The sequence below is a fragment of the Bradyrhizobium sp. 142 genome, from assembly GCF_023074015.1.
Lineage (GTDB): Bacteria > Pseudomonadota > Alphaproteobacteria > Rhizobiales > Xanthobacteraceae > Bradyrhizobium.
The window spans coordinates 1-48,301 of sequence record NZ_JADPKQ010000085.1 but is presented as its reverse complement, the minus strand read 5'-3'; the positions used below and the strand labels follow the sequence as shown (position 1 = coordinate 48,301).

The 48,301-nt window shown below is 64.3% G+C and carries 45 protein-coding genes and 1 pseudogene; 18 read left to right on the top strand and 28 right to left on the bottom strand.

Annotation, left to right across the window (positions count from 1 at the left end):
- A pseudogene (locus IVA82_RS09220) lies at positions 1-742 on the top strand (IS1380 family transposase); the annotation flags it as partial.
- A 613-nt stretch (positions 743-1,355) separates the two neighbouring features.
- Here the strand turns inward: IVA82_RS09220 and IVA82_RS09215 are convergent.
- The 3 genes from IVA82_RS09215 to IVA82_RS48785 form a co-directional block, all read right to left on the bottom strand.
- Positions 1,356-1,514 carry a hypothetical protein gene (locus IVA82_RS09215; RefSeq protein WP_247493259.1) on the bottom strand — a complete coding sequence of 53 codons (159 nt, stop codon included), beginning with the start codon at positions 1,512-1,514 and terminating at the stop codon, positions 1,356-1,358.
- Positions 1,515-1,763: 249 nt separating this feature from the next.
- A complete protein-coding gene (locus IVA82_RS09210) occupies positions 1,764-2,126 on the bottom strand; it encodes a hypothetical protein (RefSeq protein WP_247382829.1) in 363 nt (120 codons plus the stop codon).
- Position 2,127: 1 nt separating this feature from the next.
- Complete coding sequence (locus IVA82_RS48785) at positions 2,128-2,712, bottom strand: alpha/beta hydrolase (protein ID WP_276578020.1); 585 nt, start codon at positions 2,710-2,712, stop codon at positions 2,128-2,130.
- A gap of 289 nt (positions 2,713-3,001) precedes the next feature.
- Between IVA82_RS48785 and IVA82_RS09200 the strand changes: the two genes are divergently transcribed.
- Entirely contained in the window at positions 3,002-3,451 is a 450-nt protein-coding gene (locus tag IVA82_RS09200; protein WP_247382828.1) for a cache domain-containing protein, read from the top strand.
- 185 nt (positions 3,452-3,636) lie between these two features.
- Here the strand turns inward: IVA82_RS09200 and IVA82_RS09195 are convergent, their stop codons facing one another.
- The 4 genes from IVA82_RS09195 to IVA82_RS09180 form a co-directional block, all read right to left on the bottom strand.
- The gene (locus tag IVA82_RS09195) at positions 3,637-4,617 is read right to left on the bottom strand and encodes an ABC transporter substrate-binding protein (RefSeq protein ID WP_247382827.1); all 981 of its coding nucleotides are present in this window, start codon (positions 4,615-4,617) and stop codon (positions 3,637-3,639) included.
- 339 nt (positions 4,618-4,956) lie between these two features.
- The gene (locus IVA82_RS09190; RefSeq protein WP_247382826.1) at positions 4,957-5,121 is read right to left on the bottom strand and encodes a Flp family type IVb pilin; all 165 of its coding nucleotides are present in this window, start codon (positions 5,119-5,121) and stop codon (positions 4,957-4,959) included.
- 377 nt (positions 5,122-5,498) lie between these two features.
- Complete coding sequence (locus IVA82_RS09185) at positions 5,499-5,735, bottom strand: hypothetical protein (RefSeq protein ID WP_247382825.1); 237 nt, start codon at positions 5,733-5,735, stop codon at positions 5,499-5,501.
- A gap of 58 nt (positions 5,736-5,793) precedes the next feature.
- Positions 5,794-6,765, bottom strand: coding sequence for a Ku protein (locus tag IVA82_RS09180; protein ID WP_247382824.1), 972 nt, complete (start codon positions 6,763-6,765; stop codon positions 5,794-5,796).
- A gap of 250 nt (positions 6,766-7,015) precedes the next feature.
- Here IVA82_RS09180 and IVA82_RS09175 point away from each other — a divergent pair, with 250 nt between their 5' ends.
- From IVA82_RS09175 to IVA82_RS09115, 13 genes are all read left to right on the top strand, one after another.
- Entirely contained in the window at positions 7,016-7,171 is a 156-nt protein-coding gene (locus IVA82_RS09175; protein WP_187435894.1) for a hypothetical protein, read from the top strand.
- A 270-nt stretch (positions 7,172-7,441) separates the two neighbouring features.
- Complete coding sequence (locus IVA82_RS09170; RefSeq protein ID WP_148739984.1) at positions 7,442-8,116, top strand: response regulator transcription factor; 675 nt, start codon at positions 7,442-7,444, stop codon at positions 8,114-8,116.
- 93 nt (positions 8,117-8,209) lie between these two features.
- Positions 8,210-9,586 carry a sensor histidine kinase gene (locus tag IVA82_RS09165; protein ID WP_247382823.1) on the top strand — a complete coding sequence of 459 codons (1,377 nt, stop codon included), beginning with the start codon at positions 8,210-8,212 and terminating at the stop codon, positions 9,584-9,586.
- A 148-nt stretch (positions 9,587-9,734) separates the two neighbouring features.
- Positions 9,735-11,135 carry a hypothetical protein gene (locus IVA82_RS09160; RefSeq protein ID WP_247382822.1) on the top strand — a complete coding sequence of 467 codons (1,401 nt, stop codon included), beginning with the start codon at positions 9,735-9,737 and terminating at the stop codon, positions 11,133-11,135.
- A gap of 100 nt (positions 11,136-11,235) precedes the next feature.
- Entirely contained in the window at positions 11,236-11,505 is a 270-nt protein-coding gene (locus IVA82_RS09155; RefSeq protein ID WP_247382821.1) for a hypothetical protein, read from the top strand.
- 131 nt (positions 11,506-11,636) lie between these two features.
- On the top strand, positions 11,637-12,791 hold the full coding sequence (gene ccmI, locus IVA82_RS09150; RefSeq protein WP_247382820.1) for a c-type cytochrome biogenesis protein CcmI: 1,155 nt from the start codon (positions 11,637-11,639) through the stop codon (positions 12,789-12,791).
- A 37-nt stretch (positions 12,792-12,828) separates the two neighbouring features.
- Entirely contained in the window at positions 12,829-13,320 is a 492-nt protein-coding gene (gene ccmE, locus IVA82_RS09145; protein WP_247382819.1) for a cytochrome c maturation protein CcmE, read from the top strand.
- Positions 13,317-15,299 (top strand): heme lyase CcmF/NrfE family subunit, encoded by a 1,983-nt coding sequence (locus IVA82_RS09140; RefSeq protein ID WP_247382818.1) that lies wholly within the window; start codon positions 13,317-13,319, stop codon positions 15,297-15,299. Before ccmE ends, IVA82_RS09140 begins: the two co-directional genes overlap by 4 nt.
- Before the next feature lie 4 nt (positions 15,300-15,303).
- On the top strand, positions 15,304-15,786 hold the full coding sequence (locus tag IVA82_RS09135) for a cytochrome c-type biogenesis protein (protein ID WP_247382817.1): 483 nt from the start codon (positions 15,304-15,306) through the stop codon (positions 15,784-15,786).
- A gap of 256 nt (positions 15,787-16,042) precedes the next feature.
- Positions 16,043-17,617 (top strand): Do family serine endopeptidase, encoded by a 1,575-nt coding sequence (locus tag IVA82_RS09130; RefSeq protein WP_247382816.1) that lies wholly within the window; start codon positions 16,043-16,045, stop codon positions 17,615-17,617.
- Positions 17,618-17,890: 273 nt separating this feature from the next.
- Complete coding sequence (locus IVA82_RS09125) at positions 17,891-18,571, top strand: response regulator transcription factor (protein ID WP_148739969.1); 681 nt, start codon at positions 17,891-17,893, stop codon at positions 18,569-18,571.
- Positions 18,555-20,009 (top strand): ATP-binding protein, encoded by a 1,455-nt coding sequence (locus IVA82_RS09120; protein WP_247382815.1) that lies wholly within the window; start codon positions 18,555-18,557, stop codon positions 20,007-20,009. The genes IVA82_RS09125 and IVA82_RS09120 overlap by 17 nt, the downstream gene beginning before the upstream one ends.
- Positions 20,006-22,993 carry a bifunctional [glutamine synthetase] adenylyltransferase/[glutamine synthetase]-adenylyl-L-tyrosine phosphorylase gene (locus IVA82_RS09115; RefSeq protein WP_247382814.1) on the top strand — a complete coding sequence of 996 codons (2,988 nt, stop codon included), beginning with the start codon at positions 20,006-20,008 and terminating at the stop codon, positions 22,991-22,993. Before IVA82_RS09120 ends, IVA82_RS09115 begins: the two co-directional genes overlap by 4 nt.
- Here IVA82_RS09115 and IVA82_RS09110 read toward each other — a convergent pair.
- From IVA82_RS09110 to IVA82_RS09090, 5 genes are read right to left on the bottom strand one after another with little or no spacing between them, the layout of a single operon-like run.
- Positions 22,950-23,183 (bottom strand): formate dehydrogenase subunit delta, encoded by a 234-nt coding sequence (locus tag IVA82_RS09110; protein WP_247382813.1) that lies wholly within the window; start codon positions 23,181-23,183, stop codon positions 22,950-22,952. The genes IVA82_RS09115 and IVA82_RS09110 overlap by 44 nt on opposite strands.
- On the bottom strand, positions 23,173-24,000 hold the full coding sequence (fdhD, locus tag IVA82_RS09105; protein WP_247382812.1) for a formate dehydrogenase accessory sulfurtransferase FdhD: 828 nt from the start codon (positions 23,998-24,000) through the stop codon (positions 23,173-23,175). Before fdhD ends, IVA82_RS09110 begins: the two co-directional genes overlap by 11 nt.
- Positions 24,001-24,004: 4 nt before the next feature.
- Positions 24,005-26,878, bottom strand: a complete 2,874-nt coding sequence (fdhF, locus tag IVA82_RS09100) for a formate dehydrogenase subunit alpha (RefSeq protein WP_247382811.1) — start codon at positions 26,876-26,878, stop codon at positions 24,005-24,007.
- A gap of 10 nt (positions 26,879-26,888) precedes the next feature.
- Positions 26,889-28,445: an NADH-quinone oxidoreductase subunit NuoF gene (locus IVA82_RS09095; protein ID WP_247382810.1), complete on the bottom strand. Its 1,557-nt coding sequence runs from the start codon at positions 28,443-28,445 to the stop codon at positions 26,889-26,891.
- Positions 28,442-28,930 (bottom strand): formate dehydrogenase subunit gamma, encoded by a 489-nt coding sequence (locus IVA82_RS09090; RefSeq protein ID WP_148739956.1) that lies wholly within the window; start codon positions 28,928-28,930, stop codon positions 28,442-28,444. The genes IVA82_RS09095 and IVA82_RS09090 overlap by 4 nt, the downstream gene beginning before the upstream one ends.
- A 223-nt stretch (positions 28,931-29,153) precedes the next feature.
- Here IVA82_RS09090 and IVA82_RS09085 point away from each other — a divergent pair, with 223 nt between their 5' ends.
- The gene (locus tag IVA82_RS09085; RefSeq protein ID WP_247382808.1) at positions 29,154-30,047 is read left to right on the top strand and encodes a LysR family transcriptional regulator; all 894 of its coding nucleotides are present in this window, start codon (positions 29,154-29,156) and stop codon (positions 30,045-30,047) included.
- 7 nt (positions 30,048-30,054) lie between these two features.
- Here the strand turns inward: IVA82_RS09085 and IVA82_RS09080 are convergent, their stop codons facing one another.
- The 14 genes from IVA82_RS09080 to IVA82_RS09015 all read right to left on the bottom strand — a co-directional run bounded on the left by IVA82_RS09080 (position 30,055) and on the right by IVA82_RS09015 (position 44,442).
- Positions 30,055-32,385, bottom strand: coding sequence for a PAS domain-containing sensor histidine kinase (locus IVA82_RS09080; protein WP_247382807.1), 2,331 nt, complete (start codon positions 32,383-32,385; stop codon positions 30,055-30,057).
- A gap of 226 nt (positions 32,386-32,611) precedes the next feature.
- Positions 32,612-33,985: a cation-efflux pump gene (locus IVA82_RS09075; RefSeq protein WP_247382806.1), complete on the bottom strand. Its 1,374-nt coding sequence runs from the start codon at positions 33,983-33,985 to the stop codon at positions 32,612-32,614.
- 218 nt (positions 33,986-34,203) lie between these two features.
- Positions 34,204-35,172: a zinc-binding dehydrogenase gene (locus IVA82_RS09070; protein ID WP_247382805.1), complete on the bottom strand. Its 969-nt coding sequence runs from the start codon at positions 35,170-35,172 to the stop codon at positions 34,204-34,206.
- A 25-nt stretch (positions 35,173-35,197) separates the two neighbouring features.
- Positions 35,198-36,193 carry a nitronate monooxygenase family protein gene (locus IVA82_RS09065; RefSeq protein WP_247382804.1) on the bottom strand — a complete coding sequence of 332 codons (996 nt, stop codon included), beginning with the start codon at positions 36,191-36,193 and terminating at the stop codon, positions 35,198-35,200.
- Positions 36,194-36,531: 338 nt separating this feature from the next.
- On the bottom strand, positions 36,532-37,182 hold the full coding sequence (locus IVA82_RS09060; protein WP_247382803.1) for a hypothetical protein: 651 nt from the start codon (positions 37,180-37,182) through the stop codon (positions 36,532-36,534).
- Between the two features lie 45 nt (positions 37,183-37,227).
- A complete protein-coding gene (locus IVA82_RS09055) occupies positions 37,228-37,425 on the bottom strand; it encodes a hypothetical protein (protein WP_247382802.1) in 198 nt (65 codons plus the stop codon).
- 162 nt (positions 37,426-37,587) lie between these two features.
- Positions 37,588-37,971 (bottom strand): hypothetical protein, encoded by a 384-nt coding sequence (locus IVA82_RS09050; RefSeq protein ID WP_247382801.1) that lies wholly within the window; start codon positions 37,969-37,971, stop codon positions 37,588-37,590.
- Positions 37,972-38,018: 47 nt separating this feature from the next.
- Positions 38,019-38,303: a hypothetical protein gene (locus IVA82_RS09045; RefSeq protein WP_247382800.1), complete on the bottom strand. Its 285-nt coding sequence runs from the start codon at positions 38,301-38,303 to the stop codon at positions 38,019-38,021.
- A 179-nt stretch (positions 38,304-38,482) separates the two neighbouring features.
- Complete coding sequence (locus IVA82_RS09040; RefSeq protein WP_247382799.1) at positions 38,483-39,271, bottom strand: fumarylacetoacetate hydrolase family protein; 789 nt, start codon at positions 39,269-39,271, stop codon at positions 38,483-38,485.
- Entirely contained in the window at positions 39,268-40,287 is a 1,020-nt protein-coding gene (locus tag IVA82_RS09035; protein ID WP_247382798.1) for a 2-dehydropantoate 2-reductase, read from the bottom strand. The genes IVA82_RS09040 and IVA82_RS09035 overlap by 4 nt, the downstream gene beginning before the upstream one ends.
- Before the next feature lie 288 nt (positions 40,288-40,575).
- On the bottom strand, positions 40,576-41,004 hold the full coding sequence (locus tag IVA82_RS09030; protein ID WP_247382830.1) for a CBS domain-containing protein: 429 nt from the start codon (positions 41,002-41,004) through the stop codon (positions 40,576-40,578).
- Between the two features lie 182 nt (positions 41,005-41,186).
- Positions 41,187-42,509, bottom strand: a complete 1,323-nt coding sequence (oxlT, locus tag IVA82_RS09025; protein ID WP_247382797.1) for an oxalate/formate MFS antiporter — start codon at positions 42,507-42,509, stop codon at positions 41,187-41,189.
- 261 nt (positions 42,510-42,770) lie between these two features.
- Entirely contained in the window at positions 42,771-44,057 is a 1,287-nt protein-coding gene (oxlT, locus tag IVA82_RS09020; RefSeq protein ID WP_247382796.1) for an oxalate/formate MFS antiporter, read from the bottom strand.
- Positions 44,058-44,304: 247 nt separating this feature from the next.
- Positions 44,305-44,442 (bottom strand): hypothetical protein, encoded by a 138-nt coding sequence (locus IVA82_RS09015; RefSeq protein WP_247382795.1) that lies wholly within the window; start codon positions 44,440-44,442, stop codon positions 44,305-44,307.
- A gap of 367 nt (positions 44,443-44,809) precedes the next feature.
- Between IVA82_RS09015 and IVA82_RS09010 the strand changes: the two genes are divergently transcribed.
- Positions 44,810-46,141, top strand: coding sequence for an Hsp70 family protein (locus tag IVA82_RS09010; RefSeq protein WP_247382794.1), 1,332 nt, complete (start codon positions 44,810-44,812; stop codon positions 46,139-46,141).
- 33 nt (positions 46,142-46,174) lie between these two features.
- On the opposite strand, the gene IVA82_RS09005 is transcribed toward IVA82_RS09010, so the two are convergent.
- The gene (locus IVA82_RS09005; protein WP_247382793.1) at positions 46,175-46,618 is read right to left on the bottom strand and encodes an SRPBCC family protein; all 444 of its coding nucleotides are present in this window, start codon (positions 46,616-46,618) and stop codon (positions 46,175-46,177) included.
- A 159-nt stretch (positions 46,619-46,777) separates the two neighbouring features.
- Complete coding sequence (locus IVA82_RS09000) at positions 46,778-47,467, bottom strand: hypothetical protein (protein WP_247382792.1); 690 nt, start codon at positions 47,465-47,467, stop codon at positions 46,778-46,780.
- 330 nt (positions 47,468-47,797) lie between these two features.
- Here IVA82_RS09000 and IVA82_RS08995 point away from each other — a divergent pair.
- Positions 47,798-48,301: transposase (locus IVA82_RS08995; protein WP_247493258.1), on the top strand; the 504-nt coding region annotated here is incomplete at its 3' end.

The window sequence follows — 48,301 nt, the reverse complement described above, 5'->3', positions numbered from 1 at the left end:
TAACGCGGAGCTCGCGCGGATTGTCCGACAGATCCGCGCCCGCTGGCCGCTCACGCGCATCGTGCTGCGGGCGGACTCGGGCTTTGCGCGCGAGGCGCTAATGGTGTGGTGCGAGGAGAACCGCGTCGACTATCTGTTCGGGCTCGCCCGCAACACACGCCTGGTCGCCATGATCGCAGATGAGCTTGCCACGGCCCGCGCTGCGGCCGAGAAGACCGGCCGCCCGGCGCGCCGCTTCAAGGACTTCTAGTGGAGCACGCTCGACACCTGGAGTCGTCGGCGCCGTGTCGTTGCCAAGGCGGAGTGGACGCAAGGCGAGGCCAATCCGCGCTTCGTCGTCACCTCGCTCAAGCGGGCCGAGGCGGGCGCGCGGCAGCTCTATGAGGACATCTACTGCGCCCGCGGCGACATGGAGAACCGGATCAAGGAATGCCAGCTCGATCTCTACGCCGACCGGACCTCCGCGGCGACCATGCGCGCCAACCAACTGCGGCTGTGGTTCGCCTCGATGGCCTATGTGCTGATCTGTGCGTTGCGGCGCATCGGCCTTGCCGAAACCACCTTTGCAGACGCCACCTGCGGCACCATCCGTCTCAAGCTCCTGAAGATCGGCGCACTGGTGCGCATCAGCGTCCGCCGCATCAGGATCGCCATGGCCTCGGCCTGCCCAGCCGCCCAGCCGTGGGGACACGCGGCTCGTCGCCTGGCCGAAGCTGCCAAGGCTCGCGCCTCGCCAGCCTGACACGCGAAGCTGCGACGCGCCCAATCGGCGGCATCCACCAATGGCCCACCGGAGACACTCAAAACCAAATCCCCAGCCGCGCCTTCAGCGCCACGGCTCCTCGTCGCCTTCGCCAGATCCTCCTATCACCGTCCCAGAGCAATTGGTCGTGTGAGAAATACGGGCTAACCCACCAAGACCAGTGCGAGCAGGCCTGATCCTAGCAACGCGACGCCGGCCACGGTTACGGCCAGAAAAGCGAGCGATGTGAATTCTTCGCGCATGGACGTTTAACCCAACCTCACCACGCCCCGACCATCACCAAAGTGGCGATGCTCAACAGCGAGCAACAGAGGATGATTGCTGGAGCGACGAAAGCCTGATGCCACCGCATTGTTCCCTCTCCCAACCAGAACAGTCGCAGCGATAGCTAGCTCGGCGATGTTTTCCCGTGACTTCGTGGTCGCAGGAAAGCGGCTTCAATCCGAAGGTCGATTGTTTCGTTCCGCGCGGCTGACGAAGTCTCTTCACGGGTTTGCGAGCGGAAAATTCAACACCGCACTCCGGACACCCGGGAGTGACAGCTCGCCTCGGACAACGCGAACCGCAGCGAGGGCGGCTAATTTGCAGGAGTTCAAAACAATGCGGCGCCCAGAGCCTGTCTGTAGATCATTGCGGCCACAAGTGAGAGCAGTAAGCCCGCTCCCGAGAAGATCATGAGTACTTTTACGGTTTCAACGTCAACGTTGGTTCTCGTCGCGCGGGATATCGCCTTTGCCAATGCAGCCATCATCGCCAGCTCCGAAGCAAGCCGCGCGGAAGCGAGGCCTTACGTCATCTAGCGTGACCGCGCGCGTTTGCGTGTGAAGCAGATTACAGGTGATGTTGCGGCAGCCGCGTGCCCGATCAGGTGGTTGGCGGGGTAACCGCAGAGATCTCGATCCCCTCACGGGAGGTCTTTTCACTTGGAGCTGGATCTCGGATTTTGTTGCGCTTCACGATCAGACGATGCCGGGCTGCCTATGGCATCGAGCGATGCTCGTTATTTCCCCATCTTCGTGAAATCGACGATTTCGCTGCCAAGACGTGCGTCCGCCGTGTTGATCGAATACACCTCCGACATGTGACTATGTTGCGGCAACATGACCGCACGTATGCATCCGCTCGCCCGCTCGCAACTTGCGCGCTTCAACAAGTCGAATTGCTGCACGAAGCCGGCGGGGTCGAGCTCTGCGGCTACCGTCATCAGCGGTATGGTCGTCATCCGCAAACCCGGCAGTGAGGACTGCTCGGCGTAGCGAGCGGGATCGGCACCGTAGTAGACGCGGTAATCGCTGACCGAGGTCGCCGGCATATCGTATATGCCCGATATAAGGATCGCCCCGGCAAGGCCGCCAGCCTTCACCTTATACCTTATGCAGTTCGGGGCGGGACACATAGTCAGCGACGTGCGCGGCGCCAGTCGAATGGCCCATCAGATAGATGCGCGCCGGATCGCCACCGCGTGTCGCGATTTGATCTGAGACCCACTGAACCGCTGCGGCCACGTCTTCGGCGCCTGCCGGCCAGATGGCCTGTGGCGCGAGGCGATACGTGGTGTTGACGCCGATGTAGCCATTCTTGACCGCCCACAGCATGATGTTGTCGTTGAACGGCCCGCCCGGGATGCGCCTGTTGCCTCGCACGAAGCCGCCGCCATGCACAAAGATCAGGACGGGGCGAGGGGACGAAGCCGCCGCTGGCATGAAGATGTCGAGCAGATTGCGATCGGCAGCGCCGTACTTGGCGTCGCGCTCGACCTTGACGTCCCTGTAGGGCTCCTGCTCCTGCAACGGCTTGTAGAGCTGGCTGGTTTGCGGCGGATCGATGACACGACCGATTTCCTGCAACTTGGCCGCGATCTCGGCAGGCATTGGGCTTTGCTGGGCGTCCGCGGCCTCGGCCGCGGCGACAACAAACCAAACGGCAAGTACTGACTTTGACAACGCCATTGCTGAAATCCATTTTCCTCTTATTCGATCATCATGACTGATCGCGAGTCCAATTGGTACCGCTCCTGGGTTGCGGCATCACGCGATCGGCTCGCAAAAACTTTAGGCTTTAGGTGCGCGGAAAGGCATGTTCTAAGACAAGAACGTGCATCGCCACGCGTGGATTGCGTGATTGCAAAGGCTCCAGTCCGGTTGGCTTCTTCGGGAGCGGGCCGATGACGTTTGTGCGACACGCTACGAGATATTGTCGTGATTGATTGCCGCTAATTCGACCATTTGGAGCCAGATCATGATGAGCAAGTTCTTTGTTGCGGGCGCCTTTGCGCTCGTATCCATGCCAGCAGTGATTGCTCAGCAGCAATACGGCAACGCGATAGAGGCTCGCACAATGCTGGAAAGGGTTGTCGCCGGCATCAAGGCAGATCCCGGCGAGACGATCTCCCAGATCAACAAGGGCGACCCAAAGTTCAGTGACAGGGATTTGTACCCCACATGTGCTGGCCCGGACGGCAAAATGGTTGCAAACCCGAATCCGGCGCGCCTGGGCATTGTTCAAAAGGATAGCAAGGACGCCTCAGGCAAGCCCTACGGTGAGGAATTGGCCAGGGCCCAGGAAGGCGTTGTGTCCGAAGTCAGCTTTCTGTCGCCGCGTCCCGGCGCGGACAAGACACCCGTCCAGAAGACCGCGTTTGTTACAAAAGTCTCGGGCTACATCTGCCTGGTCGGGTACGCGCCCTGATGGCGTTCAAGCGCGCAGGCTTGCGGGCCGTTGCGCCGGCGTGGCCCCGGTTGGGGCGAAGCGTAATCGCGGATCATAGCGTCGCCTGCAGTCAGATCCGATGCAGAAGCAGAGATCTCCGCATTTCGCTCGGAAAGCAGTGTTGAAACCGCTCACCGAAATACAGGGATTGGACCACAAGCGGTCTATTCGATGACTGCGTTGGCGCGCGCGAGCAGCGACGTCGGCACGGTTATACCGAGCGTATTGGCGGTCTTGAGGTTGACGATCAGCTGAAGCGCCGTGGATTGTATCACCGGCAGATCAGCCGGCTTCTCACCCTTCAGGATCCTGCCGGTGTAAACGCCGGCCAGACGGTACACATCTTCGACACTCCCGCCATAGCTCACCAGCCCTCCGGCCTCGGCGTACTCACGTCGATCGAAAATCGTGGAAATTGCGTAGCGTTTCGTCAGATCGACGAGTTGAGCGCGCCGGCTGAATAGAAACGCATCGGTGTCGACCAGAAGAGCACTCGTCCGTCGTTCAGCAAGTTGTGCAAGGGCCGCATCGATTTCGCTTTCAGTTGATGCGCTCACTGTCTCGAGCTGCAGTCCGATCGCGCGAGCCGCGGCTTCCAGCGCCCTGGACTGCGTCTTTGCATTCGGATTGACGGGATTGACGAGCGCGGCAACAACGCTCGCGGTCGGGACGAGCTCGTGGAGCAACTCCAGCCGCTTTGAAACCACCTCCACATTCAACGTGACCGCACCCGTCACATTGCCACCCGGCCGGTCCAGGCTGGCAACAAGGCCCAGCTCGACCGGATCGCTGCTGGTGGTAAAGACGACGGGAATTCGCGTCGTCGCTTTCTTTGCGACAAGGTTCGCAGGGGTGCTTGTCGCGACGATAACGGCCACGCGGCGGTCGATCAGATCAGCCGCCAATGCTTGCAAACGCTCGTAGTGGCCCTCCGCCCATCGGTACTCGATCGCGACGTTCTGGCCCTCAATGTAGCCGGTTTCGGCCAGGCCACTGCGAAATGCTGCGACGAAGTGGCCATATCCCTGCGGCGATGTCCCATTGATAAATCCAATAACCGGTGTCGTCGGATGCTGCGCCCACGCTGCAAGGGGCCATGCGGCAGCGGCGCTTCCGACTAACGAGACGAACTCGCGCCGCTTCATTGGATCATCCTTTTGGGAGTGCCTGTGGCGTTGGTACAGCACCCTGCGCTTATAAACCAGAGATGGAAATAGCTTTTACAGGGGAAGCTGCATCTTCGCCGTCCCGAGCAAGTCCGCTTCGAACGCGAGGTGACGTCTCGGCCGACCCAAGTCGGTGATCCCTTCAACCCTGGAGAGCATAGCTGACAGCTCCGAGACAAGCGGCGAATGCGGGGTTGTGTCTGCTGTTGAAATGCGAACTGAAAGAGGCGGGCGCTCACGCCGCGCTGCCATTCGGCTCCTGGGCATCGTGCCGGAATCGACGAACTCGGACGGTCCGTCGCCAGCCCGGGCCTGCCGTTACTTCATCGCCGAGCTGACGGAGTTGAACTTGTTGTTGAGGAGCGCGCTCCCCGTGTTGTTCACGATTGTAACGATGGCAAGTGCGATGCCGGCGGCGATCAAACCATACTCGATAGCGGTGGCACCATTTTCATCGGCAAGGAAAGACCTGAGCAAACGCATTGCCAACTCCTATTCATCCGATCGAATGTACGATTGCTTGGTTTTCGAAGTCGTATCGGTCGATTATAATTTGCGCGCTTCAAAAGAAACAGGTTCGGTCGAACTCGCCTGTTACATAGTGTGACACTCATTAAGTTAATGTTTCCTCGGCCGATCCAAATGGACCTAAATCGGCAAACCCTCACGAGATGATATCGTTTGCGCATACGCCGCGCCCTTGCGGCGGCGTTTCAGGGCGGGCGGCGCGACATCCGACCAGAGTCGCCGTCAGCATGATCGAGCCGTCGTGCTGAACATCACCGTGCCGCTTAACGGATTGTTGAGGCTGTTCGTCAACGGGTCGGCAAGGATACGGACATTGATATCAACTTTGGCTCTCATCCACGCCGGCCGTCCGCGTTCAGCGCCCGCAACATCGCGATGCGGGCAAACAACAGCCAGCCGCCGCCGGCCTCGGCTGCATTGATCAAGGTCTCGATGGCGGTCTGCCAGTGCGCCTCATGCTGCGCGTCCTCGGGTAGTTGCATGACGTAGTCGGCCGCCTGCTGAAGCGTGAGCAGCTTGCGCCCGTTGCGAAGGGGGACGGGATCGTCGAACGGCATCGACCAGGGCATGTCAGGCCGGCCGCTCCGTCAATGATGTCACGACGCGCTTTGCCCCGAGCCGTTGCCGCTATCCGGCCTTCTTGGTCCGCGCCGGCTTGTCGGCCTTCTTCGGTGTTTCTCTGGGCCCTTGCTTGGCCGCGGCGGCTTCCTTGCCCTTGCCGGCGATCGGCAACAGCATCTCGCGCTGGCCTTCGACGCGCTTCTTCGGCTTCTTGCCCTTGGCGGTCTCTTTGGCGACCTTCGCTGCTGGAGTTTCGCCCTTCTCGCTCGCGAGACTCTTCTTCAGCGCGTCCATCAGGTTGATGACGTTGCCGCCGGTCTTCGGCGCAGCCTTGGCTGCGATCGGGGCGCCGCTGCGCTTCTTGTTGATGAGATCGATCAGCGCAGTCTCGTAGTGATCCTCGAACAGCTCGGGCTCGAACGCGCCGGACTTCTTCTCCACGATGTGCTTGGCGAGATCGAGCATGTCTTTTGTCAGCTTCACGTCCTGGATGTCATCGAAATATTCCTTCTCGCTGCGCACCTCGTAGGGGTAGCGCAGCAGCGTGCCCATCAGGCCGCTATCGAGCGGCTCCAGCGCGATGATGTGCTCGCGATTGGTCAGCACCACGCGGCCGATCGCCACCTTGTTCATGCTGCGGATGGTCTCGCGGATCACCGCATAGGCGTCGTGGCCGACCTTGCCGTCCGGCACCAGATAATAGGGGCGGATCAGATAGCGGTTGTCGATATCGGTCTTCGGCACGAACTCGTCGATCTCGATCGTGTGGGTCGAATCCAGCGCGATTTCGTCGAGCTCGTCCTTGCTGACCTCGATATAGGTGTCGGTGTCGACCTTGTAGCCCTTGACGATGTCCTCGGAGGTCACCTCGTCACCGGTCTCGGCATCGACCTTGAGGTACTTGATCCGGTGTCCCGTCTTGCGGTTGATCTGGTTGAACGAGACCTTCTCGGTATCCGAAGTGGCCGGATAGAGCGCGACCGGGCAGGTCACGAGCGACAAACGCAGAAAACCCTTCCAATTGGCGCGGGGGGCCATGGCTACTCCAAAACGCAACAGGGACAACGCACAAGGATACCATCGGGGAACTGCGAATCATAGCAAGCGCCGGGATGGAATCTTGCAACGGCGTTAACCGCCGGCCGCGGCATCCGTTGCCTCTTCCGCAATGCGCGCACTCCGCAGGGCTGTCTCCGGAACATCGCTCCGGATCGTGCGTTGCCCCGGCAGTTATTTTGCCGCGAGACGTCGCGGCAATCTGACGCGATAGCCTGAGATTGAGGTCACCATGGCAACCACGCGAGAGCAACGTCAGATCGTCGAAACGCCGACCGAGGCGCGCCAGGGTGAACCGGGACCTTCGGTGGCGGCGTTGCTTGCCATCTCGACGGGCCTCGCGATCCTGATCCTCGCCGTCGTCTGGTTCGTGTTCTTCCGGACCTGACGGCCAAGTCTCCAGGCCAAGTCTCCGACTAGGTCCCGAGCCAGGTCGACGTTCGGACCTTCCGACTCGCCGCGCAACGCGGCACATTACGCCCGCCATGCCCCCGATCTGGTGAGGGGCCCGGCGGGCGCAGTCGGTTCGGCGTGCGAATAGTATATGTCCAAAAAGTAACGTAAGCCGGTTCCCCGCGTTCATATTCAGTTCACGCCGGAATTGCTCATCTCTGGCGGTCTATCATGCGGCCTATTCTTGCAGCCTTTGGAGAGAAGCGTGCGCCTGCTCGTTGTGGAGGATGACCCCGATCTCAATCGCCAGCTCACCAAGGCGCTGACCGACGCCGGCTATGTCGTCGATCGCGCATTCGACGGGGAGGAGGGGCATTATCTCGGCGAGAACGAGCCGTATGACGCCGTGGTGCTCGATATCGGCCTGCCGAAGAAGGACGGCATCTCGGTGCTGGAGGCCTGGCGGCGCAATGGCCGCACCATGCCGGTCCTGATCCTCACCGCGCGCGACCGCTGGAGCGACAAGGTCCAGGGGTTCGACGCCGGCGCCGACGATTACGTCGCAAAGCCGTTCCATCTGGAGGAGGTGCTGGCGCGCATCCGCGCCCTGCTGCGCCGTTCGACCGGCCATGCCCAAAGCGAGCTCAGCTGCGGCCCGGTCACGCTCGACACCAGGACCGGCCGGGTCAGCGTCTCCGGCAACCCCGTGAAGATGACCTCGCACGAATATCGGCTTCTGGCCTACCTGATGCACCATTCGGGGCGCGTCGTCTCCCGCACCGAACTGGTCGAGCATCTCTATGACCAGGACTTCGATCGCGACTCCAACACCATCGAGGTCTTTGTCGGCCGCATCCGCAAGAAGCTCGACGTTGACATCATCCAGACCGTCCGTGGCCTCGGCTATCTCCTGACCCCGCCGGCAGCGCCCGGCGCTTGAGGCGTTGGGGCTTGACGGGCGGCCGGACACGGGGCCTTGGTCGGGTGATGATGGCCGACGACCCGACATCCTGCGCCCCCCGGGATCCTTCCGATGCCCGCTAGCTCGCTTGCGAACCGGCTGTTCCTGTCGGCGACCGCGTGGCTCGTGGTGATCCTGGCCATCACCGGCGTCGTGCTGTCCTCGGTCTACAAGAACGCCACCGAGCGCGCCTTCGACCGCCGGCTCAACCTCTATCTGCGCACGCTGATCGCCGAGGTCGCCACCCCCGACGAGCCGCCGGACCGCCAGTTCCAGTCGCTGGGCGAGCCCCTGTTCGAATTGCCGCTGTCCGGCTGGTATTGGCAGATCACGCGGACCGACACCGAAAAACCGGAGGTGCGCTCGTCGCGCTCGCTCTGGGACAAGAAGCTGCCGAAGCTGGAGGAGCAAGGCACCGAGCTCACCGCCGCCGGCATCCGGTTGGCCTATGTCGATGGGCCCGAGGGCCAGAATCTGCGGATGGTGGAGCGGCCGGTCGATCTCGGCAGCGACGGCAAATATCTCGTCAGCGTCGCGGGTGACGATACCGAGATTTTCGATGAGACGCGCAGCTTCGACTATTATCTCGGCGGGACCTTCATCGCGCTTGGCATCGTGCTGCTGCTGACCACGGTGTTCCAGGTCCGCTTCGGCCTTGCGCCGCTCAAGCGCATCTCAGAATCGATTGCCGACATCCGCTCCGGGCGAGCCGAGCGGCTCGAGGGCGAATTCCCGGTCGAGATCGCGCCCCTGGCGCGCGAGACCAACGCGCTGATCGACGCCAACCGCGAAATCGTCGAGCGAGCCCGCACCCATGTTGGCAATCTCGCCCATGCGATCAAGACGCCGCTCTCGGTCATCGTCAACGAGGCCGGCATACACGCGGCCGATCCGTTCGCGGCCAAGGTCATGGAACAGGCCGATGTGATGCGCGATCAGGTCGCCCATCATCTGGAGCGCGCGCGCATCGCCGCGCGGGTCTCGGTCGTCGCGACCGTCACGGAGGTTGCGCCCGCCATCGAGGCGCTGCGGCGGACGATGGAGAAGATCCATCGCGACCGCGGCATCGTCGTCGGGGCCAGCGCCGATCCGTCCGCAAAGTTCCGCGGCGAGCGGCAGGACCTGGAGGAGATGGTCGGCAATCTCGTCGACAATGCCTGCAAATGGGCCGCTTCGCACGTCTTCATCGAGGTTTTGGTGGAGGCGCCGCACCAGGCCGGCGCCGGGCCGCGCTTGCGGATCGTCGTCGATGATGACGGACGCGGCCTGTCGGAGGCCGAGCGCGCCCAGGTCTGGCGGCGCGGCCAGCGGCTCGACGAGTCCAAGCCCGGCTCCGGGCTCGGCCTGTCCATCGTGGTCGACCTCGCGGCACTTTATGGCGGCAACCTCACGCTCGGGAGCGCTCCGATCGGCGGGTTGCGGGCAGAACTTGTCCTCCCCGGAATATAATCCTCTGTTTCTACACGCTTATTTGGCCTGCAGGTCGAAACCGGTGGGATTCAGCGCAGCTTCCTCAACGGCTTCTTAAGGCGAGCGCCCCTATGATCGGCCCGGACGCATCCCTCGTCCGCCACTTCACAGTGCACTAGCCGGGCGTATGAGCCAGACATCGATCGAGCGGCTGAGAGAATATCTCGCGCAGCTCCCGCCGCAGTCGCAGGCGCTGCTGATGCGGGAGTTCGAGCGCGCGCTGGAACGCGGCCAGGAAACCGCTGTGGCGACCCTCGTGCTCGAGCAGCTGCGCAAGATCGTGCGCAAAACGGAGACCGAGGAGGCCCCGCCACCGCGCACCGACGATCTGTCGCGACTTCTGTTCCAGGTGCTGGAACCATTCCTGGTCGAGGCGGGCGCCCCGATCCGGGTCGGACAGATCCGCCGCGCCTCGCTCCAGCCGATCTGGCAATGGCTCGGCCGCGACGGCGCCCCGGACAAGGTGAATGAATTCGAGGCCGCGCTCGCGCGGATGCCGGCGGACAGTGCGGGGCAGGTCGAAGCGCTGGCGCAGAAGCTCCAGGCCGTGGCTGCGGACGCCATCTTTGCCCTGACCGGGCCGGGCGGTGGCGACAAATCGCGCGCGCTCGCCCGCGTCGGTGCTCCCAACGTGATCGAGGATCTCTATTCGATCGGAGCCGTGCTCGCCGTGCGCGAGGCCATTGCCACCCTGAACGAAAAGCTGCCGCGCTTCCTGCGCGCCTTCGGCGATTCCCAGATTGTCTCGGTGACTTCAGCGCTCAACATTCCCGTGCTCCAGACGCCGCAGATGCTGCCCTTCACGCTTTCCATGGTGGTGCAGCGGATGACCGCACCCTGGCAGATCATCCGCCTCGCCATCAAGATTGCCGCATCCGACGACGAAATCCGCGTCGCGGCCACGCCCTATGGCGTGGCGGTCACCATCGCCCTGCACGATCTGTCCTGCGTTGCCGCAATCCTGCGCATGGACATCAAGCGCGGTCATTTCGACAATGTCGCCGGCAATCTCAAGGCGCTGCACGACGGCGTGCGCGGCCTGCGTACCGAGCTCGATCTGCGCAACGATTCCGCCTGGGGCAAGCAGTTGACCGCGATCCGGGCCGACATCTCCAACGCGCTGCAATCGGAGATCGACAGCGTTCCCGGCCGCGTTCGCCGCATCCTGCGTCAGCGCGCCGAGAAGGACATTCCGCCGGGGGCGCGGATCGACAGCACCGAGGTGGAGGAAACCGCGGCGTTGATCGACTTTGTCGCGACCTGCCGCAACTACGCCAGCGAACTTGCCATCAACGAGGTGACGCTGCGCACCTATTCCGACCTCCAGCAATATGTGGAACGCTCGACCGAGCAGCTGGTGCAGTCGCTTCGCGCTGCCGATCACAAGGTCCGCGCCTACCGGCAGCAGCAGGTGCAGGCCGCGATCCGCTTCTGCGAGGTGCTGTTCGGCGATGATTACGCCTCGCTGATGAGTCGCGCTGCGGAGAATGCGCTGACCGGCGAGCGTAAATCGTCGCGCGCGAGCTGATACAAGCGCATATTTTCGTGGTCACAATTTCTGGTTGACGGTGCCGGTGCCGGGCCCTACGGTCGCCGTGCAAGTCCGGGGAATTTCTATCTGTGGGCGCATGAAAGCACTTATCAGCTTCGTTGAAATCGAGAACCGCGTCATCTTGGCGAAGTACCAGAGATTGATGGTCAGGGCGAAGGTGGTGCTGGTCGAGAAGGGGAGCGGTCGGCAGTTGCCGGAGACCGCTACAACGATCGCTTCACCAGTTCCAGTTGGCGCGCTGCGCATCAGGTTGCCGGATGCGATCGAGCCGGGAACGTACTTCCTGAAGGCCATCAACGGGCATGGCGAGGACGCCGCCCGGAGTGTAGACTTCGAGATACACTAAGCCGTTGGATTCCCACGACTTCAAGACGGCATCCGGTCGCGGAAGATTGACAATTGTCAATTGCCGCATCGTCCTGCCGTGGTGTAAAGCCACCTGTGGGCGCGGCTCGCGCGCTGCCGGAAGTTTGCCTGATGACGCTATGGTTCGTGTTCGCGCTGATGACGGTCGCGGCGATCTTCGCCGTGCTTTGGCCGCTCGGCCGTCGCGCGCGCGCGCAGAGTCGAGGCTCTGAAGGTCAAGGCTCTGAAGGTCAAGACACTGAGAATCGGGGCAGCGAGGTCGCGGTCTACAAGGACCAATTGACCGAGATCGAGCGCGATCTCGGTGCAGGCCTGATTGCGGCGCCGGAAGCCGAGGCTGCACGCGTCGAGATCAGCCGCAGGCTGCTCGCCGCCGCCGCCCATGAGCCCGCGCCAGTACCGAAGTCGAGTCTCAAATGGCGCCGTGCCGCGGCTGTACTGGCGCTCGTCGGGCTGCCGCTCGTTGCGATCGGCGTCTACATGCCGCTCGGTTCGCCCAAGCTTCAGGACTTTCCGCTGGCGCAGCGCGGGTCCGGATCCGGCATGGCGCGGTCACTCGAAACTCTCGTTGTGCAGGTCGAGCAGCATCTGGAAAAGAATCCGACCGATGGGCGCGGCTGGAACGTGCTCGGGCCGGTTCTGGAGCGACTCGGCCGTTTCGACGATGCGGCGCGCGCCTACCGGAACTCGCTGACCTACAACGGCGAGAGCGCCGAACGAAGGGCCAACCTCGGCGAGGCGCTGTCGGCTGCCGCCGGCGGCGTGGTGACCGCCGAGGCCAAGACCGAATTCGAACGCGCGCGCGCGCTGGACTCCGACGATCCCAAGGCGAATTATTTCCTCGGGCTCGCCGCCGAGCAGGACGGCCGTAAGGACGATGCGGCCACCATCTGGCGCGCGCTGCTTGCGAAAGCGCCGGCGGATGCGCCGTGGCGTCCCGTGGTGCAATCCGCGCTGGCGCGGGTCGGCGGCAGTGGCGGCGCGCTGCCGGCACTGTCGGACGAGTCGATCACAGCCTCCAGGGATATGAGCGAGGGCGATCGCGGCGCGATGGTGCGCGGCATGGTCGAGCGCCTGGCCATGCGGTTGAAGCAGAACGGCGACGATGTCGAGGGCTGGCTGCGCCTGGTGCGCGCCTATCTCGTGATGGGCGATCGCGACAAGGCAATGGGCGCCTCGACCGACGCCCGTCAGGCGATCGCCAACGACGCCGAGCGCTTGCGCCAGCTCAACGAAGGTCTCAAGACGCTCGGGCTCGACGGATGACGATGTCTGGACGAGACTCGCGAACAACGGATACGCCATGACCCGCAAGCAGCGACGTATGACCATCATCGGCGGCTCGCTCGCCGTGCTGGCGCTGGCGGCCGCGCTCGTGCTCAACGCCCTGCGCGACTCCATCGTGTTCTTCTCCACCCCGACCATGGTGGCGGAGAAACACGTCGAGTCCGGCAAGCGGTTTCGCCTCGGCGGCCTGGTACAGCCTGGCTCGCTCCAGCGCGGCGACAATCTCGCGGTGACGTTCGAAGTCGCCGACGGTGGCGCAAAGCTCCCCGTGGCCTACAAAGGCATCTTGCCCGATCTGTTCCGCGAAGGGCAGGGCGTCGTCGCCGAAGGCTCGCTCGATGCGCATGGTGTGTTCAAGGCCGACACCGTGCTCGCCAAGCACGACGAAACCTACATGCCCAAGGACGTCGCCGATGCCCTGAAGAAGCAGGGGCACTGGAAGGACGATTACGGAGCAAAACCTGCGGCCACGACCGCGCAAGGCAACCCGCAGGGAGCGGCACGGTGATCGCGGAATCCGGACATTATGCGCTGGTGCTTGCGCTTGGGCTGGCGCTGATCCAGTCGATCGTGCCGCTGATCGGTGCGCGCTTGCGCGATGTCGCCCTGATGAACGTGGCGCGCTCGGCCGCGTTGGCGCAGCTCCTGTTCGTTGGTGCCTCGTTCACAGCCCTCGTGATGCTGCACGTGAACTCGGATTTTTCCGTTGCCAACGTCTACGAGAACTCCCATTCCATGAAGCCCCTGATCTACAAGATCACCGGCGTGTGGGGAAACCATGAAGGCTCGATGCTGTTGTGGGTATCGATCCTGGCGCTGTTCGGCGGGCTGGTGGCGGCATTCGGCAACAATCTGCCGCTGTCGCTGCGCGCGCATGTGCTCGCTGTCCAGGCCTGGATCGCCAGCGCGTTCTATCTTTTCATCCTGGTGACCTCGAACCCGTTCCTGCGCATCGCCAATCCGCCGATCGAGGGACGCGATCTCAACCCGGTGCTACAGGACATCGGCCTCGCCGTGCATCCGCCGATGCTCTACCTCGGCTATGTCGGCTTTTCGATCTCGTTCTCCTTTGCGATCGCAGCGCTGATCGAGGGGCGGATCGATGCGGCCTGGGCGCGCTGGGTGCGGCCGTGGACGCTGGTCGCCTGGATATTCCTCACCCTCGGCATCGCCATGGGCTCCTACTGGGCCTATTACGAGCTCGGTTGGGGCGGCTGGTGGTTCTGGGATCCCGTCGAGAACGCCTCGCTGATGCCGTGGCTTGCCGGCACCGCGCTGCTGCATTCGGCGCTGGTGATGGAGAAGCGCAACGCCCTGAAGGTCTGGACGCTCCTGCTGTCTATCCTGACCTTCTCGCTGTCGCTGCTTGGCACCTTCCTGGTGCGCTCGGGCGTCATCACCTCGGTGCACGCCTTTGCCACCGATCCGACGCGCGGCGTGTTCATCCTCCTGATCCTCTGCCTGTTCATCGGCGGCAGCCTGTCGCTGTTCGCAGGGCGCGCGACCGCGTTGAAGCAAGGCGGCCTGTTCGCGCCGATCTCGCGCGAGGGCGCGCTGGTGCTGAACAATCTGCTGCTCACGGTGGCCTGCGCGGTCGTGCTGTTCGGCACGCTCTATCCGCTGGCGATGGAAGTGCTGGCCGATTTCAAGATGTCGGTCGGCGCGCCGTTCTACAACCTCACCTTCGTCCCGCTGTTCACCCTGCTGCTGCTCGCCGTGCCGTTCGGACCGATGCTGGCGTGGAAGCGCGGCGACCTGCTCGGCGTCACCCAGCGTCTGCTTGCGGCGGGTGTTGCCGGGCTCGTCGTGATCGCCATCGTCTGGGCCTGGACGCGTGGTGGCAGTGCGCTGGCGCCATTGGCAATTGGGCTTGGCGTCTTCGTCATCGCCGGCGCGATCACGGACCTCGCCGAACGGACCGGCCTGTTCCGCCTGCCGGTCGCAACGGCGCTGCACCGCGCCCGCGGCCTGCCGCGCTCGGCCTGGGGGACGGTATTCGCGCATACCGGCCTTGGCGTCGCGCTGATCGGGATCGTCTGCGAGACCACCTGGAACAGCGAATACATCGGGACGATGAGGCAGAACGAGGTCGCCCATATCGCCGGCTACGATCTGAAGCTGGACGGGCTGTTCCAGCGTCAGGGGCCGAACTACCGCGAGATGATTGCCGAGTTCAACGTCAGCCGTGACGGCGAGACGCTCAGCGTCATGACGCCGTCCAAGCGCAGCTTCACCACCCGCGGCTCCTCGACAACTGAGGCCGCGCTGCTGACGCGCGGCGCGAGCCAGCTCTACGTCTCGCTCGGCGACGCCACCGCCGAGGGCGCAATCGCCGTGCGCATCTATCACAAGCCGCTGGTGCTCCTGATCTGGTGGGGGCCGGTCCTGATGGCATTCGGTGGCGTCTTGTCGCTGTCAGACCGGCGCTTGCGGGTCGGCGCGCCAAAGCCGGCGCGGGCCAAGCAACGCCTTCAGCCGGCGGAGTGATCCGATGCGTCGGATGTGGCTCGTGATCATTGCGCTAACGCTGCTGTCGTGGCCGGCGGCCTATGCCGTGCAACCCGACGAGATCATGTCGGATCCCGCCAAGGAGGTCCGCGCGCGCGAATTGTCGCGCGAGCTGCGCTGCATGGTCTGCCAGAACCAGTCGATCGACGATTCCGACGCGCCGCTCGCGCGCGATTTGCGTCTCCTTGTGCGGGAGCGGATCACAGCCGGCGACAGCAATTCGCAAGTCCTCGACTTCCTGGTGGCGCGCTATGGCGAGTTCGTGCTGCTGAAGCCGCGCTTCGAGCGTCAGACCTTGCTGTTGTGGCTGCTTGCGCCGCTGCTGCTGGCCGGCGGCGGCCTGGCGCTGTGGCTGCAAATCCGGCGGCGCGCGCAGAGTGGTGCAGACGTCCCGGCCCCGCCGCTCACGCCGGACGAAGAGGCGCGGCTCGCCGCCTTGATGTCCGACGACGCCCCATCGCGCTAATTGCGACGCTCATTGCGCATCATACGCAGGCTGCGATGCGCAGCGCGGGCGCCCCGGCGCCCGTCGCCGGAACCTCGTTAAGTTCCCGCGGGATCACGGTTTTCGGGTTGCGATAAACTGCCGCATCCTCCGGGGCCTTCATTACGAAAGTTTAACCCCACCGCCAGCGCACGGTAAGGCGGGAGCCCCCATCTTCAGGTCCGTAAGGTGCTGCTATCCGGCACCAAAAGGAATTCAAGACCTTGGAGACCTCTGCATGACCGACCGTCCCGATCTTTCGAACCTTCCGTCCCACCGGCAGTCCGGCCGCTCGGTGTTCTCCGCACGCAAGATCGCGCTGATGGCCTCGGTTGTCGCTGGCCTCGGCGTCGCCGTCTATGGCTTCAGCCCCTCGACCTCGCCTGCCGACTTGTTCTCCAGCCCAGCGCATGCGCAGGTCAACAACGAGGTCCGAAAAGTCGAACGCCCCATCGGTTTCGCCGATATCGTCGAGCGCGTGAAGCCCTCCGTGATCTCCGTGAAGGTCAACATGAAGGAGAAGACCGCGAGCAACGACAGCGATGAGGATTCCTCGCCGTTCCAGCCGGGCTCGCCGATGGAGCGATTCTTCCGCCGCTTCGGCGGACCGGATGGCTTCCCGGGTCAGAAGGGCGGCCGCGGCCGCGTGGTCCAGGGCCAGGGCTCCGGGTTCTTCATCTCCGCTGACGGCTATGCCGTCACCAACAACCATGTGGTCGACGGCGCCGACAAGGTCGAGGTCACGACCGATGACGGCAAGACCTATACTGCGAAGGTGATCGGCACCGACCAGCGCACCGACGTGGCCCTGATCAAGGTCGAGGGCAGCTCGAACTTCCCGTTCGCCAAGCTTGCCGACGGCAAGCCGCGGATCGGCGACTGGGTGCTCGCGGTCGGCAATCCCTTTGGCCTCGGCGGCACCGTGACTGCGGGCATCGTCTCGGCCAGCGGCCGGGACATCGGCAACGGTCCATATGACGATTTCATCCAGATCGACGCGCCCGTGAACAAGGGCAATTCCGGCGGTCCGGCCTTCAACACCGAGGGCGAGGTGATGGGCGTCAACACCGCGATCTACTCGCCCTCCGGCGGCAGCGTCGGCATCGCGTTCTCGATTCCGGCCAGCACTGTCAAGAGCGTGGTGGCGCAGCTCAAGGACAAGGGCTCGGTCAGCCGCGGCTGGATCGGTGTGCAGATTCAGCCGGTGACATCCGATATCGCCGACAGCCTCGGCATGAAGAAGGCCGAAGGCGCGCTGGTTGCTGAACCGCAGGCGAATGGTCCGGCTGCCAAGGCCGGCATCGAGTCCGGCGACGTGATCACGGCGGTCAATGGCGAACCGGTCAAGGACGCCCGTGAGCTCGCCCGCACCATCGGCGGCTTGGCGCCCGGCGCGACCGTGAAGCTCAACGTGCTGCACAAGGGCCAGGACAAGGTCGTGAACCTGACGCTTGGCCAGCTGCCGAACACGGTCGAGGCCAAGTCCGACACCGATACGGACACCAACAAGGGTGCGAACCGCGGCACTGACGTGCCCAAGCTCGGCATGACAGTCGCGCCCGCAAATTCGGTGGCCGGCGCCGGCAAGGATGGCGTCGTGGTTACCGAAGTCGACCCGAAGAGCGCCGCGGCCGAACGCGGCTTCAAGGAGGGCGACGTGATTCTCGAAGTCGGCGGCAAGAGCGTGAGCACCGCCGGCGACGTCCGCGATGCGATCAACACGGCGCGGACCGACAACAAGAACAGCGTCCTGATGCGCGTGAAGAGCGGCGGCCAGTCGCGCTTCGTCGCCGTGCCCCTCGCCAAGGGCTAGGCCTCAGGAGGCTTACGTGATGAAGGGTGTCGCCGGCATCAGTCGCCCCCGCCGGCGGCGCCCTTCGGGGGAGCAACACAAAGTTTGCTTCCCCTGTCTACCTTCCGGTGGAATTACGCCCCCCTCCGTCGGAAGGCCTAGGGCGGTGAGGTCCCCCCAGCTTCACCGCCCGCCTTTTTCCCGATGCAAGATCGTCCCGCTCCGCTTGCATGCGATTGCCGCTCGCGCCATGTTCAGAGAAGGTTGACCTCCTTGACCGCCGCCGACCGCACAATGCGCCTCCTCATCATCGAAGACGACCGCGAATCCGCCGACTACCTCGTGAAGGCGTTTCGCGAGGTCGGCCACATTGCCGACCACGCCAGCGACGGCGAGGAAGGCCTCGCCATGGCCGAGAGCGGCGAATACGACGTGCTGGTGGTCGACCGCATGCTGCCCAAGCGCGACGGCCTGTCGCTGATCGGCGCGCTCCGCGACAAGGGCGAATCGACGCCGGTGCTGATTCTCTCCGCGCTCGGGCAGGTCGACGACCGTATCAAGGGCCTGCGTGCCGGCGGCGACGACTATCTGCCAAAACCGTATTCCTTCGCCGAGCTGCTGGCCCGCGTCGAGGTGCTGTCACGCCGCCGCGGCGGCCCAGCCGAGGACACGCTCTACCGGGTCGGCGATCTCGAGCTCGACCGGCTTTCCCATCGCGTCGCCCGCGGCAAGGATGAGCTGACGCTTCAGCCGCGCGAATTCCGCCTGCTCGAATACCTCATGAAGCATGCCGGCCAGGTGGTGACCCGTACCATGCTCCTGGAGAACGTCTGGGACTATCATTTCGATCCGCAGACCAACGTGATCGACGTGCACATTTCGCGGCTGCGCTCCAAGATCGACAAGGGTTTCGAGCGGCCGCTGCTGCACACGATCCGCGGCGCCGGGTACATGATCCGTGACGGCATTCGGTAAACTCGTCCGCACCACGGCGTTCCGGCTGACGCTGGTTTACCTGTTTCTGTTTGCGATTTTCGCGGCCTCGCTGCTGGGCTATTTCGCCTGGAATACGCGGCGGCTGATCACTGAAGAGATCACGCAGACGGTCAATGCCGAGACCTCGGAGATCAATGAGATCTACGGGCGCCGCGGCCTTGTCGGTCTCGTGCGCGCTATCGAGTATCGGGCGCTGCGGCCGGGCGCCAACCTTTATCTCGTGACCACGCCGACGGGGCAGGCGATTGCCGGCAATGTCGGCTCGCTGGCGCCCGGTGTGATGGCGACGCGCGGCTGGACCGAGACCGCATACCGGCGCATCGAGGACGCGGATGACCGCGACCATCGTGCGCTCGTGCGCGTCACCGAATTGGAGAACGGCTTCCGGCTTCTGATCGGCCGCGATCTCGCCGAGCGGCGACGGCTGTTCGGGATCGTCGCCAAGGCGGCGCAATGGTCGATCCTGATCGTGGTGGTGCTTGGTCTGGGCGGCGGCATCTTCGTCGCGCGCAGGGTATTGAGGCGCATCGACGCGATGTCCGGCACGGCGCATCGCATCATGACGGGCGATCTCAGCGAGCGCCTGCCCGTTGGGCGCAGCGGCGACGAACTCGATCGCCTCGCCGAAAACCTCAATGCCATGCTGGAGCGGATCGAGGCGCTGATGGCGGGGCTGAAGGAGGTCTCCGACAACATCGCCCACGACCTCAAGACGCCGCTGACGCGCCTGCGCAACCGCGCCGAGGAGGCGCTGGCAAAATCCGGCAGCGAGGCCGACTACCGCGCCGCGCTGGAACGGACCATCGAGGAATCCGATGGCCTGATCCGCACCTTCAACGCGCTGCTGATGATCGCGCGTGCGGAGTCCGGGCAGGCGCGCGGCAATATGGATGATTTCGATGCCGCCGAGGTCGCCAACGGCATCCACGAGCTCTATGAGCCGCTTGCCGAAGACGATGGCATGACCTTGAATGTCAGGTGCGAACCGACGCCGGTTCACGCCAACCGCGAGCTGATCAGCCAAGCGCTCGCCAATCTGGTCGAGAATGCGATCAAATACGGCAAGCCGGCGGCTCTGGCGGCGGGAACCGTGGTGAGCCTGGACAGCCGGCAGATCACGATCGAGGCGAAGCGCGAGGGCGATCAGGTGCTGCTCAGCGTCACCGATCGTGGCCTCGGCATCCCCGAGGCCGACCGCAAGCATGTCGTCGAGCGATTCGTGCGGCTCGAGGCCAGCCGCACGCTGCCGGGCTCGGGGCTCGGCCTCAGCCTCGCCTCGGCGGTTGCGACATTGCATGGCGGCGAATTGCGGTTGAGCGATGCTCAGCCCGGTCTCGTCGCTACGCTGGTACTGCCGGCGCGCGCTGGCGACAGGGTTGCTCCTCCGATGCAGGATGTGCCACAGAAGGTGGCATGAACCACTCCGCGCCGGGAAACGCGGACAAGCATGGCGAGGGCCTGGCCGCGCGTTTTGCGGAGGCTCCCCATATTGCCGCTTCCGCAACCGACGAACGACGTTTTGAAAATTGGCTGGCCGAGCTCGAGCCGGCACAGTCCGTCCGTCTTGAAGCATTTCTGGTCCATCCCTTGGCGCGGGATATCCTGGCCGGCATCGCGGAATTCTCGCCTTATCTGTTCGAGCTGATGCGCGCTGATCCGCTGCGCCTGATCCGGCTTCTGCAATGCGATCCGGATACGCATCTCGAGGCGTTGATTGCAGAGGCGAGAAGCGCGGTGCTCGCTGCACCCTATGAGGCCGAAGTGATGCGGCTGCTTCGTCGCACGAAGGCGGAGGCGGCGCTTCTGACCGCGTTGTGCGACATCGGCGGGGTCTGGCCGGTGATGCGCGTGACAGCGGCTCTGACCGATGTTGCCGTGTCCTCCGTGCAGGCGGCGCTCCAGTTTCTGCTGCGGCAGGAAGCCGCACGTGGAAAACTCTCGCCACCCGATCCCGAGGCGCCGGAAGAGGGCTGCGGCCTGATCGTGCTCGCGATGGGCAAGATGGGCGCGGGCGAGCTGAATTATTCCAGCGACATCGATCTCATCGTGTTCTTCGATCCCGATAACACGACGCTGGCGCCTGATATCGAGCCGCAGCCGTTCTTTGTTCGGGTGACGCAAGCCATGGCGCGCATTCTCCAGCAGCGCACCTATGACGGCTACGTCTTCCGCGTCGATCTGCGCCTGCGTCCCGATCCGTCCTCGACGCAGGTGGCGATCTCACGGGACGCCGCGCTCAATTACTATGAGCGGGAGGGGCGCACCTGGGAGCGCGCCGCGATGATCAAGGCGCGTGCTTGCGCCGGCGATCCCAAGGCAGGCGAGGCGCTGCTCGCCGAAATCTCTCCCTTCGTCTGGCGCAAGCATCTCGACTTCGCCGCGCTTGCCGACGTTCACGACATGAAGCGGCAGATGCAGACCTATCGCGGGCAGAGTGAAATCGCGGTCGAAGGCCATAACGTCAAGGTCGGGCGCGGCGGCATCCGCGAGATCGAATTTTTTGCGCAAACCCAGCAATTGATCGCGGGCGGCCGCCATCCGGAGTTGCGGGTGCGGCCGACGCTCGCCGCGCTCGACGTGCTCGCCGCCAGCAACTGGATCACCTTCACGGCGCGCGACGAGTTGGCCATGGCATACGCGTTTCTGCGCCGGGTCGAGCACCGCCTCCAGATGGTCGCCGACGAGCAGACCCATGCGCTGCCCGAAGACAAGAAGGCAGTCGAGCGCTTTGCCTGGTTCTTCGGCTACCCGGATCGCGAGGCCTTCGCGCGCGACCTGCTGCGCCAGCTCGAAATCGTCCAGGGACACTACGAAAAGCTGTTCGAGAGTGACGACCCGACCGGCACGGCGAAATTGCCGGCGATCGATTACCGCGCCGGTCCCGAGGAGCCGCGCCTGCTACAGCATCTGGCGTCGCTCGGCTTCAAGAAGCCCGCTGCCGTCGCGCAGACCATGCGTGACTGGATCGACGGCAACTACCGCGTGTTCCGCGTTGAGGCGACGCGAAGCGCCTTTGTCGAGTTTCTTCCAGCCCTGATCGACGGCCTCGCGCATGCGGAGGAGCCGGACCGCGCGGTGGTCGCGTTTGATCATTTTCTTCAGGCGCTGCAGCGCGGCGGGCGGCTAGTCACGCTGCTCGGCCAGAACCGCGAACTCGTCGCGCTGGTGGCGCTGGTGCTCGGTGCGGCACCGCGGCTCGGCGAGATGCTGGCGCGGAAGCCCCAGCTGATGGACGGTCTGATCGATCCACGCTTCTTCGGCGCGATGCCGGACCGGCAGGAATTGTCGGAGCGGCTCGCGGCCACGGTGCAGGACGCGAGTTCGTACGAGGAGTTTCTGGATCGCCTGCGCCTGTTCGGACAGGAGAGCCTGTTCCTGATCGGCACGCGCATTCTCTCCGGCACCGTCTCGGCGCAACAGGCGAGCACGGCGTTTGCCGACGTCGCCGAAGGCATCGTCCACACCGTGCACGGCCTCGTTGCCGACCGCTTCGCCGCCCAGCACGGCCGTATCCAGGGCCAGGAAACCGCGATCGTCGCCATGGGCCGGCTCGGCAGCCGCGAAATGACCGCGTCCTCCGATCTCGACCTGATCCTGCTCTATGATTTCGACAGCGAGGCACCGGACTCCGACGGGCCGAAATCGCTGCAGGGCGCGCATTATTTTGCCCGCTTCACACAGCGCCTGATCAGCGCCTTCACCACGCGAACCAATTACGGTGTGCTCTACGAGGTCGACATGCGGCTGCGTCCTTCGGGGCGCGCCGGTCCGGTGGCGTCAAGCCTCGTCTCCTTCGCGGACTACCAGGCCAACGAGGCCTGGACCTGGGAGCACATGGCGCTGACGCGCGCGCGCGTGGTGTCGGCATCGCCGGAGTTTCGCGAACGGATCGCGGCGGTGATCCGCGACGTCCTGACCCGCCGCCGCGACCCCGTGATCATCGCAACCGACGTCGCGGACATGCGGCGTGCGATCGCGCAGGAGAAGGGCGAGACCGATTACTGGGATCTGAAATATGCCGCCGGCGGCATGATCGATATCGACTTCATCGCGCAATATCTCCAGCTCGTCCATGCTCACGCAAAGCCGGAAATCCTGGATGTCGGCACGATGCAAGTGCTGGAGAACGCCGCCAGGCTCGGTGTGCTGCCGCAATCTGAGGCCGAAATCCTGCGCGCAGCCACGCGGCTCTATTACGACCTCACGCAGATCCTGCGGCTTTGTGTCAGCGACCGCTTCAGGCCGGAAACGGCCGGCACCGACCTTCAGCGGATGATGGCGCGGGCCGGCGATGCGCCGGATTTCTCATCGCTCGAGGCGCGCGTGAAGGAAACGCAGGCCGAAGTACGGCGCGTGTTCAGGGCGCTGTTGGAAGCAACATCGCCTGCTTCAGCGAGATAAGGGCCTCGCGGACATTCGGCTCCAGGCCCGCGCCGCCGGCATCGAGATGGACGAAGATCGCCCGCTTCATTCGGGGATCCCAGAACTTCTTGATGTGCTCGGCGATCCCCGGCACTGCCTTGTCGTGGCCCTGGCTGCGGAAGAACGTGCCAATCTGGTTGGCCATGTAGATCAGGCGGTCAGGCGACATCGGCAACCTCCGTGGCATGGCGGGCCACGATCCGGCTGCCATGCGTAAACACTTCGAACCCGTCCTGCCGCGCAATCGCAATCAGCGTGATGCCGGCTGCTTCCGCGGTGCGTACCGCAAGCGCGGTGGGCGCGGAGACTGCGACCATCACCGGCGCACCGATCGCGGCGGTCTTCTGCACCATCTCCACCGAGACGCGGCTCGTCAGCAGCACGAGGCCGCCGCTTGCATCCGTCCGGCTGCGCGCCAGCGAACCGGCGAGCTTGTCGAGCGCGTTATGGCGGCCGACATCCTCGCGCAGCGCCAAGATGCCGTGGGGCGGCGACCAGAACGCTGCGGCGTGGACGGCGCGGGTTTGCAGATTGATCGACTGTAGCGGCGCGATGGCCTGCATCGCCGCCATGATCTGCTCCGGCGTGAAGGTCTGCCCCTGCGGCACCACGGCTGCCGGCCGCACGGCTTCCGCAATGGAATCGATGCCGCAGATCCCGCAGCCGGTCGGGCCTGCAATGTGGCGCCGACGCTCGCTGATCCGCCCGGCGTTCTCTGATGTCAGCCACATGCGCAGTTCGATCCCCTCGTCGAGACGGACCACCTCGAGCGACCGGATCTCATCGAGGGATTTGACGATGCCTTCGTCGAGGCTGAAGCCGACGGCAAAATCTTCCAGGTTCTGCGGCGTACCCATCATGACGGCATAGGTGCCGCCATTATAGGTCAGCGCCAGCGGCGTCTCTTCGGGGATCAGCCGTGCCCCTTCGGACGCGACGTCGTTGCGCCATATTTCGCGGTCGATGGCCTGGACCGGCACGTGCATGCCGCTACTCCGCGGCTTCGGCCGGCGCGATGCGGCGGGAGTGCCGCGCCTGCGCGTCATAGGTCTTCTGCCAGTCGGACGGGCCGTTCGACGGCGAGATCTGCACCGCCGTGACCTTGTATTCCGGACAATTGGTCGCCCAGTCCGAAAAGTCGGTGGTGATGACGTTGGCCTGCGTGTCCGGATGATGGAAGGTGGTGTAGACCACGCCCGGCGCGACCCGGTCGGTAATCTCCGCGCGCAGCGTGGTCTCGCCGGCGCGGCTCTGCAGCCGCACCCAGTCGCCGTCACGCACGCCGCGCTGCTCGGCGTCGTGGGGATGGATCTCCAGCCTGTCCTCGGCATGCCAGACCACGTTCTCGGTGCGGCGGGTCTGTGCACCGACATTGTACTGGCTGAGGATGCGGCCCGTGGTCAGCAGCAGCGGAAAGCGGGGGCCGGTGCGTTCGTCGGTGGCAATATATTCAGTGACGACGAACTTGCCCTTGCCGCGGACGAAGCCGTCGATGTGCATCACCGGTGTGCCTTCCGGCGCGTTCTCGTTGCAGGGCCATTGCACTGAGCCGAGCTCGTCCAGCTTGGCGTAGGAGACGCCGGCGAAGGTCGGTGTCAGCGCCGCGATCTCGTCCATGATCTCGGACGGGTGATTGTAGTTCATGTCGAGGCCCATTGCCTTGGCAAGGCCCATCGTAACCTCCCAGTCGGCGAGCCCGTTCTTCGGCGTCATCACCTTGCGCACGCGCTGGATGCGGCGCTCTGCATTGGTGAAGGTGCCGTCCTTCTCGAGGAAGCTCGAGCCGGGCAGGAAGACGTGGGCGTAGTTCGCGGTTTCGTTCAGGAACAGGTCGTGGACGATGACGCATTCCATCGCGGAGAGCGCCGCGACCACATGCTTAGTGTTCGGGTCGGATTGCAGGATGTCCTCGCCCTGGACATAGATGCCCATGAACGTGCCTTCGATCGCGGCATCGAACATGTTGGGAATGCGCAGGCCCGGTTCGGGGTTGAGCTTGACGTTCCACAGCGCCTCGAATTGGTCGCGCACGGCATCGCCCGAGATGTGGCGATAGCCGGGCAGCTCATGCGGGAACGAACCCATGTCGCAGGAGCCCTGCACGTTGTTCTGGCCGCGCAGCGGGTTCACGCCGACGCCAGGACGGCCGATATTGCCGGTCGCCATCGCGAGGTTGGCGATCGCGATCACGGTGGTCGAGCCCTGGCTGTGCTCGGTGACGCCGAGGCCGTAATAGATCGCGCCGTTGCCGCCGGTGGCGTAGATGCGTGCGGCTTCGCGCAGGTCCTTCGGATCTACGCCGGTCAGGATCGCGGTCGCCTCCGGGCTGTTCTTCGGCTGGGCGACGAACGCGGCCCATTCCTCGAATTCGCTCCAGTCGCAGCGCTCGCGGACGAAGGCTTCGTTGACGAGACCTTCGGTCACGATGACATGGGCCAGCGCCGTCACGACGGCGACGTTGGTGCCGGGCATCAGCGGCAGATGCAGCGCCTTCACGTGAGGCGAGTCCACCATCTCGGTGCGGCGCGGATCGATCACGATCAGCTTTGCGCCCTGGCGCAGCCGCTTCTTCAGGCGCGATGCGAAGACCGGATGAGCGGAGGCCGGATTGGCGCCGATGATCATTGCGATGTCGGTATTCTCCACCGAATCGAAGTCTTGCGTGCCGGCCGACGTGCCGAAGGTCTGCGACAGGCCATAGCCGGTCGGCGAATGGCAGACCCGTGCGCAGGTGTCGACGTTATTGTTGCCGAAGCCGGCGCGGATCAGCTTCTGCACAAGATAGGTTTCTTCGTTGGTGCAGCGCGAGGAGGTGATGCCGCCGATGGCATCGCGGCCATATTTCTCCTGGATGCCGCGCATCTTCGTGGCGGCAAACGAGAATGCTTGATCCCACGACACTTCGCGCCAGGGATCTTCGATTCTTTCGCGGATCATCGGCTTGAGGATGCGTTCCTTGTGGTTGGTGTAGCCCCAGGCGAAACGGCCCTTGACGCAGGAATGGCCGCGATTGGCCTTGCCGTCCTTGTAGGGCACCATGCGCACGACTTCCTCTCCGCGCATCTCGGCCTTGAAGGCGCAGCCGACGCCGCAATAGGCGCAGGTCGTGACCACGGACTGCTCGGGCTGGCCGATCTCGATCACGGACTTTTCCGTCAGCGTCGCGGTCGGGCAGGCCTGTACGCATGCGCCGCAGGAGACGCATTCGGAGCCAAGGAAGCTCTCGCTCATGCCGGGCGAGACGCGGCTGTCGAAGCCGCGCCCGGAGATGGTGAGCGCGAAGGTGCCCTGCACCTCCTCGCAGGCGCGCACGCAGCGCGAGCAGACGATGCACTTGGAGGGATCGTAGGTGAAATAGGGGTTGGACTCGTCCTTCGGCATCCAGGCGGGATTCACCTCGCCGCCCGATTTTGCGAAGACGTGGTTCTCGCCTTCATAGCCGTAGCGCACGTCGCGCAGGCCCACGGCGCCGGCCATGTCCTGCAATTCGCAATCGCCGTTGGCGCCGCAGGTGAGGCAGTCGAGCGGATGGTCCGAGATGTAGAGCTCCATCACGCCCTTGCGCAGGGTCTTTAGCCGCTCCGTCTGGGTGTGGACGACGAGGCCGGACATCACCGGCGTGGTGCAGGAGGCCGGCGTGCCGGCTCGGCCCTCGATCTCGACGAGGCAGAGACGGCAGGAGCCGAACGCATCCACCATGTCGGTTGCGCAGAGCTTTGGGATCTGGTGGCCTGCGTCCATCGCGGCACGCATGATCGAGGTGCCCTCGGGCACCGTGACCTCTTTGCCGTCGATGGTCAGGGTCACCATCGTTGCCGATTTCGAGCGCGGCGTGCCGAAATCGATTTCTTCGATCAGAGACATCGTTGTTCTCCTATTCCGCGGCCTGAAGCGTGCTCGGGGCCGAGATGAAATCCTCCCGGAAGTGCTTCAATGCGCTGAGCACGGGGTAGGGCGTGAACCCGCCGAGCGCGCAGAGCGAGCCGAATTTCATGGTGTTGCAGAGGTCCTCGACGATCGCGATGTTTTCGCTCACGCGCTCGCCGCGCATGATCTTCTCGATGGTCTCGACGCCGCGGGTCGAGCCGATCCGGCAGGGCGTGCACTTGCCGCAGGATTCGACGGCGCAAAATTCCATCGCGAAGCGGGCCTGCTTGCGCATGTCGACGCTGTCGTCGAACACGACGATGCCGCCATGGCCGATCAGGCCGTCGCGCGCGGCGAAGGCCTCGTAGTCGAACGGCGTGTCGAACAGGCCGCGGGGGAAATAGGCGCCGAGCGGGCCGCCGACCTGGACCGCGCGAATGGGGTGGCCCGTGGCGGTGCCGCCGCCGATGTCGTCGACGAGTTCGCCCAGCGTCACGCCGAACGCCGTCTCGAACAGCCCGCCATGGCGGACGTTGCCGGCAAGCTGGATCGGCATCGTGCCGCGTGAGCGGCCCATGCCGAAATCCGCATAGGCCTTGGCGCCTTCGGCGAGAATGAAGGGGATTGCTGCGAACGACAGCACGTTGTTGATCACGGTCGGCTTGCCGAACAGACCGCGATGCGCCGGCAGCGGCGGCTTTGCGCGCACGAGACCGCGGCGGCCTTCGAGGCTTTCCAGCAGCGACGTCTCTTCGCCGCAGACGTAGGCGCCGGCGCCGACCCGCACTTCGAGGTCGAAGCTGTGCGTGGAACCGCCGATCTTGTCACCGAGATAGCCGCCGCGCTTTGCAGCAGTGATCGCCGCATTCATCCCTTCGACCGCGTGCGGATATTCGCTGCGGATGTAGATGTAGCCCTTGGTCGCGCCGACGGTGATCGCGGCGGTCGTCATGCCCTCGATCACGAGGAATGGATCGCCTTCCATGATCATGCGGTCGGCGAAGGTGCCGCTGTCGCCTTCATCGGCGTTGCAGACGATGAACTTGCGATCGGCCTTTGCCTGCGCCACCGTCTTCCACTTGATGCCAGTGGGAAACCCCGCGCCGCCACGGCCGCGCAATCCGGACGCGGTGACCTCGGCAAGTATCGCATCGGGGCCGAGCGACAGCGCGCGCTCCAGGCCCTTGTAGCCGCCATGGGCGCGGTAATCCCCGAGCGAGCGCGGATCGATCACGCCGCAGCGCGCGAAGGTCAGGCGGGTCTGGCGCTTCAGCCAGGGGATCTCGTCGGTCGCCCCTAACCGCAGCAGATGCGGGGTGTTGCTGGCGAGCGCATCGAGCAGCGAGGGCACGTCGCTCTCGGCGACCGGTCCGAAGGCGATCCGGCCGTGCGGCGTCGCGACCTCGACCAGCGGTTCCAGCCAGTACAGGCCGCGAGAACCGGTCCTGACGATCTCGACAGCGACGCCACGCGTGGCCGCAGCCTGTTGCAGCGCCAGCGCGACCTCATCGGCCCCGACGGCAAGCGCACCCGCATCGCGCGAGACGAACAGACGCATGCTCATCGTTGCGCCTCCGCCATCAGTGCATCGAGACGCTTCTCATCGAGCCGGCCGACGAGGCGCCCGTCGAGCATCGCCGACGGCGCAGTCGCGCACAGGCCGAGGCAGTAGATCGGCTCCAGCGTAACGCGATCATCGGCCGTGGTGTTGCCGAGGGAGACGCCAAGCCTGGCCTCGGCGCGTGCAGCCAGCGCATCGCCGCCCGCAGCCTGGCAGGCTTCCGCGCGGCAGAGTTTCAGGACATGACGGCCCGCCGGCTTGTGGCGGAAATCATGGTAGAACGTGAACACCCCATGGACCTCGGCGCGCGACAGATTGAGCGCCTGAGCCACCATGGGAATCGCTGCCTCCGGCACGTAGCCGAATGCCTTTTGGAGTGCGTGCAGGACGACCAGCGTCGCGCCTTCCTGGCTGGCATGTTCGGCGATGATCTCGGCGCCGCGCGTTTCGTCCCAAGGTTCGTGACGAGCTTCGTAAACCGCTGTCATTCTTCATTCCCGACCGGAGTGACTGACCCCTATGAGTATTTGGAATCGTTCGAAGATCAATAAAGCTGTCTCATGCTGCGATTGCGAATTCAGATCGATTTCCGAGCGCAATCGGTCGATACGAAAATGCGATTGGCGCCGTTCGGTCCGGCGGTTTTTGCGTGTTGAGTGGGGTGGGCCGTGCTAGCTTGCATGCCACGACAGAATCCGAGGGGACGCACGGTTGCTCGACAAGCTTGAACTGTTGCTAGCGCTGGCAAAGGAGCGGCATTTCGGCCGGGCCGCCGAAGTGTGCGGCGTGACGCAACCGACCATGTCGACGGGGCTGAAGCAGCTCGAGGAGATCCTCGGCGTGATGCTGGTCCAGCGCGGGTCGCGCTTCCAGGGCTTCACCCCGGAAGGCGAGCGGGCGCTGGATTGGGCGCGGCGCATCGTGGGCGATGCCCGCGCCATGCGCCAGGAGATCAATTCGCTGAAGGACAAGCTTTCCGGCGAGATCCGCATCGCGGCGATTCCGACCGTGCTCGGCATGGTCGCTGCGCTGACGACGCCGTTCCGCGCCAGGCATCCCGACGTGCGCTTCCGCATCCAGTCCACCACCTCGTCCGAGGTGCTGGGATTGCTCGAAAATCTCGAGGTCGATGCCGGGCTGACCTATATCGAGAACGAGCCGATCGGCAAGGTCCGCACCATTCCGCTCTACAACGAGAGCTACCGCCTTCTGACTGCGCCGGACGGGATGTTCGGCGACCGCGAGACCGTGACGTGGAAGGAGGTCGGGCAGGTGCCGCTATGCCTCCTGACGCCTGACATGCAGAACCGCCGCATCATCGATCGCGCGCTGCGCTCGGTTGACGCGGAGGCGACACCGACGCTGACCTCGAACTCGCTGCTCGTGCTGTTCACGCATGTGAAGACGGGGCGCTGGGCGAGCGTGATGCCGGCGAAACTGGCCGAGACGCTCGGCCTTTCCGATACGGTGCGCTCGATCCCGATCATCGATCCCGAGGTCAATTACAGCATCGGCATGGTGATCCCGCAACGCGATCCGATGACGCCGCTGATCGCTGCGCTGGTCAATGTCGCGCGCGAGGTGGCGCCGACGCTGCAGCTCTAGCCCGGCTTCACGCCGCGGCAGAAACTCCGGCCGCCGCCTTCTTGGCATCGCGCGGCAGGGTCACGCGCACGACGGTGCCGACCTCGAGCTTGGAGCGCAACCGCATCGAACCGCCGTGGAGCTGTGCCAGCGAGCGCGCGATCGCGAGCCCCAGTCCCGAGCCGTGATAAGTCTTCGTGAGCTGGCTCTCGACCTGCTCGAACGGGCGCCCCAGCCGCGCCAGCGAGTGCGGCGCAATCCCGATGCCGGTATCGGCGATCATCAGCACGATGCTGTCGTCGAGCTGCCGGCTACGCACCACGATGCGCCCGCCGTCCGGCGTGAACTTCACCGCATTCGAAAGTAGGTTGACGATGATCTGCTTGGTGGCGCGCCGGTCGGCGACGACGGAGATGGATTTTGCGATGTCGGCATCGAGCGTTAGGAGCTTATCTTGCGCGCGGCCGGAGACGACGCGCAGGGACTCGGCGAGCGTCCGTGCCAGGTCGAGCTCTTCCATGTCGAGCTTCATGCGGCCGGCCTCGATCTTGGACATGTCGAGGATGTCGTTGATGACCTCGAGCAGGTAATGCCCGCTGGTCAGGATGTCGTGGCAGTATTCCTGGTACTTCTCCGAGCCAAGCTCGCCGAACATGCCTGAGCCCATGATCTCGGAGAAGCCGATGATCGCGTTGAGCGGCGTGCGCAGCTCGTGGCTCATATTGGCGAGGAATTTTGACTTGGTCTGGTTGGCTTCCTCGGCGCGGGTCTTTTCGCGCTGATACTTCTCGGCGAGATCGGCCAGCTCGCCCGCCTGGCGTTCGAGCGCCGCCTGGGAGCGCTTCAGGTCGATAACGGTGGCGCGCAGGCGCAGGTCGTTGTCGACGAGCTTCTGCTCATGCTCCTTGATGCGGGTAATGTCGGTGCCGACCGAGACGTAGCCGCCGTCCTTGGTGCGGCGCTCGCTGATGTGCAGCCAGCTGCCATCGTCAAGCTGCGCCTCGAAGGTGCGTGCGCCCGGGCTCTGGCTTGCGGTCTCGTTGTGACGGGTGCGGACCTCCGGCATGCGGCCGACTTCGAGCACGGTCTCGTAGGACGTGCCGGGAATGACGGCGCTGTCGGGCAGCCTGTGCAGGCGCTGGAAGTGGGAATTGCAGAGCACGAGGCGGTCGCTCGCGTCCCACAGCACGAAGGCCTCGGGAATGGTCTCGATCGCGTCGCGCAGCCGCAAGTCGGCTTCCACGGTCCTCTCGGCGAGGCTCTTCTGCTCGGTGATGTCGACCGCGATCCCGATCAGGTGGACGCTAGAGTCGGTCGCGCTCCGCGTCTTTTCGCAGCGGACGCGCAGCCAGATCCAGTGGCCGTCAACATGCTGCATGCGGAAGGTCTGGTCGATGTGGTCGATCTTCTCGGAGATGAGCTGATCGGCGATCGCGAACAGGTCGATGTCGTCGGACTTCACCAGCGCGTTGACCTCGCCGAAGGTCAGGAGCTCGTTGCGGCCGTCGAGGCCGAGCATCGAGAACATCGACTGCGACCAGAAGATCCGGCCGCGCGACAGATCCCAGTCCCACAGGCCGCAGCGACCGCGGTTGAGCGCGGTGTCGATGCGGCCACGCACGGCGTCGTTGATCAGGTCGCCCTCACGGGCGCGGGTCGACTGCCAGTGAAAGGCGAAGCCGAGGATCAGGACCACGAAGCCGGTGGTCGCCGAAAGCGTCACCGAGAGCGCCGCGTCCGAGCCCCAGATCGGCTCGTTGCGCTCCTGGATCACGGTGACGAGGCCCGGCAGCGACTTGATCGGGCGCGAGGTCGCCATCGCGGCGTTGCCGTTCGGCAGCGTCAGGTCGGCAATGTCGGTGTCGCGCGGCGGTGCCGCCAGCAATTGCGCGGTCGTGATCGAATCGAGCAGACGGTCGTTGCCGGCAGGATCGCCGCCGACCGGGATGCGCGCGAGAATGCGGCGGTCGACGCCGGCGGAGGTGACGATGACGTGGCGGCCCGAAGCCGTGCCCCAGGACGGGATCAGGTCGGGCAGCAGCGTCGGCAGGCTCTCGATGTTCTTCAGCCGCTCCTGCCGTGCGGAGGTGAGGCGGTCGATGCGTTCGGCGAGCAGGTCGGCCAGCGCCGAGATGTCATGCCGGATCACCAGCCGCTTCTGGCGCGTCTGATCGACGACCTGGACGAAGGCGCCGAGGCATATCGTGATGAGGAAGGCAATGATCAGCGTCGGCACGGCGCGCCGCAGCGCCGGCTCGGCGATCAGGAGCCGATGATAGGCAGGTTTCGCGATCGATTGCGCCAATCCTTTGATCGAATCGGATTGGACACACGCGTTCGCGGCGTCTGCACGCGCCATGCCTTCGGCCCCCTGAAAACCTGCTTGCCACTAGGTCCGGAAAGCAGCCCCACGTCGCTTCCGAATCACAGCGATTTGAATCCAGTTTTCGCAGCCTGTCGAGAGTCAACGAATCGTTAATGCGAATTTATTCTTATCCAGCGCAGAATTTGCGCGGCCCTCGTCCGCAATATTACGCGCGCCGCGAGTCCGAAACGAGAACGTGCGACTCCTCGCGCACTCTGCGTCACGCCCGCGGTGGTTCGGCATGACTGATGACGCGCTTCACGCTGGGGAACGCGCGTCGCAACGCGCGTTCGATCGCATCGACATGCTCGTGCACCCTGGTCACGCTCATCGACGGCGCGGCGCGGCAGTGGAAGTTGACGATCTCGCCGGCGTCGGTGTTGCGGACGCGGACATTGTGGATGTCGTGGATCTCGCCGCCGGCGGAATATTCCGTGAGTGCAGCGGCAATGGTCTGGACCCGTTCCGGCGCTGCATCGACACCGAACGGGAGTTCCGGTTCGAGCGGCTCGATATGGACATCGACTTCCACATCGGCGCCGAACTCCTCCTGGATGTTGCGCTCCAGCGTGTTGGCGATCTCATGGGCGGCGTCGAGTTGCATCTCGGCGTCGACCTCGAGGTCGATGCCGACGATCAGCTTGGCGCCGAGGTCGTGCACCGTGACGTGGTGGACCGCGAGGCCCGAATTGCGCGCGATCACCATGATGCGGTCGCGCACGGTCTCGTTGTCGCGCGCGACGGGGACGGCGGTGAAGGTGAGGTCGGCATCGCCGAAAGCCTTGTCGACGGCGGCTTGCGCGTTGCGCTTGATGTCCTCGACGCGGTCGATCGGATAGGTCCGCGGCACCTTCGCGATGGTGTCGATGAAGGTGGTCGCGCCGACCATGCGCACGCGCAGCCGCTCGACGTCGATCACGCCCGGCACGCCGCGGATCGCGGCCGTGGCCGTCTCCTGCGCGCCCTCCGGAGCGCGGTCGACCAGGGTCTGCACGGTCGAGCCGGCCATGCGCAGGCCGAGAGCCGCAATCATCACGGCGACGGCCGCGGCCGCGGCCGCATCGCCCCACCAGAAGCCGAGGGCGGCGAGGATCAGGCCGACGATCACCGCGAACGAGCCCATGACGTCGGACGCGAAATGCAGCGCATCCGCGGCGAGCGCCTGGCTGCGGGTTTCCCGCGCCGCACGGTGCAGGGCGCGGGCTCGCCACAGGTTGACGGCGATATCGATCACCAACACCACGAACGGCACGGCCGAGATCGTCAGCGGCGGGGTTCCCTCACGCAGCCGGCTATAGGCCTCGACCAGGATGCCGCCGGCGAGCACGTAGAGCAGGGCGGTGACGCCGAGCGCGGAGATGCTCTCCAGCTTGCCATGGCCGTAATGGTGCTCGTGGTCGGCCGGCTTGTCCGACACCCGCACCACCGCCCAGGTGATGATGGTCGCGACCAGGTCGATCGAGGAGTGCAAGGCCTCCGAAATCAGCGCGAGCGAACCGATCGCGATACCGACCGCGAACTTGGCCGCGGCCATGCCGCCGCTGGCGAAGATCGAGATCGCCGCAACCGACGCCTTGCTGTGCTGGGAGGTCATGGCGGGGATTTAGCAGCCCGGGCGTGAACATCAAGCAGTGATCCACACGTGTAGTCGCTAGTGAGTTGCAGGAGCGTATCCACCAACTCCGTCATGCCCGGGCTTGTCCCGGGCATCCACGTTCGTCGCGAGGGGTAAAGACGTGGATGGCCGGGTCAAGCCCGGCCATGACGGGGAGAGAGAGCGGAGTGCCGTCGCTCTTGCCCGCTGTTGTCCGTTCACAGCGTCACAACGATCTTCCCCAGATGCTTGTTCGCTTCCATGTGCTCGAAGGCTTCATCGATGTCGTCGAACGCGAACACCTTGTCGATCGGCAGCTGCAGTTTTCGCGACTCCACCGCAGCCCAGATGTCCTTCTTGACCTCGTTGAAGATCTCGCGGACCTCCTCAATGGTACGGGTGCGGAAGGTGACGCCGACATAATTGATGCGGCGCGCGGCGTGCAGGTCGAAGTTGAAGTCGGCATGCGTGCCGCCGAGCCGGCCGACATTGACGATGCGGCCCTTGACCCTGGTGGCGGCGAGGTTTTGGTTGGCGACCTTGCCCGAGACCTGATCGACGATGAGGTCGACGCCTTCGCCGTTCGTCGCCTTCAGCACCTCGTCGACCCATTTTGGATCGGAGGAGTCGATTGCGAGATCGGCGCCATACGCGGTGAGCCGGCCGCGGCGAGTGGCGTCAGTGGAGGAGCCGATCACGAGCTTTGCGCCTTTCAGCTTGGCGATCTGCATCGCCATCAGGCCGACGCCGGAGCTTGCGCCCTGGATCAGCACGGCTTGTCCTGGCTGCACGCCGCCGACGGTGACGACGGCGTTGTGCATGGTCGCAAGCGCCACGGGGAGGCTGGCCGCTTCCTCGAAATTCATGTTCGAGGGCGCGTGGAACAGCCGGCCGTGGTCGGCCAGCGTATATTCCGCGAACGCCGCACCACCCGAACCCATGATGCGGTCGCCGACTGTCACGCCCTTCGCATCCGGGCCGAGCTCGGCGACTTCGCCGGCCCATTCCATGCCGAGGACTGTGCCGGCGCCGCCGGCCGCGCCATGAGCGTGGCCCTTGCGCATGCCGGTGTCGGCGCGGTTCAGCCCGCAGGCGCGGACGCGGACCAGCACCTGCGTGCCCTCAGGCTTTGGTTGAGCGACGTCGGAAATCCCAGCTCCGTCAGGACCGTAGACATAGGCCTTCATGTATTGCTCTCGCTTCTTGCAGTGACTATTCCGCAGCTTGCGCGTTTGGATGAACGATTATGCCTTCGAGCCGGCTGCGGATGATCAATTCGGCTTCGCGCACGATGCGGGAGATGAGCTCGGCGCAGGTCGGGATGTCCTGGATCAGGCCCTGCACCTGGCCAGCCGACCAGATGCCCTCGTCGGAATTTCCGGTCGCATAGACCATCTTGCCGCGGGCGCCCGCGACGAGCTCGCGGATGTCCTCGAACTTGGCGCCTTCCTTCTCCATCGCGACCACCTTGCTCGAGATATCGTTCCTGGCAACGCGCGAGGTGTTGCGCATGGTGCGGAAGATCAGCTCGGTCTCGCGCTCGTCATTGGCGACGATCTTCTCCTTGATGAGCTGATGGATCGGACTTTCCCTGGTCGCCATGAAGCGCGTGCCCATGTTGATGCCGTCGGCACCCAGCGCCAGCGCCGCAACGAGGCCGCGCGCATCCGCAAAGCCGCCGGAGGCGATCATCGGAATCTTGACCTTGTTGGCGGCGGCCGGGATCAGGATCAGGCCGGGGGTGTCGTCCTCGCCGGGATGGCCGGCGCATTCGAACCCGTCGATCGAGATGGCATCGACGCCCATGCGCTCGGCCGAGAGCGCGTGGCGGACGCTGGTGCACTTATGCACGACCTTGACGCCGTGCTTCCTGAACTCGTCGACATGCTCCTGCGGCTTGTTGCCCGCGGTCTCGACCACCGTGACGCCGCTCTCGATGATGGCGGCGCGATATTCGGCGTAAGGCGGCGGCTTGATCGCGGGCAGGATGGTGAGGTTGACGCCAAAGGGCTTGTCGGTGAGATCGCGGCAGCGCGCGATCTCCTTTGTGAGATCCTCGGGTGTCGGCTGGGTCAACGCCGTGATGAAGCCGAGCGCGCCAGCATTCGCGACGGCGGCAACGAGCTCGGCGCGTCCGACCCATTGCATGCCGCCCTGGACGATCGGGTGCTCGACGCCGACGAGTTTCGTGAATCGTGTCTGCAACATGATCCGTTTCCCCCGCCCGCGTGGCCCCGCAGGCTCTGTTATTGACGCCGGCAGGATGCCGCCCGGGTTGGGAAAAGTCTATTGCGGGGATCTGCAGCGAGGGCGCAGCCATATGCGAGAGGCGGGATGATTCCGCAGGGCGGGAATTTTCGGTTCGCGGCGAGTCGCGCCGTCGTCTCCCCAACCTCCGCTGTCATCCCGGCGAAGGCCGGGATCCATAACCACAGGGAGTAGTTTGACGAAGACTATTCGCTTGGTACTGCTACCATCCGCGATCGATGGATTCCGCGGTATGGGTCCCGGCCTTCGCCGGGACGACGCTGGGGGGCAATCGCCCGCTACTCCGCCGACAGCCGCACCATCTGCCGGCCGCCGTTCATTTCCTTGAGGTTGTTGACGAAGTTTTCCGGACGCTGCCAGCGGTACGGGACCTTCAATCCCATGAATTCCGCGATGTCACCGATGAAGCCGGTGCAGTTGGTGGTCTCGGCGTTCCAGACCGGCGAGCTCGCCTGCAGTTTCTTGATGTAGGCAAACACGCGCTTTGCGTCGGCTTCGTTGAGGTAGACGCGATAGCTGGCCGTCAAATAGTCCGGATCGAGATCGCCGTAGCTCGCGCCGGTCTCGGATGGCACCCAGGTGAGGTGACCGAGCACGTAGGCCCAGGTATCGCCGGCCGGCGTCAGGCCTGCAACCTCGACGGCGCGCTCGCTGGTCTTGCCGTACCATACGAAGGCATGGCCCCAGCTCGCGGCCGTACGGGCGCGGAAGTCGACGTAGTACGGACCTTTCTCCACGCGCGCGACCGGGCGCCGCGTCGATTGCGGCGCCGGTCGTGATGCGGTGTCGGTCGAGACAAGCGCATTTGCCTCGGCAATGCGCTTGTTCGCTTCGTGGGCCGAGGCCGATGGCGTCGTGCACGCGATCATGGTCGCGAGGGCGAACCCTGCGAGCAGGCAATATCCCGATCGATCAGGTTTGTTAATCACGTCGTGCCCCTCGACTGTCGGTCGTTCACGCAACCAAGTTGCGCGTCAGTAGCGCGACACGACCGGGCCGGGCGCCTTGCCGATCGGGGCCTTTCCAACCGGGCTCTTGCCAATCGGCATCTTGCCGATCGGCGCCTGCTCCTGGGCATAGACGGGCTGCCGGCGCGGCAGATCCGCAGCGTTCGCAGCCGTCACCAGAACAAACGTAGCGCCCACGACAAATACAATCTTCTTCACAGTCATACCCCTAGAAGGTTTGGTCCAAACACGGCAGTGCCGTGCCCCCAGACACGCCCCACAGATGGGCGTCGGAATGCGTCGACAGTGCGGCAGGCGCGGGACATGTTGGCGGCATATGTCGGATGCGCAGAAGATGTGATGTGCGGCGCCATCGCGCCACGCTCGTCAGCGATCGGCGCTCAGGCGGAAATGCATCTCGATCTTCGCCTGCGATGGAGCGCTCGCGACACGCCACGGCGAATAGCCGGGCGTGGGATCGGGATCGGAGGGAAGATCGATCGGCCAGCTTTGCGTTGGAATGCCCGGGAGCGTCAGGCTGACGAGCCGGTGGCGCGTCTTATACATCAGCGATGCAGAGGCGATGATCGCCACGCGGTCGCCATCGTGCGCACGCCAATTCGCAGGCAACAGGGCGGTCGCGTATCCGCGCGCTTCTTCGACTTCAATCTGCACGTCCTCCTTGTTGTCCGGCAAGATCATGCCGGTGGGTAGCCGGTACTCAAACTCGAGCGTCATGAAGCCGTGGCTGAGATAAGGCGAGCGGATCAATTCGTACCATGCCCACCAGGCTAGGACTCCAGCGATGAGCAGAAGCGTTACGGCAAAGGGGAAAGACAGCCGGTCGCGGGGTGGGGCGCAGCATCGGAAGCCTGTGCCGCGAGACGCGACGCATCGTTTCGAACCAAACCGAAGCGCACGAACAGCCAGATGCCGGCGATCAAGCCGGCCACGCCGCCGGCCGGACCGATGTTGAAGAATGCTCCCATGGCGATGCCGCCATCGCGGTCCGGCCCGGCCAGCATGACCACCAGCGCCGCAAGCGCGGACCAGCCGGCGAGCATGCCCAGCAGAGCGGATAGAAAGCCGAGAAGGAAGCGCATACGCTGTTGGTCGCGCGGATAGAGAGCGCGGTTCGAACCCGATGCGTGATTCAGCCGATCCGGTTCAGCCCTGTTCCTGATTGTCGAAAAGATGCCGCCGATGTCCTTGCGAAGTGCATCGAGTGCGTTGAAATTGTCGAAGATCCGGACGAGACGGTCTTCCTCGAACCTTGGGTCGGCTACAGCCGAAACTCGTTGGTCAGCTCGCCGATGCCATCGATCGCCACCGTCACAATATTGACCGGCTCTTTCATCACGCCGACACCGACCGAGGTGCCGACGGCGATGAGGTCGCCGGGAAGCAGCGTCATGTCGTGCGAGATTTTGCTGACCAGCTCCGCGGCGCTGAAGATCATGTCCGCGATCGGATAGTTCTGCCGCTCCGCGCCGTTGAGAATGGTGCGGACCGTGAGCTTGGCCGGGTCGAGGCCGGTCGCGATCACCGGACCGAACGGGCCGTAATCGTCGATGCCCTTGGCGCGCGCCCATTGGGCAAAGGTGGGGTTGCGGGTGAGGATGTCATTGGCCGTGATGTCGTTGACGCAGGTGTAGCCGAAGATGAAGGCGCGGGCCTCGGCGGGAGAGACGCGGGCGCAGGTCTTGCCGATGATGATGCCGAGCTCGCCCTCATAGGTGGTTTTGCCATCGTAGGAGGTGGGGCGGCGGATCACGGCGCCGGGCGCAGCGATGCTGGTGGTGGCCTTCAGGAGATAGAGCGGCTCCGGCGGTTCGGGCTGGTTGAGCTTTGCGGCGAGTGCGTGAAAATTGTTCCAGAGCGCGACGATCTTGCTGGGCGCGCAAGGTGCCAGCAGCTCGACCTCGGCCAGCGCCAGCGTCTTGCCGCTCGCCGTGTTGCGGCCGAACATCTCGCCCTCATGCACGCTGATGCCGGACGGCGTCAGCGTGCCGAAGCCGGTTGCGCCGCCGTGGCGGAAGCGCAGCCATTTGGTCACTTCGCCAGCCATCATGCCACCGCCAATGCGCGCGGATCGGCCGGCGTCGAGACGCCGTCATAGAGCCCGGCGATGCGGGCGCGCTGGGTCACCATCGCCAGCACCGAGTCCAGCGCGGGCGTCGCGATCCCGGTCAGGCGGCCCATCTCCTGCACGACGGTGACGAGCGGATCGATCTCCATCGGGCGGCCGCGCTCGAGGTCCTGAAGCATCGAGGTCTTGTGCGCGCCGACCTTGCGGGCGCCTTCAATGCGGCGCTCGACATCGACGCGGAATTTGACGCCAAAGGTCTCGGCGATCCCTTGCGTCTCCACCATGATCGCCCGCGACAGCGCCCGCGTGGCGGGATCGGTGCAGATCACGTCGAGGGTTGCGTGGGTCAGCGCGCTGATCGGGTTGAAGCAGACGTTGCCCCACAGTTTTAGCCAGATCTCGTCGCGGATGCGGTCGAGCACCGGTGCTTTCATGCCGGCAGCGACGAAGAGATCGGCGAGGCGCTGCACATCCGGCGTGATCTCGCCGGAGGGCTCGCCGAGCGGGAAATTGTTGCCGTAGACGTGACGGATCACGCCGGGCGCCTCGATCTCGGTCGCGGGATAGACGATGCAGCCGATGGCGCGTTCGGCGCCAAGCTCGCGCCACTGCCGCCCGCCGGGATCGATGCTCTCCAGCGTCGCGTTCTCGTATGGGCCGCCATGCTTGTGGAAGTACCAATAGGGAATGCCGTTGACGGCGGTGACGATGCGGGTGTGGGGCCCGAGCAGCGGCTGCATCTTCTCAATCACGCCGGTGATCGAATGCGCCTTCAGCGTGATGATGACGTAGTCCTGCACGCCAAGCTCGGCGGCATCGTCGGTGCAACGCGGATAGACGGTGTGCTTCTCCTCGCCCGCGAGCAGCGTCAAGCCGCGCTCGCGCATCGCGGCAAGGTGCGCACCGCGTGCGATCAGGCTGACATCGGCGCCCGCGCGTGCAAGCTGAACTCCGAGATATCCGCCGATGGCGCCGGCGCCGTAGATGCAGATCTTCATGAAATCCTCGCGAGTGACCAAAATTGGTCGTTTGTTCGATCGTTCACGCCACAGGCTCCCTGCACCTCTCCCACTTGCGGGAGAGGTGCAGGGAGCCCTCGGCGGCCGTTCCTTAAGACCGCCGAAGTCAAGCTTCGGCTTCGGCGCTCGAAGAGCACGGCGGGTGAGGGCTCTATCCTCTTGGGGAGTATCCCTAGCGGAAACACCCTCTCCCCAACCCTCTCCCGCAAGCGGGAGAGGGGGCGCGCCTTTTTCCATGGCAGCAGTTCGGGAAGGGCGACGACGCCTTCAGGCTGCTGCTTGCGGCGTGCCGTTGATCGCTTCGTCCATGGCAGCGGCGATGTCGCGCATGCTGATGACGGAGACGAGGCTGTAATCGTCGATCACCGGCAGATGGCGGATGTGATTCCGGTTCATCAAGTGCCGGACGTGCTCGATCGTGTCGCTTGAGGTGCAGGAGACGAGTTGCTGTACAGAGACGAGCTGCGAGACCTTGACGTTGACGGCGCCCGCGCCGTGCTCGGCGACGGCGCGCACCACGTCGCGCTCGGTGAACATGCCGACGGCGGTGTTTCCTTCCGAGCGGACCACGTCCTTGACCACCAGCGCGCTGATGTTGTTGGCGCGCATCAGCTTGGCGGCGATACCCACCGTTTCGTTCATTCGCACCGTGACAACGCGCGGCGTCTTCTTGCGCAGAATGTCTCCGACCAGCATTGCAACCTCCCTGGGTGAAATGATGCGAGGAAGTGTGGTATACATAATGCCAATCGTCAAGCACTGGATTTGGTTGATCCGAAAAATTCTTCGGGCAGGAATACTGACGCTTATCGCGAGTCCCAAAACAAAAGGGGCGCATTGCTGCGCCCCTTTTTTCAACTGTGCAAAGGCCTGTGGCGCTACGCCGTCTCGGTCTTGGCGTTGCCCGTCGCGGGGCTGGCGCTTTCGGCTTCCTTGCCGAGGATGAAGGAGCGGCGCAGCGGCTTGATCACGAACAGCGCCATCAGCGCTGCCGTCGCGTTCAGCGCGACCGCCACAACGAACACGGCTTTCCAGCCATAGGCGGCCGAGATCACGCTCGCCAGCGGGACCAGGAGCGAAGCGGTGCCCTTCGCAGTGTAGAGCATGCCGTTGTTGGTGGTCGCGTATTTCGAGCCGAAGGTGTCGCCGCAGGTGGCGGGGAACAGCGAGTAGATCTCGCCGAACACGCCGAAGTAAATTGCGGTCGCGAGCACGAAAACGATCGGAACGTGACCGTAGGTCGATAGCGCCAGCAACATCAGCGCGGCCGTGCCGAAGGCGATGAACATGGTGTGCTCGCGGCCGATCGTGTCGGAGACCCAGCCGAAGAACGGCCGGCCGAAGCCGTCGAAGATGCGGTCGAGCGAGATCGCAAAGGTCAGCGCCGCCATCTGAAAGCCGGCCAGCGTCACCGGTGTGTTGGCGATCTTGAAGTCATGCGCGATCGGCGCGATCTGTGCCGCGGTCATCAGACCGCCGGAGGCGACCATGACGAAGACCAGATACATCGCCCAGAAAATAGGGGTGCGCAGCACCTGCGGCGGCGTGAAGTCGATCTTGGTCTGCGGCAGATTGAGCTGCTTCTTCTTGGGCGGGATCGCGAGCCGCGGCGGCTGGATGAAGAAAGCGAGCATGAAGACGATCAGGCCTTGGCCGATGCCGAAGGTGAAGAACGCGCTCTGATAGCCGCTGGCGACAATCATGCTGGCGATCGGCACCACGGTGATTGCGGCGCCTGCGCCAAAGCCTGCGGCAGTCGCGCCGGCGGCGAGGCCGCGGCGGTCCGGAAACCATTTCAGCGCGTTGCCGACGCAGGTGCCGTAGACGGCGCCTGCGCCCATGCCGCCGATGATTGCGGCCGCGTAGAGCAGCGTGAGCGAGTCTGCATAGGAATTGAGAATCCAGGACAGCGCGATCATGACGCCGCCGAACATGATGACGATGCGCGGGCCGTATTTGTCGACGAACCAGGCTTCGATCGGCACCAGCCAGGTCTCGGTGACGACGAAGACGGTGAAAGCGAGCTGGATCGCGGCGCGTCCCCAATGGTGGGCCGCATCGATCGGATCGACGAACAGCGTCCAGCCATATTGCAGGTTGGCAATCATCGCCATGCAGACGATGCCCATGCCGAGCTGAAGCCAACGGAAACCGGTTCGAAGGGGCGCAGCGGTCACGGCGCCGTCCGTGCTGGAAATCATCAACAACCTCCCAAGGCGCCTGTCTGGTCGCGAGCACTGCTGGCAAGATGACCTAGTGTCGCAAATATTGTGGCTTATCGTCGCAAGCGCGGCGGGGACCTTGGTATACCATATTCCATAATGCAAGATCTATCTGCGGCCCGATGCAAGAAAGTGCTCGGTTCCGTTCGGTTTAAGAGAATTGAGAGAGCGTCGCGCCAAACGAAAAACGCCCGGCCGCGAGGCCGGGCGTCATGTGCGAGACCGCGCTGGTGATTCGCGTCAGACGGTCGATTGGGCGACCACGATCTTACGCCAGGGTTTCAGCACCGCGATCGCGAGCAGCGAAGCCAGGATGTTGGCGCCGGCCGCGATCATGAACACGTTGTCCCAATGACCCGAGCCCTGCTGCATCAGGTTTGCGACCGGAACGAGCAGCGCAGCGGTGCCCTTTGCGGTGTAGAGCAGGCCCGCATTGGTGGTCGCGAACTTCGCGCCGAACGTGTCGGTGCAGGTCGAGGGAAACAGCGAGTAGATCTCACCCCAGGCGAAGAACACGAAGCCCGACAGGATCACGAACCAGATCGGGTCGTGGCCCCAGAGGTAGAGCATCCAGATGCCGATGCCTTCCAGGCCGAAGGCGATGAACATCGTGTTCTCGCGGCCGATATTGTCGGAGATCCAGCCGAAGAACGGGCGCGTCAGGCCGTTCAGCACCCGGTCGATGGTCGCTGCGAACGTCACCGCCGTCATGGTCATGCCGATCAGCGTGACCGGGATGGCATCGACCTTCCAGTCGACCGCGATCGGCTTCAGGTTCGCCGTCACCATCAAGCCGCCGGCGCCGACGATCACGAACATGAAGTACATCAGCCAGAAGATCGGCTGGCGCAGCACCTCGGTCGGCTGATAGTTGCGCCGGGTCTGCTGGAGCGTAGCGTTCTGCACGGCGGCCGGCGTTTGTCCTGCCTTTGGCGCCATCAGGAAGAAGGCGAGGATGCAGACGATGATGCCCTGGCCGAGACCGAAAAACAGGAAGGTGGATTGGAAGCCGCTATCCTTGATCATGGCCTGGATCGGCGCGACGGTAAGTGCGGACCCCGCACCGAAGCCCGCGGCCGTGATGCCCGCCGCAAGACCGCGCTTGTCGGGAAACCATTTCAGCGCGTTGCCGACGCAGGTGCCATAGACGCCGCCGGCGCCGATGCCCGCGATGATCATACCGAGATAGTAGCCGTTGAGCGTGGTGGCCTCGGCGTTGATGGCCCAGCCGATGGCGCAGAACACGCCGCCGATGAGCACGACGACGCGCGGGCCGTATTTATCGACGAACCATCCTTCGATCGGCACGAGCCAGGTCTCGAACAGCACGAACAACGTAAAGGCCCACTGGATCGAGGCGCGATCCCAGCCAAACTTCTTCTGGATGTCGGGGACGAAGAACGTCCAGCCGTATTGATAGTTGGCGATCATCACCATCGCCGCTACACCGACCGCCAGCTGCGCCCAGCGATACGTGTCGCTGACGCGCGTGGCGGTAGGGGCCGTTGCTTGCACCATGTCCGTCATAAAGCCTCCCGTGGCGCCTCTCATTTTTCTGCGAGCGCTGGAGCGGCATTCTTGTATTCATTATGCCAAGGTACAAGCGCTGGTCCGGCCACCGTGCGCAAATGCCGCAGGCCTTCTGGTTGCGGCTGTGACTCGGGACAACGCAAATAGAAATGGCCCCGTCGTGCGGGGCCATTCATCAAAAGTCGTATGTGGACGATTTTGAAGCCGGCGCGGCGTACCGCGCCTGCGGTGCAGGAAGCGCTGGTTACAGGCCGAAGCGGGGCAGGTCGCCGTTGTGATTCGAGATCTCGGCGCTCGCCATTAGGAGGCGGTCCACCGCGGCCATGAAACGGGCGAACAGCGAGGAGGAGGGGGCGAGGGCGACGGAAGCGGTCTTGGACATCGGAATTCCCTTTCTTGAGACGGTCAACATTGCTGTCTCATTTCACGGGCAATCTATGTATACCAGATGCCACTGTCCATGCACGCTATCGCATGGCAGCATTCAGCTCGCTGCATTGCAGCATAATAATGGGTTAAACAGCGCTGTTCCGGCCTTAAAAATTGCCGTCGAGCCGGCGTGCTGACCACAAAATGCCCTGTCCCGTCGCAGAAAGACGCAAAGGCGGAGCTGCGTTGTTGCGCTTAAAGCGCACCCGCCGCGCTTTTGGGTGCCAATTCTGACCGCGCTGCAGTGGACCGGTATTGGCAGGGCGATTCAAAGCCGCTAGTGGTCTGCCCCCTTTTTCAATCATCTGCCAGAGTGGTTCATGTCGAGCGCCTCGCCCGCCGTCTCGATCGGCATCGATTTTGGGACCAGCAATACGGTCGTCGCGCTCGCGGCGGACGATCGCCGGGTCGAGGCCATCCGCTTCGATCATGGCGGACAACGGCACAGCGTTTACGTATCGGCCCTGTGCTTCTGGGAGGACCGTCCGGGAGCCGGAGCCCAGGCTGAAGGCGGCCCGTGGGCGATCGAACAATTTCTCGAAGGACGCCACGTCAACCGCTTCCTGCAGTCGTTCAAGACCTTCGCTGGAAGTGCCAGCTTCAATTCCACCCAGGTGTTCCGGCAGCGCTACAGCTTCGAGGATCTTCTCGCGGCGTTCCTGCGCACGCTGGCGCGCCATGGCGGCGACAGGTTCGGCTTCGAGGCGTCGAACATCACGGTCGGCCGTCCCGTGCGCTTCGCCGGCGGCAATCCCGACGAAGCGCTGGCGATGCAGCGCTATCGCGCCGCGTTCGAACGCCTCGGCGCCGGCCACGCGCGCTATGTCTACGAGCCGGTGGGAGCCGCGTTCTCCTTCGCCCGCCGGCTTGAACGCGATGCCACCGTCCTGGTTGCCGATTTCGGCGGCGGCACCAGCGATTTCTCCGTGATGCGTTTCTCGCGCGCGGGCGGCAGCTTGCGTGCCGAGCCGCTTGGCCATGCCGGCATCGGCATCGCCGGCGACACGTTCGATTACCGCATTGTCGACCACGTGGTGTCGCCAAGGCTGGGTAAAGGCTCCAGCTTTCGCTCGTTCGACAAGGTGCTGCCGCTTCCCAACAGCCACTACACCAACCTCGCGCGCTGGCATCAACTCGCGTTGATGAAGAGCAACGGCGATCTGCGCGAACTGCGGGAACTGTCGCGCACCGCGCTGAAGCCGGCCCTGCTTCACGACTTCATCACCATCGTCGATTTCGACCTCGGCTTTTCGCTATACCGCGCAGTGTCGGACGCCAAGGTTGCGCTGTCGGCCCGGGATGAGGTGGACTTCCATTTCAAAGGTGGCGGTGTCGACATTCGCTCGACCATCGCCCGGAAGAACTTCGAAGCCTGGATTGCCGACGATATCGCCCGGCTCGGTGCTACCGTCGACAAGGTGCTTGGCGAGGCCGGCATCACCGCGCGTGAGGTGGAGAAAGTGTTCTTGACCGGCGGCACCTCGTTCGTGCCCGCCGTCCGAAAGCTGTTCGCCGAGCGGTTCGGCAACGAACGGCTGATGTCCGGGGATCAGTTCGAATCGATCGCCTACGGACTCGCCCTGATCGGACACAGCCCGGACCCGGACCGCTGGACCGCAGCCGGTGGGCTGAAGTCGAGGGCGAGCGCGTAGCCCCAGCGATACGCGGCCGCCCGTCCTGAGAGCCTATTGGTTGATCTCGGGCTCGACCAGCCGCGCCAGGTTCCGCAGCGATTCCTGCCAGCCGAGATAGCAGGCTTCCGGCGGAATCACGTCCGGTATGCCGGCCTGTGTGACCTCCAGTTCGGTGCCGACCGATACCTTCTTCAGCGTCACGGTCACCTGGATTTCGCCGGGCAGATTGGGGTCCTCGAATTTGTCGGTGTAGCGCAGCCGTTCACCCGGGACGAGCTCGACATATTCGCCGCCGAACGCGTGGCTGTTGGTCGTGGTGAAGTTGCGGAAGGACATTCTGAATGTGCCGCCGACCTTGGGCTCGAGATGATGCACGGTGCAGGTAAAGCCATTGGGCGGAAGCCATTTCGCAAGCGCGTCCGCCTCGAGGAAGGCGCGATAGATTTTCTCTGGGGTGGTCGTCAAAACGCGGTGCAGGCGGACAGTGCTGGGCATGTTCTTTCATCCTCATGTATTGATGGCGCGGCGTCGATGTCCGTGGCCGATCCATGCCCCGAGGACGAACGAGACATTGCCGGGCCGACACGACATCGCGGATTTTCTTGCCGGATTTTGTTGAGAGCGCGGCCGGAAGATCGTTCCGCGACCGGGCGGCTAAACTGCCGACACATCCAGCGGCGTCATCGTGAACGCAAGCCGATAGTGGTTGACCGTCGGATTGTCCCGCGCGCCCGCGACGCGAAGCGCTGACGGCGAAATCTGGCCGGCGACCGCGCGCTCGACCGCCTCGGCATCGTAGCCGGAGAGAAGGACGATCCAGTCGGCGGCGCCGTCCCGCCCGCGGATCTGCTGCTCGGTCGTGGGCGAACTCGTCCTCGGCGTGTCGGTCAGGAGGAGGTGGGCGCCTGTCAGTCCCGGTTGCGGCGCCAGCGCGCGGAACGTCGCGGAGAGGTGCGTCTGTAACTCCGTCTGCCGTCCGCTCTCCGGCGAAAGCCGGATGGTGGCAAGCGAGGTCGCAACACCGCCACCAAAACTCGCCAGCACGCGGCACTGGCTGCGGACCATGCCGAGGTGGTGCGGCATCATCTTGGTCGACCACGGTGTCGGCGCGTTGAGCCGATCGAGATATCCACTCGACGTGAGGACGTCGTACTGCTCGAGCTCGTAGAGCACGAAGAAGCCATCAGCATCATCGGTGCTGGTCCACCGCGAGCCGCGCCGGAAGCCGGGAATGCTCATCCGTTCCGGAAAGTGCTCGTGCGAATGCCAGTCGCCGAATTCTGCGCGCTGCTCGGGGCGGACATTCCACCACATTGCGACGGCTGCCTTGCCCAACAATGACATGCTGACCTCGACCGTTTCCGGCAATTGCTTTACAGCAGCACCGCCGAGAACCAAAGGGCCGCTGCGAAACGCCGCGGGCCCGGCCGATCCGGGGCGCCGCAGGTCAAGACGTCTCAACGCTGCCCGTCAGCTTTTCACCGTGAGTTCAACGCGATCGTCGTGCAGTTCTTTCGCGAGCAACTCGCGAGTGGTGATCGCTGAGCGCCCGGTCGAAGCCAAGCGGTTTCTTGTCGGCGCCTTGAGGCTTGCAAACGCTGTGCGAAGGATCGTTTGCCTCGCTTCTAGCATTACAGTTGCTTTGTTTGCAGACTTCTGAATCCATGGGCAACCATGATTCGAATGTCGTGGGCGCGGGCCGCGTCGGTTGAGGAGACGCTTGCGTTGTGGGCGGCGTCGCTTCGAGAGATCAAGAAACGGATACGTCCGTTGTTCACGCAAGAGCGTGTGGCGACGAATGCAGGCCTGTTCCTGGAAGGTCTGCTCGGAGATGAGCAGCGCAAGACCGGCTGGATGCGCGCGGAGGCGGCTGGCGATCCCGGCCCATGGCGGCAGCAGGCAATTCTGGGTCGCGGGGATTGGGACGCTGATGCCCTGCGCGATATCGTCCGCGACTATGTCATCGAGCACTTGGCGGATGACGATGCGGTGCTGGTGATCGACGAGACCGGCTTTCTCAAGCAGGGCAAAGCGTCATGCGGAGTGGCACGGCAATACACTGGTTCGGCAGGGAAGATTACGAACTGCCAGATCGGCGTCTTCGCTACCTACGTTTCGCGTCATGGTCATGCGTTCATCGATCGCGCGTTGTATCTTCCGAAGGAATGGACCGACNAT

Coding starts and splice junctions, on each gene's coding strand:
- IVA82_RS09030 (WP_247382830.1), bottom strand. CDS start 41,004: ATGCTGGTCGGAGACATTCTGCGCAAGAAGACGCCGCGCGTTGTCACG.
- IVA82_RS09135 (WP_247382817.1), top strand. CDS start 15,304: ATGCGTCGGATGTGGCTCGTGATCATTGCGCTAACGCTGCTGTCGTGG.
- IVA82_RS09195 (WP_247382827.1), bottom strand. CDS start 4,617: ATGAAGCGGCGCGAGTTCGTCTCGTTAGTCGGAAGCGCCGCTGCCGCA.
- IVA82_RS09045 (WP_247382800.1), bottom strand. CDS start 38,303: ATGCGCTTCCTTCTCGGCTTTCTATCCGCTCTGCTGGGCATGCTCGCC.
- IVA82_RS09155 (WP_247382821.1), top strand. CDS start 11,236: ATGAAAGCACTTATCAGCTTCGTTGAAATCGAGAACCGCGTCATCTTG.
- IVA82_RS09175 (WP_187435894.1), top strand. CDS start 7,016: ATGGCAACCACGCGAGAGCAACGTCAGATCGTCGAAACGCCGACCGAG.
- IVA82_RS09015 (WP_247382795.1), bottom strand. CDS start 44,442: ATGTCCAAGACCGCTTCCGTCGCCCTCGCCCCCTCCTCCTCGCTGTTC.
- ccmI (WP_247382820.1), top strand. CDS start 11,637: ATGACGCTATGGTTCGTGTTCGCGCTGATGACGGTCGCGGCGATCTTC.
- IVA82_RS09055 (WP_247382802.1), bottom strand. CDS start 37,425: ATGACTGTGAAGAAGATTGTATTTGTCGTGGGCGCTACGTTTGTTCTG.
- IVA82_RS09115 (WP_247382814.1), top strand. CDS start 20,006: ATGAACCACTCCGCGCCGGGAAACGCGGACAAGCATGGCGAGGGCCTG.
- fdhF (WP_247382811.1), bottom strand. CDS start 26,878: ATGTCTCTGATCGAAGAAATCGATTTCGGCACGCCGCGCTCGAAATCG.
- IVA82_RS09180 (WP_247382824.1), bottom strand. CDS start 6,765: ATGGCCCCCCGCGCCAATTGGAAGGGTTTTCTGCGTTTGTCGCTCGTG.
- IVA82_RS09130 (WP_247382816.1), top strand. CDS start 16,043: ATGACCGACCGTCCCGATCTTTCGAACCTTCCGTCCCACCGGCAGTCC.
- oxlT (WP_247382797.1), bottom strand. CDS start 42,509: ATGATTTCCAGCACGGACGGCGCCGTGACCGCTGCGCCCCTTCGAACC.
- IVA82_RS09160 (WP_247382822.1), top strand. CDS start 9,735: ATGAGCCAGACATCGATCGAGCGGCTGAGAGAATATCTCGCGCAGCTC.
- IVA82_RS09075 (WP_247382806.1), bottom strand. CDS start 33,985: ATGACCTCCCAGCACAGCAAGGCGTCGGTTGCGGCGATCTCGATCTTC.
- IVA82_RS09165 (WP_247382823.1), top strand. CDS start 8,210: ATGCCCGCTAGCTCGCTTGCGAACCGGCTGTTCCTGTCGGCGACCGCG.
- IVA82_RS09110 (WP_247382813.1), bottom strand. CDS start 23,183: ATGTCGCCTGACCGCCTGATCTACATGGCCAACCAGATTGGCACGTTC.
- IVA82_RS09125 (WP_148739969.1), top strand. CDS start 17,891: ATGCGCCTCCTCATCATCGAAGACGACCGCGAATCCGCCGACTACCTC.
- IVA82_RS09185 (WP_247382825.1), bottom strand. CDS start 5,735: ATGCCCTGGTCGATGCCGTTCGACGATCCCGTCCCCCTTCGCAACGGG.
- IVA82_RS09095 (WP_247382810.1), bottom strand. CDS start 28,445: ATGAGCATGCGTCTGTTCGTCTCGCGCGATGCGGGTGCGCTTGCCGTC.
- IVA82_RS09070 (WP_247382805.1), bottom strand. CDS start 35,172: ATGAAGGCCTATGTCTACGGTCCTGACGGAGCTGGGATTTCCGACGTC.
- IVA82_RS09010 (WP_247382794.1), top strand. CDS start 44,810: ATGTCGAGCGCCTCGCCCGCCGTCTCGATCGGCATCGATTTTGGGACC.
- ccmE (WP_247382819.1), top strand. CDS start 12,829: ATGACCCGCAAGCAGCGACGTATGACCATCATCGGCGGCTCGCTCGCC.
- IVA82_RS09035 (WP_247382798.1), bottom strand. CDS start 40,287: ATGAAGATCTGCATCTACGGCGCCGGCGCCATCGGCGGATATCTCGGA.
- IVA82_RS09090 (WP_148739956.1), bottom strand. CDS start 28,930: ATGACAGCGGTTTACGAAGCTCGTCACGAACCTTGGGACGAAACGCGC.
- IVA82_RS09065 (WP_247382804.1), bottom strand. CDS start 36,193: ATGTTGCAGACACGATTCACGAAACTCGTCGGCGTCGAGCACCCGATC.
- IVA82_RS09005 (WP_247382793.1), bottom strand. CDS start 46,618: ATGCCCAGCACTGTCCGCCTGCACCGCGTTTTGACGACCACCCCAGAG.
- IVA82_RS48785 (WP_276578020.1), bottom strand. CDS start 2,712: ATGGCGTTGTCAAAGTCAGTACTTGCCGTTTGGTTTGTTGTCGCCGCG.
- IVA82_RS09200 (WP_247382828.1), top strand. CDS start 3,002: ATGATGAGCAAGTTCTTTGTTGCGGGCGCCTTTGCGCTCGTATCCATG.
- IVA82_RS09215 (WP_247493259.1), bottom strand. CDS start 1,514: ATGATGGCTGCATTGGCAAAGGCGATATCCCGCGCGACGAGAACCAAC.
- oxlT (WP_247382796.1), bottom strand. CDS start 44,057: ATGACGGACATGGTGCAAGCAACGGCCCCTACCGCCACGCGCGTCAGC.
- fdhD (WP_247382812.1), bottom strand. CDS start 24,000: ATGCACGTGCCGGTCCAGGCCATCGACCGCGAAATATGGCGCAACGAC.
- IVA82_RS09190 (WP_247382826.1), bottom strand. CDS start 5,121: ATGCGTTTGCTCAGGTCTTTCCTTGCCGATGAAAATGGTGCCACCGCT.
- IVA82_RS09080 (WP_247382807.1), bottom strand. CDS start 32,385: ATGGCGCGTGCAGACGCCGCGAACGCGTGTGTCCAATCCGATTCGATC.
- IVA82_RS09000 (WP_247382792.1), bottom strand. CDS start 47,467: ATGTCATTGTTGGGCAAGGCAGCCGTCGCAATGTGGTGGAATGTCCGC.
- IVA82_RS09040 (WP_247382799.1), bottom strand. CDS start 39,271: ATGATGGCTGGCGAAGTGACCAAATGGCTGCGCTTCCGCCACGGCGGC.